At 58.0% G+C, this 57,671-nt stretch carries 51 protein-coding genes and 1 other annotated feature; of the genes, 26 read left to right on the forward strand and 25 right to left on the reverse strand.

All coding sequences use genetic code 11. From position 1 onward, the window contains the following. Positions 1-243: 243 nt before the first annotated feature. From IAE48_RS20205 to ybbA, 6 genes are all read right to left on the reverse strand, one after another. Positions 244-903, reverse strand: coding sequence for a methionine ABC transporter permease (locus IAE48_RS20205; protein ID WP_023479087.1), 660 nt, complete (start codon positions 901-903; stop codon positions 244-246). After that, entirely contained in the window at positions 896-1,915 is a 1,020-nt protein-coding gene (gene sfbB / locus IAE48_RS20210) for a virulence-associated ABC transporter ATP-binding protein SfbB (protein ID WP_200135395.1), read from the reverse strand. Before sfbB ends, IAE48_RS20205 begins: the two co-directional genes overlap by 8 nt. A gap of 62 nt (positions 1,916-1,977) precedes the next feature. Then, positions 1,978-2,814, reverse strand: coding sequence for a MetQ/NlpA family ABC transporter substrate-binding protein (locus IAE48_RS20215; protein ID WP_139569087.1), 837 nt, complete (start codon positions 2,812-2,814; stop codon positions 1,978-1,980). Between the two features lie 288 nt (positions 2,815-3,102). Continuing rightward, complete coding sequence (locus IAE48_RS20220) at positions 3,103-4,245, reverse strand: porin (protein ID WP_200135396.1); 1,143 nt, start codon at positions 4,243-4,245, stop codon at positions 3,103-3,105. Between the two features lie 183 nt (positions 4,246-4,428). Next, complete coding sequence (gene ybbP, locus IAE48_RS20225) at positions 4,429-6,843, reverse strand: putative ABC transporter permease subunit YbbP (protein ID WP_200135397.1); 2,415 nt, start codon at positions 6,841-6,843, stop codon at positions 4,429-4,431. Beyond that, complete coding sequence (ybbA, locus tag IAE48_RS20230) at positions 6,840-7,526, reverse strand: putative ABC transporter ATP-binding protein YbbA (RefSeq protein WP_054804540.1); 687 nt, start codon at positions 7,524-7,526, stop codon at positions 6,840-6,842. The genes ybbP and ybbA overlap by 4 nt, the downstream gene beginning before the upstream one ends. On the opposite strand from ybbA, the gene tesA reads away from it, so the two are divergent. The 7 genes from tesA to IAE48_RS20265 all read left to right on the forward strand — a co-directional run bounded on the left by tesA (position 7,497) and on the right by IAE48_RS20265 (position 14,214). Further along, positions 7,497-8,120: a multifunctional acyl-CoA thioesterase I/protease I/lysophospholipase L1 gene (gene tesA / locus IAE48_RS20235; protein WP_164483652.1), complete on the forward strand. Its 624-nt coding sequence runs from the start codon at positions 7,497-7,499 to the stop codon at positions 8,118-8,120. The two genes, ybbA and tesA, sit on opposite strands and share 30 nt — an antisense overlap. Before the next feature lie 28 nt (positions 8,121-8,148). Further along, positions 8,149-8,919 carry an SDR family oxidoreductase gene (locus IAE48_RS20240; RefSeq protein WP_200135398.1) on the forward strand — a complete coding sequence of 257 codons (771 nt, stop codon included), beginning with the start codon at positions 8,149-8,151 and terminating at the stop codon, positions 8,917-8,919. Positions 8,920-8,978: 59 nt separating this feature from the next. Then, on the forward strand, positions 8,979-9,833 hold the full coding sequence (locus IAE48_RS20245) for a co-chaperone YbbN (RefSeq protein WP_200135399.1): 855 nt from the start codon (positions 8,979-8,981) through the stop codon (positions 9,831-9,833). Between the two features lie 84 nt (positions 9,834-9,917). After that, on the forward strand, positions 9,918-10,832 hold the full coding sequence (locus IAE48_RS20250; RefSeq protein ID WP_023479088.1) for an SPFH domain-containing protein: 915 nt from the start codon (positions 9,918-9,920) through the stop codon (positions 10,830-10,832). Next, positions 10,829-11,290, forward strand: a complete 462-nt coding sequence (locus tag IAE48_RS20255; protein WP_094192980.1) for an NfeD family protein — start codon at positions 10,829-10,831, stop codon at positions 11,288-11,290. The genes IAE48_RS20250 and IAE48_RS20255 overlap by 4 nt, the downstream gene beginning before the upstream one ends. Positions 11,291-11,311: 21 nt before the next feature. Then, the gene (locus IAE48_RS20260) at positions 11,312-13,507 is read left to right on the forward strand and encodes a hypothetical protein (RefSeq protein ID WP_200135400.1); all 2,196 of its coding nucleotides are present in this window, start codon (positions 11,312-11,314) and stop codon (positions 13,505-13,507) included. Further along, positions 13,477-14,214, forward strand: coding sequence for a DUF3142 domain-containing protein (locus IAE48_RS20265; RefSeq protein ID WP_200135401.1), 738 nt, complete (start codon positions 13,477-13,479; stop codon positions 14,212-14,214). The genes IAE48_RS20260 and IAE48_RS20265 overlap by 31 nt, the downstream gene beginning before the upstream one ends. On the opposite strand, the gene cueR is transcribed toward IAE48_RS20265, so the two are convergent. Further along, positions 14,168-14,578 (reverse strand): Cu(I)-responsive transcriptional regulator, encoded by a 411-nt coding sequence (gene cueR, locus IAE48_RS20270; RefSeq protein ID WP_139568912.1) that lies wholly within the window; start codon positions 14,576-14,578, stop codon positions 14,168-14,170. The two genes, IAE48_RS20265 and cueR, sit on opposite strands and share 47 nt — an antisense overlap. Before the next feature lie 195 nt (positions 14,579-14,773). On the opposite strand from cueR, the gene IAE48_RS20275 reads away from it, so the two are divergent. The 4 genes from IAE48_RS20275 to ybaK all read left to right on the forward strand — a co-directional run bounded on the left by IAE48_RS20275 (position 14,774) and on the right by ybaK (position 19,193). Then, positions 14,774-15,070: a TM2 domain-containing protein gene (locus IAE48_RS20275; RefSeq protein WP_094419560.1), complete on the forward strand. Its 297-nt coding sequence runs from the start codon at positions 14,774-14,776 to the stop codon at positions 15,068-15,070. Between the two features lie 171 nt (positions 15,071-15,241). Beyond that, on the forward strand, positions 15,242-17,740 hold the full coding sequence (gene copA / locus IAE48_RS20280) for a copper-exporting P-type ATPase CopA (protein ID WP_200135402.1): 2,499 nt from the start codon (positions 15,242-15,244) through the stop codon (positions 17,738-17,740). An 86-nt stretch (positions 17,741-17,826) separates the two neighbouring features. Beyond that, on the forward strand, positions 17,827-18,636 hold the full coding sequence (locus tag IAE48_RS20285; protein ID WP_200135403.1) for a TraB/GumN family protein: 810 nt from the start codon (positions 17,827-17,829) through the stop codon (positions 18,634-18,636). Positions 18,637-18,713: 77 nt separating this feature from the next. Beyond that, positions 18,714-19,193, forward strand: a complete 480-nt coding sequence (gene ybaK / locus IAE48_RS20290) for a Cys-tRNA(Pro)/Cys-tRNA(Cys) deacylase YbaK (protein ID WP_200135404.1) — start codon at positions 18,714-18,716, stop codon at positions 19,191-19,193. Between the two features lie 4 nt (positions 19,194-19,197). On the opposite strand, the gene ushA is transcribed toward ybaK, so the two are convergent. Next, complete coding sequence (ushA, locus tag IAE48_RS20295; RefSeq protein ID WP_200135405.1) at positions 19,198-20,850, reverse strand: bifunctional UDP-sugar hydrolase/5'-nucleotidase UshA; 1,653 nt, start codon at positions 20,848-20,850, stop codon at positions 19,198-19,200. A gap of 518 nt (positions 20,851-21,368) precedes the next feature. Here ushA and ybaL point away from each other — a divergent pair. Next, a complete protein-coding gene (ybaL, locus tag IAE48_RS20300; protein WP_054804529.1) occupies positions 21,369-23,051 on the forward strand; it encodes a YbaL family putative K(+) efflux transporter in 1,683 nt (560 codons plus the stop codon). 541 nt (positions 23,052-23,592) lie between these two features. On the opposite strand, the gene IAE48_RS20305 is transcribed toward ybaL, so the two are convergent. The 9 genes from IAE48_RS20305 to IAE48_RS20345 all read right to left on the reverse strand — a co-directional run bounded on the left by IAE48_RS20305 (position 23,593) and on the right by IAE48_RS20345 (position 32,971). Beyond that, the gene (locus tag IAE48_RS20305) at positions 23,593-24,897 is read right to left on the reverse strand and encodes an inosine/guanosine kinase (RefSeq protein WP_200135406.1); all 1,305 of its coding nucleotides are present in this window, start codon (positions 24,895-24,897) and stop codon (positions 23,593-23,595) included. A gap of 61 nt (positions 24,898-24,958) precedes the next feature. After that, complete coding sequence (gene hemH / locus IAE48_RS20310; protein WP_200135407.1) at positions 24,959-25,921, reverse strand: ferrochelatase; 963 nt, start codon at positions 25,919-25,921, stop codon at positions 24,959-24,961. 112 nt (positions 25,922-26,033) lie between these two features. Further along, a complete protein-coding gene (adk, locus tag IAE48_RS20315; protein ID WP_200135408.1) occupies positions 26,034-26,678 on the reverse strand; it encodes an adenylate kinase in 645 nt (214 codons plus the stop codon). A gap of 170 nt (positions 26,679-26,848) precedes the next feature. After that, positions 26,849-28,723: a molecular chaperone HtpG gene (htpG, locus tag IAE48_RS20320; protein WP_094419554.1), complete on the reverse strand. Its 1,875-nt coding sequence runs from the start codon at positions 28,721-28,723 to the stop codon at positions 26,849-26,851. A 109-nt stretch (positions 28,724-28,832) separates the two neighbouring features. Continuing rightward, on the reverse strand, positions 28,833-29,438 hold the full coding sequence (gene recR, locus IAE48_RS20325) for a recombination mediator RecR (RefSeq protein ID WP_023478251.1): 606 nt from the start codon (positions 29,436-29,438) through the stop codon (positions 28,833-28,835). After that, positions 29,438-29,767: a YbaB/EbfC family nucleoid-associated protein gene (locus IAE48_RS20330; RefSeq protein WP_023478246.1), complete on the reverse strand. Its 330-nt coding sequence runs from the start codon at positions 29,765-29,767 to the stop codon at positions 29,438-29,440. Before IAE48_RS20330 ends, recR begins: the two co-directional genes overlap by 1 nt. A gap of 82 nt (positions 29,768-29,849) precedes the next feature. Further along, complete coding sequence (gene dnaX / locus IAE48_RS20335) at positions 29,850-31,781, reverse strand: DNA polymerase III subunit gamma/tau (RefSeq protein WP_200135409.1); 1,932 nt, start codon at positions 31,779-31,781, stop codon at positions 29,850-29,852. Next, positions 30,453-30,517: a sequence feature (DnaX frameshifting element), on the reverse strand. Its footprint overlaps the gene before it by 65 nt. Positions 31,782-31,890: 109 nt before the next feature. Then, positions 31,891-32,442, reverse strand: a complete 552-nt coding sequence (gene apt / locus IAE48_RS20340) for an adenine phosphoribosyltransferase (protein WP_023478292.1) — start codon at positions 32,440-32,442, stop codon at positions 31,891-31,893. A gap of 151 nt (positions 32,443-32,593) precedes the next feature. Then, entirely contained in the window at positions 32,594-32,971 is a 378-nt protein-coding gene (locus IAE48_RS20345) for a DUF454 family protein (RefSeq protein ID WP_200135410.1), read from the reverse strand. Positions 32,972-33,038: 67 nt separating this feature from the next. Between IAE48_RS20345 and priC the strand changes: the two genes are divergently transcribed. Further along, positions 33,039-33,566, forward strand: a complete 528-nt coding sequence (gene priC / locus IAE48_RS20350; RefSeq protein WP_200135411.1) for a primosomal replication protein N'' — start codon at positions 33,039-33,041, stop codon at positions 33,564-33,566. A 13-nt stretch (positions 33,567-33,579) separates the two neighbouring features. Beyond that, on the forward strand, positions 33,580-33,741 hold the full coding sequence (rsmS, locus tag IAE48_RS20355) for a pleiotropic regulatory protein RsmS (protein ID WP_023478300.1): 162 nt from the start codon (positions 33,580-33,582) through the stop codon (positions 33,739-33,741). Between the two features lie 17 nt (positions 33,742-33,758). Here rsmS and mscK read toward each other — a convergent pair whose 3' ends face one another. Both mscK and acrR read right to left on the reverse strand, forming a co-directional pair. Continuing rightward, positions 33,759-37,112 (reverse strand): mechanosensitive channel MscK, encoded by a 3,354-nt coding sequence (gene mscK, locus IAE48_RS20360; protein WP_200135412.1) that lies wholly within the window; start codon positions 37,110-37,112, stop codon positions 33,759-33,761. 122 nt (positions 37,113-37,234) lie between these two features. Further along, entirely contained in the window at positions 37,235-37,888 is a 654-nt protein-coding gene (acrR, locus tag IAE48_RS20365) for a multidrug efflux transporter transcriptional repressor AcrR (RefSeq protein ID WP_023478285.1), read from the reverse strand. A gap of 142 nt (positions 37,889-38,030) precedes the next feature. On the opposite strand from acrR, the gene acrA reads away from it, so the two are divergent. The 7 genes from acrA to IAE48_RS20400 all read left to right on the forward strand — a co-directional run bounded on the left by acrA (position 38,031) and on the right by IAE48_RS20400 (position 45,621). Further along, positions 38,031-39,230: a multidrug efflux RND transporter periplasmic adaptor subunit AcrA gene (gene acrA / locus IAE48_RS20370; RefSeq protein WP_042714476.1), complete on the forward strand. Its 1,200-nt coding sequence runs from the start codon at positions 38,031-38,033 to the stop codon at positions 39,228-39,230. A gap of 22 nt (positions 39,231-39,252) precedes the next feature. Continuing rightward, a complete protein-coding gene (gene acrB / locus IAE48_RS20375) occupies positions 39,253-42,402 on the forward strand; it encodes a multidrug efflux RND transporter permease subunit AcrB (protein ID WP_094419552.1) in 3,150 nt (1,049 codons plus the stop codon). A 531-nt stretch (positions 42,403-42,933) separates the two neighbouring features. Then, positions 42,934-43,308: an Hha toxicity modulator TomB gene (gene tomB, locus IAE48_RS20380; protein WP_200135413.1), complete on the forward strand. Its 375-nt coding sequence runs from the start codon at positions 42,934-42,936 to the stop codon at positions 43,306-43,308. 23 nt (positions 43,309-43,331) lie between these two features. Then, positions 43,332-43,550: an HHA domain-containing protein gene (locus IAE48_RS20385; protein ID WP_023478287.1), complete on the forward strand. Its 219-nt coding sequence runs from the start codon at positions 43,332-43,334 to the stop codon at positions 43,548-43,550. 75 nt (positions 43,551-43,625) lie between these two features. After that, a complete protein-coding gene (gene maa / locus IAE48_RS20390; RefSeq protein WP_200135414.1) occupies positions 43,626-44,192 on the forward strand; it encodes a maltose O-acetyltransferase in 567 nt (188 codons plus the stop codon). A 103-nt stretch (positions 44,193-44,295) separates the two neighbouring features. Then, on the forward strand, positions 44,296-44,799 hold the full coding sequence (locus tag IAE48_RS20395; RefSeq protein ID WP_200135415.1) for a YlaC family protein: 504 nt from the start codon (positions 44,296-44,298) through the stop codon (positions 44,797-44,799). Positions 44,800-44,919: 120 nt separating this feature from the next. Continuing rightward, a complete protein-coding gene (locus tag IAE48_RS20400; RefSeq protein ID WP_200135416.1) occupies positions 44,920-45,621 on the forward strand; it encodes a GNAT family N-acetyltransferase in 702 nt (233 codons plus the stop codon). On the opposite strand, the gene ykgO is transcribed toward IAE48_RS20400, so the two are convergent. After that, a complete protein-coding gene (ykgO, locus tag IAE48_RS20405; protein WP_200135417.1) occupies positions 45,618-45,758 on the reverse strand; it encodes a type B 50S ribosomal protein L36 in 141 nt (46 codons plus the stop codon). The genes IAE48_RS20400 and ykgO overlap by 4 nt on opposite strands. Positions 45,759-45,761: 3 nt before the next feature. Then, complete coding sequence (locus tag IAE48_RS20410; protein WP_124969359.1) at positions 45,762-46,022, reverse strand: type B 50S ribosomal protein L31; 261 nt, start codon at positions 46,020-46,022, stop codon at positions 45,762-45,764. Positions 46,023-46,283: 261 nt separating this feature from the next. On the opposite strand from IAE48_RS20410, the gene IAE48_RS20415 reads away from it, so the two are divergent. The 4 genes from IAE48_RS20415 to IAE48_RS20430 are packed head-to-tail and all read left to right on the forward strand — an operon-like array spanning position 46,284 to position 49,585. Continuing rightward, positions 46,284-47,312 carry an isopenicillin N synthase family oxygenase gene (locus IAE48_RS20415; RefSeq protein ID WP_200135418.1) on the forward strand — a complete coding sequence of 343 codons (1,029 nt, stop codon included), beginning with the start codon at positions 46,284-46,286 and terminating at the stop codon, positions 47,310-47,312. Positions 47,313-47,334: 22 nt separating this feature from the next. Further along, on the forward strand, positions 47,335-48,141 hold the full coding sequence (locus IAE48_RS20420; protein ID WP_042712879.1) for a MetQ/NlpA family ABC transporter substrate-binding protein: 807 nt from the start codon (positions 47,335-47,337) through the stop codon (positions 48,139-48,141). Further along, positions 48,138-48,929, forward strand: coding sequence for a methionine ABC transporter ATP-binding protein (locus tag IAE48_RS20425; protein WP_200135419.1), 792 nt, complete (start codon positions 48,138-48,140; stop codon positions 48,927-48,929). Before IAE48_RS20420 ends, IAE48_RS20425 begins: the two co-directional genes overlap by 4 nt. Beyond that, a complete protein-coding gene (locus IAE48_RS20430) occupies positions 48,926-49,585 on the forward strand; it encodes a methionine ABC transporter permease (protein ID WP_200135438.1) in 660 nt (219 codons plus the stop codon). The genes IAE48_RS20425 and IAE48_RS20430 overlap by 4 nt, the downstream gene beginning before the upstream one ends. Position 49,586: 1 nt before the next feature. On the opposite strand, the gene IAE48_RS20435 is transcribed toward IAE48_RS20430, so the two are convergent. Next, the gene (locus IAE48_RS20435; protein ID WP_094419543.1) at positions 49,587-50,957 is read right to left on the reverse strand and encodes a PTS transporter subunit EIIC; all 1,371 of its coding nucleotides are present in this window, start codon (positions 50,955-50,957) and stop codon (positions 49,587-49,589) included. Between the two features lie 277 nt (positions 50,958-51,234). Between IAE48_RS20435 and IAE48_RS20440 the strand changes: the two genes are divergently transcribed. Next, positions 51,235-52,434 carry an enolase C-terminal domain-like protein gene (locus IAE48_RS20440; protein ID WP_200135420.1) on the forward strand — a complete coding sequence of 400 codons (1,200 nt, stop codon included), beginning with the start codon at positions 51,235-51,237 and terminating at the stop codon, positions 52,432-52,434. 1 nt (position 52,435) lies between these two features. Here the strand turns inward: IAE48_RS20440 and IAE48_RS20445 are convergent, their stop codons facing one another. The 3 genes from IAE48_RS20445 to IAE48_RS20455 form a co-directional block, all read right to left on the reverse strand. Further along, the gene (locus IAE48_RS20445; RefSeq protein WP_042712883.1) at positions 52,436-53,152 is read right to left on the reverse strand and encodes a GntR family transcriptional regulator; all 717 of its coding nucleotides are present in this window, start codon (positions 53,150-53,152) and stop codon (positions 52,436-52,438) included. A 105-nt stretch (positions 53,153-53,257) separates the two neighbouring features. Continuing rightward, positions 53,258-56,329, reverse strand: a complete 3,072-nt coding sequence (locus IAE48_RS20450; protein WP_200135421.1) for a beta-galactosidase — start codon at positions 56,327-56,329, stop codon at positions 53,258-53,260. A 104-nt stretch (positions 56,330-56,433) separates the two neighbouring features. Beyond that, complete coding sequence (locus tag IAE48_RS20455; protein WP_200135422.1) at positions 56,434-57,513, reverse strand: LacI family DNA-binding transcriptional regulator; 1,080 nt, start codon at positions 57,511-57,513, stop codon at positions 56,434-56,436. Positions 57,514-57,671: the final 158 nt, after the last annotated feature.

Below are 57,671 nucleotides of genomic sequence, written 5' to 3' on the forward strand. Positions count from 1 at the left end.
CGAAGCGCCATCAGGCATGTGCCGCACCGAACTCAATTGCCGGATGGCGGCGATGCCTTATCCGGCCTACATATCGTGACGTCGATGGGTTTTGTAGGCCTGATAAGCGAAGCGCCATCAGGATGTACCGCACCGAACTCAATTGCCGGATGGCGGCGTTGCCTTATCCGGCCTACAGACCCTGATGCCAATGGGTTTGTAGGCCTGATAAGCGAAGCGCCATCAGGCACATTCCATTTGGGTCTAATGTCGGTCGCGTTTATCGGCCCGTTTTGCCAGCCAGTCACCGACGACCTGCACAATCTGCACCAGAATAATCAGCGCCACGACGGTGACGATCATCACCTGGGTTTCATACCGGTAATAGCCGAAACGGATCGCAAGATCGCCGACCCCGCCACCGCCGACTATCCCCGCCATTGCCGAATAGCCAATCAGGCTGACCAGCGTAATGGTTAAGCCGCGCAGCAGCCCGGCGCTCGCTTCTGGCAGCAGCACGGTGCAGATAATGCGTAGCGGGCTGGCACCAAAGGCTTCCGCCGCCTCAATAATCCCCTTGTCTACTTCGCGCAGCGCGCTGTCCACCAACCGCGCATAAAAGGCGATAGCCGCCACCGATAATGGCACCGACGCCGCGATAGGCCCAATCGTGTTGCCGAGCAGCCACTGCGTCAGCGGCAGGAGCAGCACCAGCAGGATGACAAACGGCACCGAGCGGATGATGTTCACCAGAATCGAGCTCAACAGGTAGACGGCGCGGTTTTGCCAGAACAGATGCCTGTCGGTGACGAAAATCAGGAAACCGAGCGGCAGGCCGCCGACAATCGCCAGCACCGTTGAGATGCTGAGCATCTGGAATGTTTCGCCAAAGGCGAGGCTCAAATCAGCCAGTAAATCATCCACGGATCACCTCCACCTGCGCCGTCCGGCTGTGAATGTACGCCACGGCATCGCTGACTGCCTGCGGGTTCTGCGCCGTCAGCTGCACCACTAAAATGCCCAACGCACGCTCGCCGATATACTCGATTTTGCCGTGCAGAATATTGACCGCCACGCCGAATTTTACCGCCGCGTCCGAAAGCACCGGCTGCTCGGCGGAGTCGCCGATAAACAGCACCTTCAGCAGCTGACCGGGAAGATGTTCATGCAGACGCGCGGGCAGCGTCAGGTTGAGAGTGTGCGACACCAGTTGCTGCGTAAACGGGTGCTGCGGATGGGCAAAAATATCGAACACCTCGCCCTCTTCCACCACTTTGCCCGCCGACATCACCGCCACGCGATCGCAGATGGTTTTGATGACATTCATCTCATGGGTGATCAGTACAATGGTGATCCCCATCTGCGCGTTAATCTCTTTAAGCAGCGCCAGAATGGTGGCAGAAGTTTCCAGATCCAGCGCGGAAGTCGGCTCATCGCAGAGCAGTACGTCCGGGTGGTTAGCGATAGCGCGCGCAATGCCGACACGCTGCTTCTGCCCGCCGCTAAGCTGCACCGGGTAGCGATTCGCTTTATCGCTTAAGCCTACCAGTGCGAGGATCTCCGCCACGCGTGGCGCAATTTTACTCCGCTCCCACCCCGCAGCCTTCAGGCTGAAGGCGACGTTTTGCGCCACCGTGCGGGTGTGCATCAGGTTGAAGTGCTGGAAAATCATGCCAATGCGCTGGCGCGCCTGGCGCAGCGTCACGCCCTCTAAATCAGAAATGGTGACGCCGTTAATATTGACTCGCCCTTCGCTTGGGCGTTGCAGAGCATTAAGCGTGCGCAGCAGGGTACTTTTGCCCGCGCCGCTGGTGCCAACAATGCCGAAAATCTCTCCGGCAGCAATGCGCAGCGAAACCGCCTCGACGGCACGCGTCGCGCTGCTGCTGCCGCGCCCGGCCGGAAAATCGACGCAAACGTTATCTAGTTCAATCATGCCAACCTCAAACGGCAAAAAACAAAAGGCAGGCCGCAGCCTGCCCGATCACGCATCCGCTGTTATTGTTTATCCGCGCTCTGCATCCAGTCGGGTTTCTGGAAAGCGGCAAAGATATTTTTCGGATCGTCGATCACCGCGCGGTAAGCCGGGGATTTCACCGCCGTCACGATATCTTTCGCGAAGGGCTTGTCGGCATCTTCACTGCGCACAGCAATGATGTTTTTCAGGTTCTCGTCGAGCTTCTCCTGCTTGATCGCCGAAGCGAGATCCATCCCGGCGGCGACCGCAAAGTTGCCGTTTACCAGCGAGGCGGTGACGCCATCAAGCGTACGCGGCAACTGCGCGGCTTCCAGCGGTTTAAACACCAGCCCTTTCGGGTTGCTGGCGATATCGCGCTCGGAGGCTTTGGTCGGATCGATAGCGTCTTTGATGGTAATCAGCCCCAGCGATTGCAGGAAGCGCAGCCCGCGCGCCAGGTTAGTGGGATCGTTTGAGAGGGTGATGATGTCGCCCTTCTTCAGCTCATCGAGGCTTTTGATTTTGTGAGAGTAAAAGCCCATCCCGGCGGTCGGCACGGCGATCAGCTTGCTGAGCTTGAGGCCTTTATCGGCGGTGAATTTGTCGAAATAGAGGCTGTGCTGGAAGAGGTTGGCGTCGATGCTGCCGTTAGCCAGCGCCATGTTTGGCTGCACGTAATCGCTGAATTCGCGCACCACAACTTTGTAGCCCTTCTCTTTCAGCGAAGGGGCAATCGCCTGTTTCACCATATCGCCATACGGACCCGGCGCGACGCCGAAAACGATGGTGTGTGGATCGCTGTTGGCCTGCGCGAAAGGCAGACCGCAAACCAGAAGTAGTGCGCCAAAAAGCGCGCGTAAACCGAGACGAGGTCCCATACATTCTCCCTGATGGTAATGATGTGCTGTGTGACGCGGCGTGCAGTGCGTCGCGTTCAGTGTGCGCCTTGTCGATAAGGCCGGGGAATAAGATGGCACAAAGCCAGCGCAGCGGTAATTGAAAAAAATTCAACTTGTCAGGGAGAGAGAGGAGAAATGCCGGATGGCGGCGATGCCTTATCCGGCCTACGTTGGTACATTTCCGTAGGCCTGATAAGCGAAGCGCCATCAGGCATTGGTAGCGTGCTGTGTGGCCTGCGTATCAGAGGCAGGCCGCACAGGTGTCGATTAGAAATCGTAACGCAGACGAACCAGGTTCATATCGCCCAGGTTGTCGGTGCTGGAGGTAAATACGTGTTCGTAATCAACACGGAAACCATAATCCAGCTGCACGGTTACACCCACGCCATTATCGATACGCTGATAATTACGGCCGTTGGCGAACTCCAGACGGTCACCCATCACGTACGGCTGAATGTATTTCACCGCGTACTGTGCGATCGGGAATTTATACCCGGCAAAGTACTCAACGCCCCACGCATCGCCCGCGAAGTAGTTATGCACATCCTTCTTCTTGGTCAGCATGAAGTTTTGATACCAGCCGCCGCCCAGGGAGAAGGTCCAGTTATCCGGGGTCCAGCTCAGCGCGGTGCCAAGGATGTTCTGATCGTAGTTTTTGCTGTCGCCGGTAGAAGGCTGACGCATATCCGCACGGGTGTAGTTCCACGCCGCGCCCCAGGTCAGATCGTCGGTCAGGTGATAATCGAGACCCAGTGAACCGCCGCTTTTACGTTTGTAACGGTTGCCGTCGGTCGCCAGGTAATCATCGCTGAACAGATAAGAAGCATAGATATCCGCGTCACCAACGGTTTTCTTATATTTCAGCATCTTGCGTGAACGATAAGAGCCGTCGTAATCGCCTTTGATGCCGTTACCCGGTGCCTGCGCCAGCATGTCGTAGTCCCAGATATCGGTTTTCGCGCCGACCACATCGTAATAAACGCTGTTCTGCTGACCGAAGGTTAACGTACCCCAGGTCTGGCTTTTCAGACCGGTGTAGAGCATACGGCGCGTGGTGTTGTGCGCGGTTTCCGCGTAGTGGTTATCCCAGTCAAACAGTTTCGGGATATCAACGCCCAGCTCGTAGTAGCTGACCCAGCTAATGTCATCGAACAGGTAGTAATCCGCTGCGAAACGGAAGCGGGAGCCGCCGTCAAAACCGTTACGTTTATAGGCGTTTTTGCCATCGTTACCGGTCATATTCTGGAACTGCGGACGAATCGAGCCGCCGACGGTGAAGTTCAGGCGGCTAAGGGGATCGCCGGCCTGCGGGTTTTGTTTCAGAACAGTAATTTCTGCTTGTGCTGTGAAAGACGCCAACGCCACTGCTGCGCCAATGGCTGTCGCCAGGGCGCTTGTTTTTATTTTCATGGTTTTTCCTTGGGGATAGATACAACTAACTGTTAATTAGCGCGCGCATCATAGCTTTTATAAGATTCTGGTGGGCGAAGTTTTTTTAATGTTTTGTGCTACTAAACAACTATCGCTTAATTGTTTACACGTTGAAATAGTGCGACACCAATTGAATTATCGGTGCCGCTTTTTCAGGCAGGATTAACCACTAAATTGACGGAACAGCGCCTTACCCTTTAACAAACGGCTACCTAACCACCCGCCGCACAGGGAGAGCAGCAGCGCCCCGCAGAGCGGCAGCGTGATCCACAGCCGCCAGTCGGGCTGCCACGGGAAATCAAACACGCGGGTTTGCAGCAGCGCCAGCGCCGTTTCCGCGCCGATGGCGGCGACCAGCCCGGAGACCAGCCCCAGCAGCGCAAACTCACACCACAAGGTGGTGCGCAGCAGCCGTTTGCCCGCTCCCAGCGTGCGGTAGACCACCAGCTCCTGGTGACGCTGACGCATACCAACCTGCACCTGCGCCAGCAGCAGTAACACGCCGCAGGCGGTAACCAGCACCACCATCACTTCCAGCGCCCGGCTCACCTGCTCCAGCACCTGGCCGACCTGTTTTAAAATCGCGCCAATATCGAGCAGGCTAATGGTCGGAAAGGCGCGGTTAAGCTGCGTTAACATGCCGTTGTTCCCCTCCAGCCGGAAGCTGGTGAGCCAGCTCTGCGGCTGCCCGTCGAGCGCACCCGGCGGGAAGATAAAAAAGAAGTTGGGCCGCAGGCTCTCCCAGTCCACCTTGCGCAGGCTGGAGATCTTTGCGCTGAACGCCTGCGTATCGCCGGTAAAAGTCACCGTGTCGCCCAGCTTCAGACCAAGCCGCTCGGCAAGCCCCTCCTCCACCGAGACTTCACCCGCTTTCGGCGGCCAGTTGCCTGCGGTCAGTGGGTTGTGATCGGGCCGCTGCTGCTGCCAGGTGAGGTTAAGTTCGCGGTTCAGCGCCTCGTCGGCGTTGCCCTCGGTAGACTGGCCGTTAATCTGCGTCATTCTCGCCCGCACAATCGGGTAGAACGCCGCCGGGATCACCTGATGCTCAGCAAGGAAGGTTTTCAGCGGCGCGATCTGCTCCGGGGCGATATTAATCAAAAAGTAGTTCGGGCTTTCGGCCGGTAACTGCTGCTGCCAGCGGTCAAGCAGGTCGCCGCGCAGCACCAGCAGCATCGCCAGCAACATAAACGAGAGGGAGAAGGCCGACAGCTGGCTCAGGGTCGACCACGGCTGGCGCAGCAGGCGATTCACCGCCAGACGCAGCGGCAGCGCTTTCAGGGTCAGGCGCTTCAGCACATTGAGCAGCAGCCAGCCGACCACGCCGCAGAGCAGTGCTAGCACTACCGCCCCCGCCAGCACTGCCCACAGCAACATGCTGCCACCCATCAGCCAGGCGAGCAGCAGCACGGTGATAATCGCTACCGCCGGAAGATAGATCTTAAGCGGCCAGACATTCGCCACCGCGTCGCGGCGCAGCACCCGCAGCGGCTGCGTCGCCAGCAGCAGACGATAGGGACGCAGCCCCACCAGCAGCGAGATCACCACGATTGCACCGATGGCCCATAGCCACGGCCAGTAGCTTGCGGGCGGCAGCGCGGCAGGCAACACCGGTTTGAGAAGGAGCATCAGCACCTTTTCAAACAGCAGCCCCAGCGCGCCGCCGGTGATCACCGCCAGCCCAAGCAGCAGCGCCCACTGGCCAACAATCAGCTTTTGCAGCTGCGCGCGACCGGCACCGAGGGTTTTCAGAATCGCCACCAGATCGTAGCGGCTGCGGCAGTAGTGGCTCATCGCCACCGCAACGGCGGCAACCGCCAGCAGCAGCGTCAGCAGCGCCGATAGCAGCAAGAACTGCTGCGAACGCTGTAAGGATTTACCCAGCGCGCCGTCATCCTGCTCCAGCCCGTACCAGCGCTGATCCGCGCCAAGCTGCGGCAGCAGCCACGTCTCATACTTCTCTAACTGCGCGGGCGTACCGGCAAACTTCACCCGCCAGCTGACGCGGCTGCCCGGCAAGACGGCGCCAGTTTTTGCCACATCAGCGCTGTTCATCAACAGGCGCGGTGCCATCTGGAAGGGGTTAAACCCAGAATCGGGCTCCTGCGTCACTTCGCCAGCGATGCGCAGCGTGGCATCGCCCACCTCAATCGTGTCGCCTGGTTTCACATTCAGCAGTGCCATCAGACGCGGAGCGAGCAGCGCCGTGCCCGGCTGCGGTTTCAGCCCGGCGGGCTGCGTTTCCAGCTCGCCATAGAGCGGATAGCGATTATCCACCGCTTTAACACTCGCCAGCTGCGGCGTGTCGCCAGCAAACGTCATGGTGCTGAAGCTCACCTGCTCACTCACTTGCAGGCCGCTTTTACGCGCCTCCTCCAGCCAGCCAGGCGGAATTTCACGCGAGCTGCGCAGGGCGCGGTCGCCGGCCATAAAATCCCGGCTCTGCTGGCTTAAGCCCTTCTCCATGCGATCGCCGATGGTGCCGAGCGCCAGCACGCAGGCCACCGCGAGGCTCAGCGCCATCCAGACAATCAGCAGCGATGGCGAGCGCCATTCGCGCCAGAACCAGCGGGCAATCATGCTTCCTCCCGCAGTTCGCCGTTGACCAGCCGCAGACGCCTGTCACAGCGCGCCGCCAGCTGCGCATCATGGGTCACCAGCAGCAGCGTGGTGCCGTAGTGTTGATTCATTGAGAAGAGCAGGTCAGCGATTTTGTCGCCCGTCTGTCGATCGAGATTGCCGGTCGGCTCATCGGCGAAGAGCACAGCCGGACGACCGTTAAAGGCGCGGGCCAGCGCCACGCGCTGTTGCTCGCCGCCCGAGAGCTGTGCCGGAAGGTGGTCGAGGCGTTTGCCCAGCCCCAACTCGTCGAGCAACGCTTTGGCGCTGCTGCGGCTTTCGCTACTCTTTTCACCGCGCAACAGCGCAGGCAGTTCCACGTTTTCCAGCGCGTTAAGGGTCGGGATCAGCATGAAGGATTGAAAAACAAACCCGACATTTTGCGCACGTAATTGCGCGCGCGCCTCTTCGTCCATCTTATGTAACGGCTTGCCGAGCAGATGCACTTCGCCGCTGCTGCCATCATCCAGCCCGGCGAGAATGGCGAGCAGCGTCGACTTCCCGGAACCGGACTCGCCAATCAGCGCGATGGTTTCAGCTGGTTTGACAACCAGCTCAACTCCGGTAAGGATTGAAAGCTCCTGCTCCCCCTGACCGACGGACTTCTTAAGATGATGAACTTCAACAATGTTTTCCGCTGGCATTTGCCCTTCCTGTTTTTGCTTTTGTTAACCTTTCGCGCCGCGGCGGCGGACACGCTATTGATTCTTGGCGACAGCCTGAGTGCGGGCTATCGGATGGCGGCAACGGCGGCCTGGCCTGCGCTGCTCAATAACAAGTGGCAGCAACAGCCTGTGGTGGTGAACGCCAGCATCAGCGGCGACACCTCGCAGCAGGGCCTGGCGCGCCTGCCCGCGCTGTTAAAAGAGCATAAACCACGCTGGGTGCTGGTCGAACTCGGCGGCAATGACGGCCTGCGCGGTTTTCCGCCGCAGCAAACGGAACAGACGCTGCGCCAGATTATCCAGACGGTAAAGAGCGCCGATGCGAAGCCGCTGCTGATGCAAATACGGCTGCCCGCCAACTACGGTCGTCGTTATACTGAGGCCTTTGGTGCCATTTACCCGAAGCTTTCCAGCGAGCTGGATGTTCCTCTGCTGCCCTTTTTTATGGAAGAAGTCTATCTGAAACCGCAGTGGATGCAGGATGATGGTATTCACCCCAATCGCGATGCCCAGCCGTTTATTGCCGACTGGATGGCCACGCGACTGGCTCCTTTAGTTAATCACGCCTCCTGAATATTCAGGCGCGTCCCCAGGTAAAGTTATGCAAAAAACGGTCTTAATAACAGGATGTTCCAGCGGTATTGGTCTGGAGAGCGCCCGCGAGCTAAAGCGTCAGGGGTTTCGCGTGCTGGCGGCCTGCCGTAAAACCGACGATGTGGCACGCATGGAGCAAGAGGGATTCACCGGCGTTTTGCTCGATCTTGATGACGCGGCGAGCGTGGATCGCGCAGCGGATGAAGTGATCGCCCTGACCGGTAACCGCCTCTATGGCCTCTTCAATAACGCCGGTTACGGCGTGTATGGCTCCCTTGACTCCATCAGCCGTGAACAGCTGGAGCAGCAGTTTTCCAGCAACTTTTTCGGCACTCATCAGCTCACGCTGCGTCTGCTTCCGGCCATGCTGCCGCACGGCGAAGGGCGCATTGTGATGACCTCATCGGTGATGGGCCTGATCTCCACGCCCGGTCGCGGTGCTTATGCCGCAAGTAAATATGCGCTGGAAGCCTGGTCCGATGCGCTGCGCATGGAGCTGCGCCACACCGGTATTAAAGTGAGCCTGATTGAGCCTGGCCCCATCCGCACGCGTTTTACCGATAACGTCAACCAGACGCAGCGCGATAAACCAGTAGAAAACCCCGGCATCGCCGCGCGCTTTACCCTCGGCCCGGAGGCGGTGGTCGCCAAAGTGCGCCATGCTTTTGAGAGTAAACATCCGAAATTGCGCTACCCCGTCACGCTGGTGACCTGGGCGGTTAGCCTGCTGAAACGTCTACTGCCAGCGAGCATGATGGATAAAATTTTGCACGGATGAGTTGAAGGCGCGTGTCGCGTCCCCATCTCATTCTTACTTGTTTAAACAGAGAAATTGCCATGTCCGTACAGAATATCGTCAATATTACCGAAGCGAACCTGCAACAGGTGCTGGAACAGTCCGTTGCGACCCCGGTGCTGTTCTATTTCTGGTCCGAGCGCAGCCAACACTGTCTGCAATTGACGCCGGTCCTGGAAACGCTGGCCGCGCAGTACAACGGGCAGTTTATTCTGGCGAAAGTGGATTGCGATGCCGAGCAGATGGTCGCTTCGCAGTTTGGCCTGCGCGCCATTCCAACGGTCTATCTCTTCCAGAACGGTCAGCCGGTCGATGGTTTCCAGGGCCCGCAGCCGGAAGAGGCGATCCGCGCCCTGCTCGACAAAGTGCTGCCGCGTGAAGAAGAACTAAAAGCGCAGCAGGCGATGGAGTTGATGCAGGCAGGCAACCACGCTGAGGCGCTGCCGCTGCTGAAAGAGGCATGGCAGCTCTCTAACCAGCAGAGCGAAATCGGCTTCCTGCTGGCGGAAACGCTGATTGTGTTAAACCGCGCCGACGAAGCGGAAGCGGTGCTGAAAGTGGTGCCGTTGCAGGATCAGGACACCCGTTACCAGGGGCTGATCGCGCAGATCGATCTGCTACGCAAAGCGGCCGACACGCCGGAAATCCAGCAGTTGCAACAGCAGGTTGCCGATAACCCGGAGGATGCGGCGCTGGCAACCCAACTGGCGTTGCAGCTGCATCAGGTCGGGCGTAACGAAGAGGCGCTGGATCTGCTGTTTAATCACCTGCGTAAAGATCTTGGCGCGGCGAACGGCGACGCGCGCAAAACGCTGCAAGAGATCCTCGCCGCGCTCGGCACCGGCGATGCGCTGGCGTCAAAATACCGCCGTCAGCTCTACTCGCTGCTTTACTGATCACCCTGCTAAATTTGGCGATCGGGCTGCTTTCGTCGCCAATTCGGGCTAAGATGGCATCAAATTAAACAGGAGGTTTTTTTGATGCCAATCGTCATTATCGTTCTTATCGTCGTCGCGCTGGTTATTGTCTTTTCCGGTGTAAAAATTGTCCCCCAGGGCTTCCAGTGGACCGTGGAACGCTTTGGCCGCTTTACCCGCACACTGCAACCGGGTCTAAGCCTTGTCGTGCCGTTTATGGATCGCATTGGTCGTAAGATCAATATGATGGAGCAGGTGCTCGACATCCCTTCCCAGGAGATCATCTCCAAAGATAACGCCAACGTCACCATTGACGCCGTCTGCTTTATTCAGGTTATCGACGCGCCGCGCGCCGCCTATGAGGTGAGCAATCTGGAGCTGGCGATCGTTAACCTGACCATGACCAACATCCGTACCGTGCTCGGCTCGATGGAGCTGGACGAGATGCTCTCCCAGCGTGACAGCATCAACACCCGCCTGCTGCACATTGTCGATGAAGCCACCAACCCGTGGGGCATCAAAGTAACGCGTATTGAGATCCGCGATGTGCGTCCGCCGGCGGAGCTGGTCTCCTCCATGAACGCGCAGATGAAAGCGGAGCGTACTAAACGTGCCTACATCCTTGAAGCCGAAGGGATCCGCCAGGCGGAGATCCTGAAAGCCGAAGGGGATAAACAGTCGCAGATCCTGAAAGCTGAAGGTGAACGTCAGTCTGCCTTCCTGCAGGCAGAAGCGCGTGAGCGTTCGGCGGAAGCGGAAGCCCGCGCCACGCAGATGGTTTCTGAGGCGATCGCCTCCGGCGATATCCAGGCGGTGAACTACTTTGTGGCGCAGAAATATACCGAAGCGCTGCAGCAGATTGGCTCAGCCAACAACAGCAAAGTGGTGATGATGCCGCTGGATGCCAGCAGCCTGCTGGGTGCCATTGGCGGTATTGCCGAGCTGGTGAAAGATAGCGCCAACGAGCGTAAAAAATGATCGCCGAACTGCTGCTTGAACATACCTACCTCGCCTGGCTGACGCTGGGTGGGCTGCTGCTCGCCGCCGAAATGCTCGGCGGCAACGGCTATCTGTTATGGAGCGGCATTGCGGCCGTCGCCACCGGTTTGCTGGCGTGGGTCATCCCGTTTAGCTGGGAGTGGCAGGGGGTGCTGTTTGCCCTGCTGACGCTGCTGGCCGCCTGGCTCTGGTGGCTGTGGTTGTCAAAACGCGTAAAACAGCAAAACCCCGCCGACGCCTCGCTCAACCTGCGCGGGCAACAGCTGCTCGGTCGCCGTTTCACGCTGGATAATGCGCTGGTCAACAGTCGCGGACATATGCGCGTGGGCGACAGCTCATGGCCGGTCTGCGCCGATACCGATCTCGCCGCCGGTACGCGCGTCGAGGTCATCGCCATTGAAGGTATTACGCTGCGTATCACTCCCGTAAGCGACTAACTTAACCCAAGGATCCCGGCTATGGGCCCGCAAAAACAGCTCGCGCTGGGCATCCTGCTCGCGCTTGGCGCCAGCGCATCCGCGCTGGCCTCTTCCGATATTGATGATTGCACATGGGGCAGCCCCGGCTGCTACCTCTCCACGCCGCCGGTTATCGCCATCCACACCGATACCCGCGACAACCTGCTGCGCCTGCTGGGCGACAGCAAAGGCCTCTATCCGCTGCGCCAGCCGATGCCAGCAGATGTTACCCGCAGCCGCAACGTCTACTTCGGTGTGCATCACGATGACGCGCCGCCTGCTGCCGCGACAGAAGCCTCAAGGCTTGCCGCCACGCTGCGCCAGCAGATGAATGCGCTGGGCGTCGCGAGCGACAACACGCTGCCGCCCGCCCTGCTGCGCCTGATTGCCGACGGCAATGACGCAGCGGTTGATGACGCGGGCAGCGACGGTGAAACCCGTTTTGTTTCACAAAATAACGAGACGCTTTCAGCCTTCTTCGCCGCCCTGCTTGAGGATAAATCCCTGACCGCGCCGCAGCGCCAGGCGCTGGCGACCGCGCGCATCGCGGCTAATGAATCTTCGCAGAGTATAGAGGCGATCAGCACCCTCTCCTTCCCGGAGAATTCAGCGGCGGCGGGTTTTCGCACCTATCTTCAGGCCGCTAACAGCTTCTATGCCGGTGATTATGCCGCCGCCGAACCGCTTTTCGCTTCGCTGACAAAGAGCACGCAGCCGTGGCTTGCCGAGACGGCAAGTTACATGCTGATGCGCAATGCGCTCAACGCCAGCAGCGAAAATGCCAACGGCGAATATGGCGATTTTGACGTTGCGAAAATTGATAAGCCCCACGCTGAGCAGGCGCGAAGCGCGGCGGAGAGTTACCTCAAGCAGTGGCCGCAAGGGCGCTATGCCGCTTCGACGCAGGGGATGCTGCGCCGCATCGACTGGTATCTTCAGCAGTGGGACAGCCTCGCGGTGCGCTATGAAAACGCGCTCTCTGCCGCCACCAGCGGCGATGCGCTGGTGACGCTGATCAATGAGAGCGACAACAAGCTGCTGAGTAAGGATGTTAGCTGGGGAGGCGATGCGTTTGTCAGCGCGCCAAACGCATCGCTGATGACCTTTATTGCCGCCCTGCGCTGGATGCGCGAATCGCCCTGCCGGGAAAATATGCCCTGTATCGATAAGGCCTGGCTTGAGAGCCATAAAGCAGAGTTCGACAACAACCAGCGTGGCGCGCTGTGGAACTACCTTCGTCTGCAACTGGCTTTCAGCTCGCAGGATTACGCCACAGTGGTCAGCGGTATCACCCCGGCAAAAGCGCTGGCGGAGCATGACGTACTCGCCTTTAGCGAACAGGTGCTGTATGGCGATGCGCTGATGGCGCAAAAAGCCTGGCCCGAGGCGCAAAGCCACTGGCTGCGCCTGCTCGATTTAAGCCGTGACGTCGAACAACAGCAGTTGTTACAGGCCAAACTGGCGGCCACGCTGGTGGCGAGTGAGAAGGTCGATGAGATCTTCGCAGCGAAGAGCCGGGTCACTAACCTGCGCTTTCGCTCGCTGGTGCTGAAAACCAAGGCCTCGCGCCCGCTGCTGCTTACGCAGGCACAAAACGGGCCGAACAGCGAAGAGCGCACGATCGCCCTGCACACCTTGCTGATGCGCGATTTGACCGCCGGAAACTACGCCGACTGGTTACAGGATAAAAAGCTGATTGCCGCCATTACGCCACCGGTAAAAGATGAGGCGTTCTCGGATGTCGATCTGAACGTCTTTAACTGGCAAGGCAGCGATGAGGCGAGCCGCTACACCTGTGCCGCGCTGGAGAAGACCGTCACTACGCTGAGCAAAACGCCAACGGATGGCCATGCGCTGAACTGCCTCGGCGAATTCTTCCGCACTACGCAGGCGAGCGTCTCGCTGGGAGCCGATCGCGGTGGCAATGATGCCCTTGACGATGCCACCTCCATGAAAGCATTGCCCGGCGTGCCGCAGCGGCTGGCCGCCTATCAGCAGGTGATCAACAACCCGAAAGCGGAGCCGGAAGATAAGAGCTATGCCCTCTACCGCGCGGTGATGTGTTATGCGCCGTCGGGCTATAACGATTGCGGCGGCGAGGACGTGGAGAAATCGGTGCGCAAAGCCTGGTTCCAGCAACTGAAGAGCCGTTACCCCGGAAGCGTATGGGCCAACGAACTCCGCTACTACTGGTAATCGCGCTTGCTGCACTGCTCGCTTCATTAAGCCCGGCGAAGGGGCAGGAGCAGGCGTTCTGGCTCTGGTCCGGCGTGCGCCCCGGCGGGGCGTTGCGCCAGGCCGATGTGGTCTATCTCCATCAGGGTGAAGTGGTGATCCACGGCGGCAAAACGGTGTTTGAGCGCAAAGGGCTGCCCGTTAACCGGCTGGTATTTCCGCGCATCTGGTTGACGGTGCGCTTTGCCACTCTCGACGTGCCGGATTCGCTGCTGCTGCGCCTCAACAGCCTGCTGGCGCGCTGGCAGGCTGCGGGAAACGAAGTCGTTGGCCTGCAGATCGATTTCGATGCCGCCACCTGGCGGCTTGATGAGTACGCCCGCTTTCTGCAACGGCTGCGGCATACGCTGCCCGCGCACTATGCGCTGGGGGTAACCGGGCTGCTGGACTGGGCGAAAACCGGCAGCGTGGCCACGCTGAATGCCCTGCCGGTGGATGAACTGGTAGTGCAGAGCTATCAGGGACGCCGTACGGTGGTGAACTTTACCGATTACCTGCCAGCGCTCGCCGGTCTGCGCATTCCGTTTAAACTGGGCGTCGTGGCGGGCGGGATGTGCGATGAGCGCGAGATAGCGAGGCTTGCCGCTTCACGCTGGTATCGCGGCACGGTGACCTTTCTGCTTAACCCTTTGCCTGGCGATGACAGCAGCCGGAAAGGTTGTCCATAATCGGGCAATCGGCCCCCTCGTCGCCGGGGCAGGCCTCCGCCAGCGTCAACAGTTGGGTGCGCATCGCCTGCAATTCGCTGATATGGCGCTCAATCTCAGCCACTTTCTGTAACGTACGGGCTTTCACATCGGCGCTGTGACGGGCGGGATCGTTAAACAGATTAACCAGTTCGCCGCACTCTTCGAGATTGAATCCCACCTGACGCGCCTGGCGCAGCAGCGTCAGCTCATTGAGATGCTGCTGGTTGTAGCTGCGATAGCCATTTTCCCCGCGCAAAGGCGGCGTCACCAGCCCCTTCTGCTCATAAAAACGGATCGCTTTACTGGTTAAACCGGTCTTTTTTGCCACATCGCTGATATTCATCATCTTCCCCATTATTTACACACGGCAAATAGTGCGTCGCCTGTTATGAGGCTGGAGAATGATATTAATCCTTGCGGTACTGCAAAACAAATATATGCATGTGGTAAATATTTTTATTTGCCGACCTGCCGCTTCGCTATACCATAGCGCGGGATTTTCAAATAATGATAAAAGTTCGACACACAGGAGTTGTTTATGAGTGATATGGCTTTTTGCCGCGGTTGCGGAAAGGAGATACATAAAGAAGCGGTTGCATGTCCGGGCTGCGGCGCGCCGCAGAGCACCGCTGGCAAGAAAAGCCGCATCTCCGCTGCGCTGTTCGCCTTCTTCCTTGGCGGCTTCGGCGCACACAAATTCTATTTAGGTAAACCGGGACAGGGCATTCTTTATCTGCTGTTCTTCTGGACCTGTATTCCGGCAATCATCTCCTTTATCGAATTTATTATTTACTTGTGTAATTCCGACGAAGAATTCGCGCGTAAATATGGCTGAGTATTAACCGCCAAATGATGCCAGACCCCGCTCAATGCGGGGTTTGTTATTTCTGGCGGCGGTTTTTGCCGTGTGAGCTATTTTGTGCCGACCTGAACTTGACCTTCCCCTCGCGGGAAGGTTTAAGCTTGTTACGTGTTATCAAAAGCCACATCCCTGAGGAGATTGCGTATGTCTCAAACCATAGAGCTAAACCTGGATGGCCTCTCCTGCGGCCATTGCGTTAAACGTGTAAAAGAGAGCCTGGAAAAACGCCCCGACGTTGAGGCGGCCGATGTCACCATCGAGCATGCCCAGGTGACCGGCAGCGCCAGCGCCGAAGCGCTTATCGCGACGATTGAAGAGGCCGGATACGGCGCGAGCGTCAGCCACCCAAAGGCTAAACCGCTGGCAGAGTCATCACTCCCGTCGGAAGCACTGACAGCGGCCACTCCAGAGCTTCCGGCAGCAGACCCGCTTGATGACAGCCAGCAGCTGTTGATCAACGGTATGAGCTGCGCCAGCTGTGTCTCCCGGGTACAAAAAGCCTTACAGGCAGTTCCGGGCGTCACGCAGGCACGGGTAAACCTGGCGGAGCGCACTGCGCTGGTGATGGGCAGCGCGCCCGCCGCAGAATTAGTCAGCGCCGTCGAGCAGGCAGGCTACGGCGCGGAAGCGATTGAAGATGATATTAAGCGGCGTGAGCGCCAGCAGGAGACGGCGCTCGCCACCCTGAAGCGCTTTCGCTGGCAGGCGATTGTCGCCCTGCTGGTCGGCGTGCCGATCATGCTGTGGGGGATGCTCGGCGACAATATGATGGTCACCGAGGCCAACCGCTCGCTGTGGCTCGGCATTGGCGTGCTCACGCTGGCAGTGATGGTGTTTGCCGGTGGGCACTTCTACAGCAGCGCATGGAAAAGCCTGCGTAACGGCACCGCGACGATGGACACGCTGGTTGCCCTTGGCACCGGCGCAGCCTGGCTCTACTCGATGAGCGTCAATATCTGGCCGCAGTGGTTTCCGATGGAAGCCCGCCACCTCTATTACGAAGCCAGCGCGATGATTATCGGTCTGATTAACCTCGGCCATATGCTGGAAGCGCGCGCCCGCCAGCGCTCGTCAAAAGCGCTGGAGCGCCTGCTCGATTTAACCCCGCCAACGGCGCGGGTGGTCACCCCTGAGGGAGAAAAAAACGTGCCGCTGGCCGAAGTGCAGCCGGGCATGACGCTGCGCCTGACTACCGGCGATCGCGTGCCGGTGGATGGCGAGATCCGCGACGGCGAGGGGTGGTTTGATGAAGCGATGCTGACCGGCGAGCCGGTGCCGCAGCAAAAAGGTGCGGGCGAGACGATTCACGCCGGCACCGTGGTGCAGGATGGCAGCGTCCTGTTTACCGCCAGCGCCGTGGGCAGCCACACCACGCTGTCGCGCATTATCCGCATGGTGCGCCAGGCACAGAGCAGTAAACCGGAGATCGGCCAGCTCGCTGACCGTATTTCAGCGGTGTTCGTGCCGGTGGTCGTCGCCATCGCCCTGCTGAGCGGCGCCATCTGGTACCTCTTCGGCCCGGCACCGCAGATTGTCTATACGCTGGTGATCGCCACCACGGTGCTGATTATCGCCTGCCCCTGCGCCCTCGGGCTGGCGACGCCGATGTCGATTATCTCCGGCGTCGGGCGTGCGGCAGAGTTTGGCGTGCTGGTACGCGATGCCGATGCGCTGCAACGCGCCAGCACACTCGATACGCTGGTGTTTGATAAAACCGGCACCCTGACGCGCGGCAAACCGGAAGTGGTGAGCATCACCGCGCTGGAGGGGGATGAAACGAGCGCCCTGCGCCTGGCGGCGGCGCTTGAGCAGGGTTCCAGCCACCCGCTGGCGCACGCAATTCTGGAAAAAGCCGCAACTGAGGCGCTGGCGGAAGTGAAGCAGTTCCGCACCCTTCGCGGGCTGGGGGTCAGCGGCGAGATTGACGGGCAGCGCGTGCTGCTTGGCAACCAGGCGCTGCTGGCGGAACAGCAGATCGATACGCGCGCGCTGGATGAAGAGATTGCCGCCCAGGCCAGCCGTGGCGCGACGCCAGTGCTGCTGGCAGTAGAGGGCAAAGCGCGGGCGCTGTTCGCCATTCGCGATCCGCTGCGTGACGACAGCGTGCAGGCACTGCAACGCCTGCACCGCGCCGGTTACCGGCTGGTGATGCTGACCGGCGATAACCCGACCACCGCAAACGCCATTGCCAAAGAGGCGGGCATCGATGAGGTGATTGCGGGCGTATTGCCGGATGGCAAAGCCGAGGCGATCAAACAGCTCCAGCAGCAGGGTCGCCAGGTGGCGATGATTGGTGATGGCATCAACGATGCTCCGGCGCTGGCGCAGGCTGACGTCGGCATTGCGATGGGCGGCGGCAGCGACGTGGCGATTGAAACGGCGGCCATTACGCTGATGCGCCATAGCCTGATGGGTGTGGCCGATGCGCTGGCGATTGCCAACGCCACGCTGCGCAATATGAAACAGAACCTGCTCGGGGCCTTTATCTATAACTCCCTTGGCATCCCGATTGCCGCCGGGATTCTCTGGCCGCTCACCGGCACACTGCTCAACCCGGTGGTAGCCGGAGCGGCGATGGCGCTCTCCTCGATTACGGTGGTGAGTAACGCCAACCGGCTGCTGCGCTTTACCCCGCGCGACTAAGCCCCCCGCCCCGCCGCCACCTGCGGCGGGGTTTACACCCTCCCGCTTCGCGCGTTAGCATGCCTTTTTACTCTCAGGAAGCGCGTATGAGCCTGTTTCAACGATTGAAAGCTTTTCTTCTCGCGCTTCGTCAGCGCCGCTACCCCTGGCCTGCATTAGACGTTGAGTTGCCCGGCGACCGGCACCTTCACCTGGTCGGCAGTATTCATATGGGCACCCACGGCATGGCGCCGCTGCCCGTCGCGTTGCTGCAAAAGGTGCGCGAGGCCGATGCGCTGATTGTCGAGGCGGATATCGCCGGTTCCGACTCGCCGTTTGCTAACCTTCCTGACGCCGACCCGCTCGACACCCGCCTCAGCCCGGCGCTGCTCGCTTCGTTAGAGAGCACGCTGGAGAGCCTGTCGTTAAGCCGTGCGGCATTTGAGACGCGCCCGGCCTGGCACATCGCGCTGGTGTTACAAGCAACGCAGGCGCAGCGGCTCGGGCTGCGGTCCGATTACGGCATCGACTACCAGCTTTTACAAGCAGCGCAGCGTTTTAATGTGGCGATCATGGAGCTGGAGGGCATCACCAGCCAGCTCGATATTTTGCGCCAGCTGCCGGACGAGGGTAGCGAACTGTTGCAGGACACCCTCACCCACTGGCATGAGAATGCGCGCCTGTTACAGGTAATGATGAGCTGGTGGCTGGAGAGCCCGCCGCACGACGAAAACCTGAGTCTCCCCTCAACCTTTAGCCAGCCGCTGCACGATGTGCTGATGCATCAGCGTAACCGCGCATGGTGCGACTATCTGTTCCGCCTGCCGCCGGGGCGCTATGTGGTGGCCGCAGGCGCGCTGCATCTCTATGGCGACGGCAATCTTCCCGCGCTGTTAGCGGAAAAAATGGCTCATTAGCGCAAGATGCTACTATTTTCCCGGGTGGGTGCAGGCGTATGCTTACGGCGTGAAAACGCTTGATAAGAAGGATTATTATGACGCCCGCCGTAAAGTTACTGGAAAAAAATGGCATCGCTTTTCAACTCCACAGCTACGATCACGACCCTAACGAGACCAACTTCGGCGATGAAGTGGTGCGCAAGCTGGGGCTGGATGCCGACAGGGTTTATAAAACGTTGCTGGTAGCGGTCAACGGCGATATGAAGCAGTTAGCCGTGGCGGTGACGCCGGTGGCCGGGATGCTCGATTTGAAGAAGGTTGCTAAAGCGCTGGGCGCGAAAAAAGTTGATATGGCAGATCCGCTGGTAGCGCAGCGCACCACCGGCTATCTGGTGGGCGGTATCAGCCCGCTGGGGCAGAAAAAACGCCTGCCGACGCTGATCGATGCGCCCGCACAAACCTTCGACACCATCTATATCTCCGGCGGTAAGCGCGGGCTGGATATTGAACTGGTGGCGAGCGATCTGGCGAAACTGCTGGGTGCGCAATTTGCCGATATCGCCCGCCGCGAGTGAGGCGCTACTGCCAGCTCACTTCGCCTTTCGGTTCGTAAGCATTCACATCCAGCGGTGAGTTGTTCTGGATGAACTCTTTCAGCACTTCAGCATCGATAAAGCCGGTGTTCACATATCCGGCTTTATCATCCAGCCGCGGATAACCATCACCGCCAGTGGCGTTGAAGCTCAGGGTCGCCAGACGGTAGCTTTTCGCCGCATCCAGCGGTTCACCTTTGATCTTCACGTCGCTCAGCTGGCCGCCTTTCGCTACAAAACTGACGTTGGCAAACTGCGGGTAGGCGCCGGAATCGGGCTTCATCTGCGCCACGGCTGTCAGGTAATCCAGCAGCTCTTTACCACTGAGATTAACGTAGGCGACGGTGTTGCCGAAGGGCTGCACTTTCAGCACATCTTTATAGGTGATATCGCCCGCTTCAATGCTGTCGCGAACGCCACCACCGCTCATCACCGCCAGATCCGCGCCGGTGCGCGCCATCTGTGCGGCGAGAAGGACCCGCGCCAGGTTGGTCTGCACAAAGCGCACTTTGCTGCGATCCCCTTCAAGACGGCCCGTCGTACTGCCAATCTTCACGCCCAGCTGCGCTTTGCCTTTGTTCTGGAACGGCGTCAGCAGCGAGAGCATCTGCCCGTTTTCAGCAATTTCCGGCGTATAGAGCACGCGTTCGCTCTTGCCGTTGTCATAGGTCACTTTCTTCTTCAGGTTGACCGGAATGAGCTGGTAGCGCACCAGTTTCATCTCGCCGTTACGGAACTGGAAATCCGCGCGACCAACGTATTTACCCCACTCATGGGCCTGCACAATCCAGGTACCGTTTTGCTGATCCGGTGCGCACGGTGTGCCGGGCACATAATCGGCCTGTTTTTTATTCTCCGAGGCCATGCAGACCGGATCCTGTGAGTGACCGCCCACAATCAGCGCCAGCGCCCCTTTCGGCAGGCTGCGCGCCATTTCGACGTCGCCCGGCGCGTTGGAACCATGCTCGCCGTTGTCGTAATGACCCATATGGGTGGTGGCGATAATCACATCCGGTTTTTCATTTTGATTCAGTTCATCAATGACCAGCTTCGCTTCGGCGGCCGGTTGGCGGAACTCGATATCAGTGAAGTACTCCGGGTTGCCGATTTTGGCCGTGTCGTCGGTGGTCAGGCCGATAACAGCAATTTTCAGCCCTTGACGGTTGAAGATCATCCACGGCTTAAAGAGGCGCTGATTGGTGCTCTTCTGGTAGATATTGGCGGAGAGGAAGGGGAACTTCGCCCACTTCTCCTGCTGGCGCAGGACGCTCATCGGGTTATCGAACTCGTGGTTGCCGACCGCCATTGCGTCATAACCGATAAGGTTCATGCCGCGGAAATCGGGCTCGGCATCCTGTAAATCAGACTCCGGTACGCCGGTATTGATGTCACCGCCTGAAAGCAGCAGCACGCTGCCGCCCTGCGCCGCCACCTCTTTGCGAATACCGTCCACCAGCGTCTTCTGCGCCGAGAGGCCATATTCGCCATACTCGCTGCGCCAGAAGTGGCCGTGGTGGTCGTTCGTGTGCAGGATGGTGATGTTATAGGTTTTATCCTGCTCGTAAGCCTGCGCCGACAGGCTTAATGCGCCCAGCGCCGCCAGCAGGCTCACCGTAATGCTCTTCTTTAACACGCTCATGCTTCTCTCCCTGACCCCATTGGTGAAAGGAGAAAATACAGCGCTCGTCAATAATAGACAAATAAGTTCTGGTGACTATGACGGGCAGCGTTTATTGCGCGTCACTTTTTATTTCCCGCCTGCCCCTTCATTGTTCATAAAAGAGACACAACCGCAATCTTGCAGGCGCGTGAATGCAACAAGCGTAACGATGCACGGTTGCATTGAATGAGCAGGCAGAAAGCGCATCTTCCCCTGTTTGCACAGGATGATCACCATATTCGCTCACCATCACGCTGACTTACCTGCCTTTCTGCCCGGGGAAAGCCCTGGTTTTCTCTGCCGCTTATCCTTTAAAACGGCGATAGCTCCCTTAGTTATGTTATGGCAGAGCCGGTTGGCGATTTTTTTCATCCAGATTGCTGTTTTCTTCATAATTCAACAATTATTAACAAACGCGGCCGGCAAAATTGTCATAAACTGTAACTCAGCTATCGGTCGACGACCGTGGGATCCACGCATCAACGAAAGGAGACGGAATGCATCACGCCACACCGCTTATTACCACCATTGTCGGCGGGCTTGTGCTCGCTTTTATCCTCGGCATGATTGCCAACAAACTGCGTATTTCCCCTCTGGTGGGTTACTTATTAGCGGGCGTGTTATCGGGGCCGTTTACGCCGGGTTTTGTGGCGGATACCAAACTGGCACCTGAACTCGCAGAGCTGGGCGTGATACTGCTGATGTTCGGCGTCGGCCTGCACTTCTCCCTGAAGGATTTGATGGCGGTAAAGGCCATCGCCATTCCCGGCGCGATCGCACAGATAGCCGTGGCGACGCTGCTGGGTATGGCGCTCTCTGCCGGGCTTGGCTGGTCGCTGATGACCGGCATCGTCTTTGGTCTCTGTCTCTCAACCGCCAGTACCGTGGTGCTGCTGCGCGCCCTTGAGGAGCGACAGCTGGTGGATAGCCAGCGCGGGCAGATTGCCATCGGCTGGCTGATCGTTGAAGACCTGGTGATGGTGTTAACGCTGGTGCTGTTGCCAGCGGTGGCGGGCATGATGGAGAAAGGCGATGTCGGCCTTGCCTCGCTGGCGGTGGATATGGGTATTACCATCGGTAAAGTGGTGGCCTTTATCGCTATTATGATGCTGGTTGGCCGCCGCCTGGTGCCGTGGATCATGGCGCGCAGCGCCGCGACCGGCTCCCGCGAGCTGTTTACCCTTTCGGTGCTGGCGCTGGCGCTCGGTATCGCTTTCGGCGCGGTTGAGCTGTTTGATGTCTCCTTCGCTCTCGGTGCCTTCTTCGCCGGGATGGTGCTTAATGAGTCCGAGCTGAGCCACCGTGCGGCCCACGACACGCTGCCGCTGCGCGACGCTTTTGCCGTGCTCTTCTTCGTCTCCGTCGGCATGCTCTTCGATCCGATGATCCTTGTCGATCAGCCACTGGCGGTGCTGGCAACGCTGGCAATTATTGTCTTTGGTAAATCGGCGGCGGCTTTTCTGCTGGTGCGCATGTTTGGCCACTCGCCGCGTACCGCATTAACCATCGCCGCCAGCCTCGCGCAGATTGGTGAGTTTGCCTTTATTCTTGCAGGGCTGGGGATGGCGCTGGATCTGCTGCCGCAGGAGGGGCAAAACCTGGTGCTGGCAGGGGCGATCCTGTCGATTATGCTCAACCCAATCCTCTTTACGATCCTCGAGAAGTATCTCGATAAGACCGAGACGCTGGAGGAGCAGACGCTGGAAGAGGCGACGGAAGATGAGAAGCAGATCCCGGTTGATATCTGCAACCATGCGCTGCTGGTCGGCTTTGGCCGCGTCGGCAGCCTGCTCGGCGAGAAGCTGATTGCCCAGGGCATTCCGCTGGTGGTGATTGAAACCTCCCGCACGCGGGTGGATGAGCTGCGCGAGCGCGGTGTCCGCGCGGTGCTGGGCAATGCGGCGAATGAAGAGATTATGAATCTGGCGCATCTGGATTGCGCCCGCTGGCTGCTGTTGACCATTCCGAACGGCTATGAAGCGGGTGAGATTGTCGCCACCGCGCGCGAGAAGTGCCCGAACATTGAGATTATCGCCCGCGCCCATTATGACGATGAGGTGGATTACATCAGCGAACGCGGTGCAAACCAGGTGGTGATGGGTGAGCGCGAGATCGCCAATACGATGTTGAATATTCTGGCGAATACGCCAGCAGGAAATGAAGCCGCGGAAACCGCGTAGGCCGGATAAGCGGTATGCGCCATCCGGCAATTGGCCTGGCATGTTGCATTGGTGGGATCGTTCCGTTCACCAGGTGTTCGGGAGTTTCATTAACCTCTTATGCGGTGAACGGGATAAGGGAAGCGGCCGCGCTCCCCTTATCAATCCCCGCGGCCCCGCAAGGAAATCGGTGCTGCGCACTGCGCTCACCTCCCGCGTGCCTGACTGCGGCCGGCTCGACTCGACATCCTGTCTCGGTTCGCCTCTGTCCGCCATCCCTGGCGTCCAGACCTTGTCATTCCCGCTTCGGTTCGCCGATTTCAGCGGGGACACAACACCCTCGCTGTCATATTAGAGATAAAAGCAAAGTCGGTATCGCTGATAGATTGCCGGATGGCGCTGGCGCTTATCCGGCCTACGCCGTTTCAGCGGGCTACGCTTTTGTAGGCCGGATAAGGCGGAGCCGCCATCCGGCAATCGGTGCCGCGGTGAGAATGCCGGATGGCGCGTAACCGCTTATCCGGCCTGGGCCGTTTCAGCGGCTTCGTTACTGGCCTTTTCCTTAACGCTCCCAGTACGCCTCTTCGAGGCTATCTTCCCGCTCCGGCAGGCCGCGGGTTAAGCGCGGGGAGTGCTGGTTCAGCACCTGGTAACTGACGCGGTTCGCGTATTTGCACACCTGCGCCAGCGACGAGTAGGTCAGCCAGCTGAAGTTATGCTTACTGGAGTTTGGCACGTTGTTACGGTGATAGTTATTAGCGGTAATATCATGCAGCAGCGCCGCCAGCGCGCCATCGCCTGCGCCGTTGGTGTTCATGATCTTCTCCGGCCCGCCCATATAAGGGGCGATATGGGAGTAGATGCGCAGCGGATGCTCGCAATCCTTATGGCGGATCGCACGGCTAAACTCATGCTGGTTAAATTCGGCAATCGCGCCTGGCAGCAGCGGGTGCTGGGTTTTGCGCTTCGCCTCATCTTCGGTAAAGCCCGCCATATATAAGCCAACAGGCCCGGCGGTGCAGAGCACCAGATCGACCCAGTCCAGCGCTTTATCCGCCGCCATCAGCGGATCGCTCTCACCGGTCAGAGCGTGCCCCTCCTCTTCATTCATCGCCAGAATCGAGACGTTCTCTTTGAGGAAGTCGCGCCACCACGGCACGTTGTCAGCGATAACGTATTTGGTACCCAGCGTCAGCACCACCGGCACATTGTGCTTTTTGGCATAGGCCACCGCCTGCATGGTCGCCTCCGGCATCGGTTCACCGGGCTTACAGCGCACTAAATAGGAGGAGAGCACCAGCGCGGAGGCACCAGCAATCACCTCTTCGGGAATACTTTCCGGGCGCAGCTGGTTCATATGACCGGGGCTGATGGCGAAGGTGCGCTCACCGCTGTCGCTGACCAGCGTAAAGCAGCGGCCAATCGCCCCCTCAACGCCCTGCAGGTAGTTAAGATCGGTACGGCTGGAGGTGTTGCAGAGGTAACGGTAAGCGTAACCGCCGATTTGCACGTTATCGCACATCACGCCCAGTAAAACCGAGCGGTCATCGGCCAGCACCGAGTAGTTGTGCAGGGTGTTGCCAATGGTGCCGCCCGCAAACTGGTGGGTAATCAGGTTATTGCTTACCAGTTCCTGATAGAGCGCTTCGGCGACATCATCGGCGATCACCAGCGAATGGCCAGCACTGAGGCCGAAACGTGCGATAAACGCATCATCCACTTTCGCTTCGATATCCACCAGCGTCTGGTCGATACCGACCACCCAGCTGGTGCCGGTTTCGCTCTCAGGCTGGATTTGCTGCAATAAGGGGTCGCGGGCGTTGACGGGGAAATAGTGTTTGGACTTACGTTTACCGGGAAATTTCATCTTTGTGCTACGTGCAATACATTCGGGCCGTGCATGGTATCACACTCGGCCCGCGCAGCGATCAGCGATATTTGGCCGTTAAGTTGACCATCATCTCAATATGCTCCGGTGAATCATTCAGCGCAGGAATGTATTCATACTTTTCGCCCCCGGCTTCGAGGAAGAACTCGCGGTTCTGCACGGCGATCTCCTCCAGCGTCTCCAGGCAGTCGGCGGCAAAGCCCGGTGACATCACCTGAATATGCTTCACGCCCTTCTCACCGAGCATTTTCAGCGTCTCATCGGTGTAAGGCGTCAGCCACGGTTCGCGGCCGAATCGCGACTGGAAGGTCATCATCACCTTCTCCGGCGGCAGGTCGAGAGCGGAAACCAGCTCACGGGTGGTATCGCGGCAGCGCTGCGGGTAATCATCCCCCTGCGCGGCGTAACGCTGCGGAATACCGTGGTAAGAGAGCAGAAGCAGATCCGGTTCGCCATGCTGCGCAAACGAGGCGCGCACGCTGTTCGCTAACGCCGCGATGTAGTCTGCATTATCGGCGTAGTCGCGAATAAAGGAGATGCCGGGGATAAAGCGTTTTTTGCCGAGAATACGCGCCAGCTCATCCCAGACGGCGGCAACCGTCGAGCAGGAGTACTGCGGATAGAGCGTAAGCACAACGATATGTTCGACGCCCTGCGCCATCAGCGCCTCGACCGCGCTCTCCAGCAACGGTGAACCGTAGCTCATGCCGAGCGCGACGGGAACATCCGGCAAACGCGCCGCCAGGGCTTTTTCCTGCCTGCGGCTGTAGACCATCAAGGGTGAGCCCTCTTCCATCCAGACGGATTTGTAGAGTTTCGCCACGCGGGGAGAACGAATAGGCAGGATCACGCCGCGTAACAGCGGCCACCACAGCAAGCGGGGCGCATCGACCACGCGTCTGTCGCTTAAGAACTGCCGCAGATACCGTTTAACGGCCTGGGGGGTGGGTGCATCGGGGGTGCCGAGATTGGCCAACAAAATGCCCGTTTTTGCCTGACTCATTCGCGCCTCTTAACCATTTAACTGGTTGATTATTGTAGCCGAAAAGCGGGTAAACGGAACCAATTGCTGTGATTGATAGTTTCCCCCGACACATAGCCGGGGGAAATGGAAATTACCCGAGGATTTTTTCCAGTTCAGCGCGCACGTCGCTAACCGCTTTGGTGCCGTCAACTTTAACGTACCGGGTGTTACCCGCTTGCGCTTCTTTCTGATAGTAACCGATCAGCGGAGCCGTCAGCTGATGGTATTCGACCAGGCGCTTACGCACGGTCTCTTCCTGGTCGTCTTTACGGGTGGTCAGCTCTTCGCCGGTCACATCATCCTTCCCTTCCTCTTTCGGCGGGTTGTATTTGATGTGGTAAACGCGGCCAGAGGCAGCGTGAACGCGACGACCGACGATACGATCGACAATCAGCTCGTCCGGCACGGCGAATTCCAGCACGAAATCGACGTTGATACCGGCTTCTTTCATCGCATCCGCCTGCGGAATGGTGCGCGGGAAACCGTCCAGCAGGAAGCCATTGCGGCAATCTTCCTGGGCGATACGCTCTTTCACCAGCGCAATAACCAGCTCGTCGGTGACCAGCTTGCCAGCGTCCATGATATCTTTCGCCTGTTTACCCAGCTCGCTGCCAGATTTTACTGCGGCACGCAGCATGTCACCCGTAGAGATTTGCGGAATACCGTATTTCTCCATGATGAACTGCGCCTGAGTTCCTTTACCTGCGCCCGGGGCGCCCAGCAGAATAATACGCATTGCGAAAATCCCCTCAAATGTTGGTTCAATTTTTCAAAAGCGCTAAAAGATACCATCAAGAGGAGGCAGGCTCAAGAAAGGCGCGGACGCTGAAACGGTAATGCTACCTTTTTCTTAAACGGCAAAAGCGGGAATAAAAAAGGGAGGCGCGGTGGCCTCCCTGGTGCTGCTTACGAAACCAGCAGCTGGTTCATGCGGCGAATAAACTGGTTTGGATCTTCCAGCGTACCGCGTTCGGCGAACAGCGCCTGGTCGAGCAGCAGTTCAACCCACTGGTTAAACTGCCCTTCGTCCTGGGTATCCGCCGCGCGTTTCACCAGCGCGTGATCCGGGTTCAGTTCGAAGATGTATTTCACTTCCGGCGCGCTCTGGCCAGCCGCGGCAAACAGCTTCGCCATCTGCGTGCTCATCTCATCAGCGTCGGTCACCACAACGGCTGGCGTATCGGTCAGACGGTGAGTCAGACGCACCTCTTTCACGCGCTCGCCGAGCAGGGTTTTCACACGCTCAACAAACGGCTCCAGCGCTTTTTCCGCTTCTTTGGTGGACTCATCCACTTCGTCAGCCAGTTTGTCCAGCGAAGCATCGGCTTTCGCTACAGACTGGAATGGCTTACCGTCGAATTCGGTCAGGTAGCTCATCATCCACTCATCAATGCGGTCGGAAAGCAGCAGTACTTCGATGCCTTTCTTACGCAGCAGCTCGAGGTGCGGGCTGCTCTTCGCCGCGGCGTAGCTGTCGGCGGTGATGAAGTAGATCTTCTCCTGGCCCTCTTTCATGCGCGAGACGTACTCTTCCAGCGACACGGTCTGTGCGGAGGAGTCGTTGTGCGTGGAGGCAAAACGCAGCAGTTTGGCGATGGTTTCCAGGTTGCCGCTGTCTTCGCCGGTCCCCTCTTTCAGCACCAGGCCGAACTGCTGCCAGAAGGTCTGGTATTTTTCCGCGTCATCTTTCGCCAGTTTTTCCAGCATTTGCAGTACGCGTTTGGTCAGCGCAGTGCGCAGGCTGCGGGTAACGCTGCTGTCCTGCAGAATTTCACGGGAGACGTTAAGCGGCAGATCGTTGGAGTCGACCAGCCCGCGTACGAAACGCAGATAGTTCGGCATAAACTGCTCGGCTTCGTCCATGATAAAGACGCGCTGCACGTAGAGTTTCAGGCCGTGCTTGTGATCGCGGTTCCACATATCCCACGGCGCCTGCGACGGGATATAGAGCAGGCTGGTGTACTCCTGCTTCCCTTCAACGCGGTTATGGCTCCAGATCAGCGGATCGCTGTAATCATGGGAGATATGTTTGTAGAACTCGTTGTACTCGTCATCTTTGATTTCAGACTTGTTACGCGTCCACAGCGCCTGCGCTTTGTTGATCTTCTCCCAGGTGACAACGGTTTCGCCGTCTTTCTCTTCCTGTTTTTCGATCTCAACCGGCAGCGCGATATGGTCGGAGTATTTGCTGATGATGGAGCGCACGCGCCAGTCGTTGAGGAAATCATCTTCCCCTTCGCGCAGATGCAGGGTGATCTCGGTACCGCGATCGGCTTTGGTGATATCGGCAACGGTGTATTCGCCCGCGCCTTCCGATTCCCAGAAGACGCCGTTTTCGGCGCTTTCGCCCGCCGCGCGGGTGCGCACGGTCACTTTGTCAGCAACGATAAATGCCGAGTAGAAACCCACGCCGAACTGACCGATCAGCTGGCTATCTTTCGCCTGATCGGAACCCATTGATTCGAGGAAGGCTTTGGTGCCGGATTTAGCAATTGTCCCCAGATGGTCAATCACTTCATCGCGGTTCATGCCGATACCGTTATCGGCGATGGTCAGGGTACGTTTCTCTTTGTCGAAGGAGACGCGCACGCGCAGGTCGCCGTCGCCTTCATAAAGATCGGGTTTGGAGAGCGCGCGGAAACGCAGTTTATCCGCCGCATCCGAGGCGTTGGAGATAAGCTCACGCAGGAAGATTTCTTTGTTGGAATAAAGAGAGTGGATCATCAAATGCAGAAGCTGTTTTACTTCTGACTGGAAGCCACGTGTTTCTTGTCCTTTCATTGGGAAAACCTCAACAATGCCATTTACAAGGTGGAAAAAGCGTTGAGGGAGAAGTGGGGATAACGACGGGGAATTTCAAGCGGAGGCAAAAATTTCTGCCCCCGTCTGGTTAAAAACGAATCTTGTGACGCCCGGCGAGAGAGTGGGAAAGCGTGGTGCCATCCACCATCTCCAGCTCGCCGCCCACCGGCACGCCGTGGGCGATACGGCTGGCTTCCACGCCATATTGCCCGCACAGCTCGGCAATATAGTTGGCGGTCGCCTCCCCTTCCACCGTCGGGTTGGTGGCGAGGATCACCTCCTGAATCTTTTCAGATTCGAGGCGCTGCTCGAGCCGGTCGAGACCGATATCATCCGGCCCGATACCGTCCAGCGGCGACAGGTGGCCCATCAGCACAAAGTAGCGACCGGAAAACTGACCGGTTTGCTCAATGGCGTAGATGTCCGCCGGGCTTTCCACCACGCAGATTTGACCGTTTTCCTGACGTCGCGGGTTGGTGCAGATGTTACACACCTCCTGCTCGGTAAAGGTGCGGCAATCCGCGCAGTGACCAATCTCCGACATCGCCCGGGTGAGCGCCTGCGCGAGGCGCATGCCGCCGCTGCGATCCCGCTGCAGCAGCGTAAATGCCATGCGCTGCGCCGACTTCGGGCCAACGCCCGGCAGACAGCGCAACGCTTCCATAAGCTGCGTTAACAGCGGACTGGTTTGCATCAGAACGGCATCTTAAAGCCTGGCGGCAGGGACATACCGGAAGAGACAGAGGCCATCTTCTCTTTCTGCGTCTCTTCAATGCGGCGTGCAGCATCGTTGAATGCAGCGGCGACCAGATCTTCCAGCATCTCTTTGTCGTCTTCGAGCAGGCTCGGATCGATCTCCACGCGACGGCAGTTATGCGCGCCGTTGATGGTCACTTTCACCAGACCCGCGCCTGATTCGCCGGTCACTTCCAGCTGCGCGATCTCTTCCTGCACTTTCTGCATCTTTTCTTGCATCTGCTGGGCCTGTTTCATCAGGTTACCCAGACCGCCTTTTCCAAACATAGGCTTCTCTCTTTAGCTGTGGTGACTGACCAGGGTGATAAGTCACATTCAGGGTTGAAAACGGGAAGTATCGCTCTTCCTGTCAAAGGGGGCGGATACTCTCTTCATCCAGATCCGCATCGAAAAAGCGCTGCAGGGTCTGGATATTGTTATCCGCAATAATCGACTCGCGCGCCTGCGCGAGCTTCTCTTCATAGATGGCCTGACGCCACTCCAGCGGCGTACGCACCGCCGGATTATCATCTTCAATAATAGTCAGTTCAACCGTCGAACCGTGCAATTCGCCGAGCGCCTCGCCAAGTGTCTTCACCGCGCCGGGCGAATGGAGATGGCGCTGGGCGCTGCGAAGGTGCAGAGTGATGCGCGCGCCATCCTGCTCTTTCCAGGCATTTAGCGCCACCTGCTCGACCAGTTTAGGCAATTTCAGCAGACTCACCTCTTTTGCCCACGCGTCGCGCTCGATCGCCTCTTCTGCCAACTTCTTCGCCAGCTCCGGCGTTTTCTCGTGCTCAAGCGCCTTTTTCAGCGCTTTTGGCGTGGCGATGACCTCTTTTACCGTCTCAACGACGGTGGTCGCTTTCCAGCGATAGGCCTCTTTTTTCACCGGCTTGTTGTCGGCCGTTGCCGCCGCCGGGCGGGACTGTACGCGCTCGGTGACAGAGGCGAGCCTCTCCAGCGCGGCGTTACTCACCGGCCGCGCGCGGGTTGCGGCTGCCGGTTCACTCTTTTTTGCTTTGTCTGCTCCCTGCGCCTGCTGCAGCTGTCTGCGCGCCGCCAGCACCTGGCTGGTAGAGGGCGGCAGCGGAACATCTTGCTGGGGGGCGGGCTGCGCCTGCGGTGCAGGGGCGACCTGCTGCGGCGACATCACCGCCGTCGGCGCGACCGGCGCAAACGAGGCTTGCTGCCCCTCTGGCGCAGGCAGCGGCGCGCGCGGGTGGAACGCCAGCGCGCGCAGTAAGGTCATCTCAACGCCCATCCGTCTGTCGGGCGCGAAGGGTAACTCTTTGCGGCCAATCAACAGCGTCTGGTAGTAGAGCTGAATATCGGCAGGCGGCACGGTGCGCGCGAGCTCGCGCAGACGGTGCTCCACCGATGCCATATCGCTGCCGAGTGCCGCCGGGGTGAGCTGAACCATGGCGATGCGGTGCAGCAGGCTCTGCATCTCCAGCAGCAGCGCGTCCCATTCGACGCCACGCGAGGCGGCATCATGGACCAGCGCCATTGCCCGCTCGCCGTTGGCAGCGATGACCGCTTCCACCAGGGAGAGCGCCTGATCGTCATTCAGCGTGCCGAGCATAGCGCTGACTACCGCAGCGGAAAGCTGGCCGTTGCCGCTGGCAATAGCCTGATCGGTCAGGCTCAGGGCATCACGCAGGCTGCCGTCGGCGGCGCGCGCCAGCAGTTGCAGCGCACGCGGCTCGGATTCGATCTTCTCATCAGCGAGAATATGTTCAAGCTGGGTGCGGATCTGATCGACATCCAGCGCTTTAAGATGGAACTGCAGGCAGCGGGAAAGGATCGTCACCGGCAGTTTTTGCGGATCGGTGGTCGCCAGCAGGAATTTAACGTGCGCGGGCGGCTCTTCAAGGGTTTTCAACAACGCGTTGAAGCTGTGACGCGAGAGCATGTGCACTTCGTCAATCAGATAGACTTTGAAGCGGCCACGCGCCGGCGCGTACTGGACGTTGTCCAGCAGATCGCGGGTATCTTCCACTTTGGTGCGCGACGCGGCGTCGATCTCAATCAGATCGACAAAACGGCCCTGCTCGATTTCACGGCAGTTATCGCAGACACCGCACGGTGTCGCCGTAATACCGGTTTCGCAGTTAAGCCCCTTCGCCAGCAAACGGGCAATAGAGGTTTTTCCGACGCCGCGGGTGCCGGAGAACAGATACGCATGATGAATGCGTCCTGATGTTAAGCCGTTCGCCAGTGCGGTCAGCACATGCTCCTGGCCGACGACGTCAGCAAAAGTTTGCGGTCGCCATTTTCGGGCTAAGACCTGATAACTCATTGGCAGGCTCTGAAACGCTGGAAGGTGGATTCACGAGGGGTAATGCTAACACAGCATCGGCTGAGAATGCACTTCATCCCTCAGGCGTGAGGGATGAAGGTACGCGGGATCAATGCCCCGGGAACGAGACCAGGCTGTAGCTAGTAACACCCTGTTTTTTCAGGCGCTCTTCGCCGCCCAGGTCGAACAGATTGATAATGAACGCCGCGTCGGTAACCTCGCCACCCAGACGGCGGATCAGTTTCACCGTCGCTTCGATGGTACCGCCGGTTGCCAGCAGATCGTCGACCACCAGCACGGTGTCGCCAGCCTGGATCGCATCAACATGGATCTCTAACTGATCGGTGCCATACTCCAGCTCATAACTCTCGCTGATAGTTTCACGCGGCAATTTACGCGGCTTACGTACCGGCACAAAGCCAACGCCGAGGCCTAACGCCACCGGCGCGCCGAACAGGAAGCCACGCGCTTCGGTACCAACAACTTTAGTGATCCCGGCGTTTTTGTAACGCTCAACCAGCAGTTCAATGCTGAGGGCGTACGCCTTCGGGTCTTCCAGCAAACTGGTGACATCACGGAACAGGATGCCCGGCTTCGGGTAATCCTGAATGCTTTTGATGCTGTTTTTGAGAAATTCAAGCTGCTGCGCAGTCGCTGTCATGGATATTTGCCTGATAGAAACGGTATTACTCACGGGACGTATGATAAAGGCTCAATTGGCCTCTGGTTAAGCTTTAACCAGTCGACCCCGTGCTCGAAAACGCTCGAATTTACTGGCAGTGAGCGAGAATTGCAACTGCCATCGCAGCGCATTAGGTTTTTTGTTGCTTTGCATCAACCACCGGTATCCGCCAGAGAAAAATCAGCAGACACGCGAGGATGATCAGCAGCAAAACGCGCACCCACATCATCTTCACAAAATAGAGCGAGACCGCGAAGGTCAGAAGCGTAATAACAATCGCGCGCGGCTTTGCGCCGGGCGGCATGGCGTGATACTGCTGCCAGTGCCGCAGATAGCCGCCAAACCAGGAGCGGTAGAGCAGCCAGTGATGAAAACGCGGCGACGAGCGGGCAAAACACCAGGCGGCCAGCAGGATAAAAGGTGTGGTCGGTAAAACGGGCAGAACGACACCCAGGGTGCCGAGCACTACCGCCAGCCAGCCAATGATGATTAAAATAGTGCGTTGCATAGTGCTAATCGTTGCCGGAATAAGCGGCTAATGTACCATAATCGCCGTGAAAAAGAGGGAATGAGAGATGAAAAGCGACGCGCTTTTAGAGAGGCTGGAGCAGCAACTTGCCCGGTTACGCCAGCAGGCCGCGCCGCTGGCGGATCACTTCACCGTCAGCGCCCGTTTTGATCGCCATCTTTTTCAGACAAAAGATACACGCATGCGTGCTTATCTTAATGAGACCGATAAAAACCTGGCGGCGCTGCGCGAGACTGTGGCGCGCAACCATTTGCCGCAGGCGCTCTGGCTGGCGGAGCATTTAACTGCACAAATCGCCGCGCTGACGCGGGAGAGCGCCGTCTGGCCACTACGCCAATGGGATCACGCCTCGCCCGGCATTACGCGCTGGCAGCGGCGGCGCTTGCAGCATCAGGAGTATGAGCGCCGCCTGCAGGCGATGAAAAATGAGCGTAACGTGCGTTTAGTGTCGGTTACTACACTTGCCGAACAGCAGAAGCTGCATAAAGAAGTGGAAGCATTAGATGTCCGGCTCGGCCGCTGTCGCAAAGCGCTGGAAAATATTGAGCGCGTGCTGGCGCGTTTAACCCGTTAACCAAGGAGAGAAGATGTCGCTGGAAAATGCCCCGGATGAGGTCAAGCTGGCGGTCGATCTGATTATGCTGCTTGAACAGCATGAGATCGCCCCCGATCTGGTGTTAAAAGCGCTGGAGATCGTCAAACGGGATTTTGAACAGAAGCAGTTACAGCCGGCAGCCCCCCTTCCCTGAGGAAGAGGGGCTAACCATTACGGCGCTTCAGGGGTCGGATCGTCGCCCTTTATCTCGCGCTTCACTTCCGTTAACTCGTCACCCTTCTCATTGCGCAGGTGCACTTCGAGCTGGTTGAAGGCGATATTGATGTCGTTTTCCCGGCACATGCGATCGATGGTGCGGTTAAGCTCATCCACCGTATAGCTGCGATCGCGAAGTTCACGCACATAGAGACGCAGCTCGTGATCCAGCGTGCTCGGCCCGAAGGTGGTAAAGAAGACCGCCGGTTCCGGGTCGTGCATCACTTTCGGGTGATCCATCGCCGCCTTCAGCAGCACCTTCTTCACTTTCTCCAGATCGGAGCCATAGGCCACACCGATACGGATCACCACGCGGGTGATGGTATCGGAGAGCGACCAGTTGATCAGCCGCTCGGTCACAAAGGCCTTGTTCGGGATAATCACCTCTTTGCGATCGAAGTCGGTGATGGTTGTCGCACGAATACGGATCTTGCTGACCGTGCCAGAGAAGGTGCCGATGGTGACGGTATCGCCGATACGGACCGGGCGCTCAAACAGGATAATCAGGCCGGAGACAAAGTTACCGAAGATCTCCTGCAACCCGAAGCCGAGACCGACCGACAACGCCGCCGCCAGCCACTGCAACTTATCCCACGAGACACCGAGCGATCCGAAGACTGTTAACGCCCCGACCGCAATAATGACGTAGTTCAGAATAGTGGTGACGGCGTAGGAGGAGCCCTGGCGCATATTGAGACGCGACAGGACTAACACTTCAAGCAGACCCGGCAAGTTGCGGATCAGTGCCCAGGCCACCACAAAGGCGATAATCGCAAACAGCAGGCTGCCGAGAGTAACGCTCTTGGTCACCGCCGCCCCCGCTTCGGTGCCGTTGTAGTGCCACAGCGTAATGCTGTCGAGGTAGGCAAACACGGTGATCAAGTCTGACCAAATCGCCCAGAAGACCACGCCAAACAGCGCCACCATCACCAGCATGGTGATGCGCAGTGTCTGCTGGTTAACCTGCTCCAGCGCAATAGTTGGCTCTTCCGGCGGCTCGGCGCCTTCCGCGCCCTCTTTCACCATATTCTGGCGACGCGCCAGCGCACGGCGATAGGCAATACGCCGCGCCGCTACGCTCAAACCGCGCAGCACCGTCTGGTAGAGCAAGTTCCAGATAATCACCAGGTAGACGGTTTCAATCCAGCGCCCGGCAAGGCGCAGCGTGGTGTAGAAGTAACCGGTCGCGGTCAGCACCATTAAGGCAATCGGCACAATCGCCAGCACCGTAACGGTGACCAGGCGCAGCGCATGGGACTCTTTATCGTGCCAGCTTTCGCGGAACATCGGCCACACCAGCGCGGTGATCACCAACAGGTTCAGCAGAATGACAAACTGCCCGAGCACATCATCCATCAGATGCAGCGGCGACAGCTCAGAGACCACCGACCAGAAGTGGAGCGGCAGCAGCGCGAGGCTGATGCGCACAATCTGCCGCCGCCAGTGGCTGGTCAGCTGCGCTGGCATGCCAAAGTGGTTAACGGCAACGCCCTCTTTCTCCAGCACTTTCCAGCACAGGCCAAAGACCAGCCAGAAGAGCGCCAGCTTCTTACTGAATGCCCACAGCAGTTCGCTGATATTGAGCTGCATGGTAAGCAGAATCAGCCCCGCCGCCAGAATCAGCAGGCAGACCGGCAAGGCGCGGATCAGATCGATGAGGATCGCTTTTGGCGTATGCAGCTGGCTGTCGCTGCGAAGCTGCCCAACCTGCTCCGCCAGCTTTGCCTGATACTTTTTCAGCCAGCGCAAACGCCAGCGGATAAGCCCGGCAATCAGCAGCAGCGGCAGCCCGGCGAGAAACGCGATCGCCACCGCCGGCAGCGCTTTTTCCCAGTTGACGGTAATGTGGGTGCCTTTGATCTCATCGCGCAGGGTCTGCGGGAAGGCTTTGATCCACTCCCAGTCCATCGGCTTGTTGCTGTTTACCCAGAAGATTTGCTGGGTCAGGATCTCCTGCAGGCTTTTTGACACGCTCATCAACTGCTGCTGATTGACCTGCAGGTTAATGGCCATCATCAGCTGGTTGCCGAGCTGCTTGTTCAGTTGATCGAGCAACTCACGGCGCATATCGACCACCTGCAACAGCGCGTCGTGTACTTCGTCGTTGACTTCGCTCTGGTGGCCCTCTTCCAGTTTGGCGACGAAGTTCTCGTTCTGGAACAGCGCGTCACGCTTCTGGTTGATGTCGAACTGCTCCAGACGCAGATCCGCAATGCGGTTGGTCATATCCTCAAGCTCATCGGCTGAGGGCAGCGTCTGCTGTTGCTGATAGAGGATGCGCGACAGTAGCAGGCTCCCCTTCAGCACCGAAATTTGTTCTTTAATATTGCGCTCGGATTGCAGGGCGCGGTCGAGCCAGTTCTTCACTTTGATATTCTGCTGCACCAGCGCGTTGCCGCTTTCGGTGGCTTCAATCAGCTTCTGGCTCAGCTGGTGGTTAATCTCCAGCTCCTGGCTCACCAGCGGGTTCGCCTGAATGCGCGCGGTATCATCCGGCGTCACCGCCTCCTGCGCCGTCTTCTCCGTCAACGTCAGACGTTTGCTGTTGACTGCTTCCTGCAATAACTGAAGCTGGTGTTCGAGGCGGTTACTGTTTGCGGTGACATAATCCCGCTGCTTCTGCAGCGTATCCTGCAAAGTGGTATTGCCTTCGAGGCTTTTGCGCAGCTGTTCAATTTGCGCATTAAGCAGGGTTTGCTGAGCCTGTAACAGCGTTTGCTGCGTCGGGCGCAGGGCGCCTTCGCCGGCAACCGTGCCGTTCAGACGGTTGCGGATCTCCTGCAACTGCTGCGAAGCGCTGTACATCGCATTCTGTACGCGCTCCGGCTGCGTCTGCAGCGACACCAGCTGGCTGTTGTAATTGGAGAGATCGTTCTGCGCGGTTTGCAGATCTTCAAGCAGCTGCGAAACGCGCGACTCCAGTTGACGAAGCGAGAGCGTGGCAAGGGTTTTGCGCGTCTCCTCATCGCTGTCTTTATCATTCAGCGCGTTGAGAGCATCGGTAGCCTGACGCAGCTGTTCCGGCGCCTGCGCCACTTTCTGCTTCAGCAGCGCGGTCTCCTGCTTGACGCGGTCGATTTTATCCAGCGTATCAAGAGTCTCATTGAGATCCTGAATAACCAGCTTCTCCTGCGCGGAGTGATCTTTTTGTTTATTGAGTGCGTCGAGCTGATTCTGCACTTCGCTGCGCGAAGGCAAATCACTTCCGCTCTGTGCGGACGCCGCCAGGCTTGAGAAGCTGATAAAAATAAGAAACAGTGCGGCGGCAAATGCTGCGAACGGGTTAGGTGTGCGATTGGTGTGCAACATAATTTGAGCGATCGTTGTCTGTTCGGGAAAGCGGCCGGAGTGGCCACGCGCGAAGAATATCACGCGTGCAGACAACTACCTAGAAGAGTGAGCGGCCTCCAGGAGAAATCCTGGCGGCCTGCTTATGCCTTGAGAGCCGGCGTGTCGTCGCGCAGCGTCGGGCAGAACTGGCACATCTCCAGCAGGATGGCGACGTAGGCGCGCGCCTCTTTTTTCAGATCGAAAGATTGCGGCGCAAAGAGCCAGTTTTCCATAATTCCGGAGACATAGGCGCGCATCAGCACCGCGACACGGCGGGTTAAAAGATTAGCGGGCAATAATTTCGCCTGAATACATTCAGTGAGTGTATTTTCAATGCGATCGTAACTTTCCAGACATAAATCGCGCTGCGCCTCCTGCACCACCGCCATTTCGCCGACAAACTCGCATTTATGGAAGATAATTTCCATCATCAGCCGACGCCGCTCTTCGACAACGGTGGCTTCGAGAATATAAACCAATATTTCTCTTAATACTGAGAGTGGATCGCCAGGGAATTTTGCCCGATACTCAGTTTCAAGATCTCCAATACTGGACTCCGACAGTTCCCAAATTTCACTAAACAAATCTGACTTGTTTTTGAAATGCCAGTAAATCGCGCCGCGAGTTACTCCTGCCGCCTGCGCAATTTCAGCCAGCGAAGTTGATGAAACGCCCTGCCGGGAAAACAGCCGCATGGCAACATCAAGAATGTGTTGTCGCGTCTCAAGCGCCTGTTGTTTGGTTTTTCGTGCCATATGTCGGTGAATTTACAGGAGTCAGATTTACATACATTTGTGAATGTTTGTACCATAGCACGACCATAATATAAACGCAGCAATGGGTTTTTGGGCCTTTGATCCATTGATCAATTTGAAATCGGACACTCGAGGTTTACTTATGAACATAAACAGAGGGCTAACGCCTCTGGCGGTCGTTCTGATGCTTTCGGGCAGCTTAGCGCTTACAGGATGTGACGATAAACCTGCGCAGCAGCAGCAGGGAGCCGGCCAGGCGCCGGAAGTCGGCGTGGTAACGGTGAAAGCGGCACCTCTGCAGATCACCACCGAGCTGCCGGGTCGCACCACTGCATATCGCATTGCTGAAGTCCGTCCGCAGGTTAGCGGCATTATTTTGAAGCGCAACTTTACCGAAGGCAGTGACGTCGAAGCGGGTGTCTCGCTCTATCAGATTGATCCAGCGACCTATCAGGCCGCCTACGACAGTGCGAAAGGCGATTTAGCCAAAGCGCAGGCAGCGGCGAATATCGCGCAGATGACCCTGAACCGTTATAAGAAACTGTTGGGCACCAAATACATCAGCCAACAGGATTATGATACGGCGCAGGCAGACGCGCAGCAGGCAAACGCCACGGTTATCGCCGCAAAAGCTGCGGTCGAGAACGCGCGCATCAACCTGGCTTACACCAAAGTCACCTCCCCAATTAGCGGCCGCACCGGTACCTCTACCGTTACCGAAGGTGCGCTGGTGCAGAGCGGGCAGACCACTGCGCTGACCACCGTGCAGCAGCTTGATCCGATCTACGTCGATGTCACCCAGTCCAGCAACGATTTCCTGCGCCTCAAGCAGGAGATGGCTAACGGTTCGCTGAAGCAGGATAACGGCAAAGCGAAAGTGGAGCTGGTGACCAACGACGGCATGAAATATGACCAGTCCGGTACCCTTGAGTTCTCTGGCGTAACCGTCGATCAGACCACCGGTTCAATCACCCTGCGCGCCGTGTTCCCTAACCCGGACCACACGCTGCTGCCGGGTATGTTCGTGCGCGCCAAGCTGGAAGAAGGGGTTAACCCGAACGCCCTGCTGGTTCCGCAACAGGGTGTGACCCGTACGCCGCGCGGTGACGCAACGGCGATGGTGGTAGGTGAAGGCGACAAAGTTGAAATCCGCAATATCACCGCGACCCAGGCCATTGGCGACAAGTGGCTGGTTACCGATGGCCTGAAAAGCGGCGATCGCGTGATCATCGAAGGGTTACAAAAAGTCAAACCTGGCGTGCAGGTCAAGGCCCAGGAAGTGACATCTGACAAGAAAGAGCAAGCCCAGGCCAACGGCCAGTCAGAGCAACCGAAGTCTTAACTTAAACAGGAGCCGTTAAGACATGGCTAAGTTTTTTATCGATCGCCCCATATTTGCGTGGGTTATCGCGATTATCATCATGCTGGCGGGGGCGCTATCGATCCTCAAATTGCCGGTGGCGCAGTATCCAACGATTGCGCCACCTGCGGTTCAGATCACCGCTTCTTACCCGGGTGCTGATGCGAAAACGGTGCAAGACACCGTAACGCAGGTTATCGAACAGAACATGAACGGTATCGATAACCTCCTTTATATGTCCTCCACCAGTGACTCCTCTGGTACGGTCCAGATCACCATCACCTTTGATTCCGGTACTGATGCGGATATCGCGCAGGTTCAGGTGCAGAACAAACTGCAGCTGGCGATGCCGCTTCTGCCGCAGGAAGTGCAGCAACAGGGCGTGAGCGTTGAGAAATCGTCCAGTAGCTTCCTGATGGTGCTCGGTATGATCAGTACCGACGGCTCAATGAAGCAGGAAGATATTGCCGACTATGTGGGCGCGACCATTAAAGATCCGGTCAGCCGTACCAAAGGCGTGGGTGACGTTCAGCTGTTCGGCGCGCAGTATGCGATGCGTATCTGGATGGACCCGAACAAGCTCAATAACTTCCAGCTGACCCCAGTTGACGTGATCACGGCTATTAAAGCGCAGAACGCCCAGGTCGCGGCCGGGCAGTTGGGCGGTACGCCGCCGGTGAAAGGGCAGCAGCTGAACGCCTCGATCATCGCGCAGACCCGTCTCACCTCGACCGACGAGTTTGGCAAAATTCTGCTGAAAGTGAACAGCGATGGTTCGCAGGTTCGCCTGCGCGACGTGGCGAAGATTGAGCTGGGCGGCGAAAGCTACGACGTTGTCGCACGCTACAACGGTCAACCGGCAGCGGGTCTGGGTATCAAACTGGCGACGGGTGCTAACGCACTGGATACCGCAGAAGCGGTACGCGCCACCATTGCCGGTCTCGAACCTTTCTTCCCGCACGGTCTGAAAGTGGTTTACCCGTACGACACCACCCCGTTCGTTAAGATCTCCATTAACGAAGTGGTTAAAACGCTGGTTGAAGCGATCGTGCTGGTCTTCCTGGTCATGTATCTGTTCCTGCAGAACTTTCGCGCGACGCTGATCCCGACCATTGCAGTGCCGGTGGTGCTGCTGGGTACCTTCGCCATTCTTAACGCCTTCGGCTACTCGATAAACACCCTCACCATGTTCGGTATGGTGCTGGCGATAGGCCTGTTGGTGGATGATGCCATCGTGGTGGTGGAGAACGTCGAACGTGTGATGATGGAAGAGGGTCTGCCGCCAAAAGAGGCAACCCGGCGTTCGATGGATCAGATTCAGGGCGCGCTGGTCGGTATTGCGCTGGTGCTGTCGGCGGTATTTATTCCGATGGCCTTCTTCGGCGGCTCTACCGGCGCAATCTATCGTCAGTTCTCCATTACCATTGTTTCCGCGATGGTGCTGTCGGTGATTGTAGCGCTGATCCTGACGCCGGCACTCTGTGCCACCATGCTGAAACCGGTCGCCAAAGGCGATCACGGCGAGCATAAAAAAGGCTTCTTCGGCTGGTTTAACCGCATGTTCGATAAGAGCACGCACCACTACACCGACAGCGTGGGCAATATCCTGCGCAGCACCGGTCGTTATCTGCTGCTCTATATTGTTATCGTTGCGGGTATGGCGGTGCTGTTTGTCCGTCTGCCGAGTTCGTTCCTGCCTGATGAAGACCAGGGCGTGTTTCTGACCATGGCCCAGCTGCCTGCCGGCGCGACGCAAGAGCGTACGCAGAAGGTGCTGGACGAAGTGACGAAATACTACCTGGAGAATGAGAAAGCCAACGTTAACTCGGTCTTTACCGTTAACGGCTTCGGCTTCTCGGGCCGCGGGCAGAACACCGGTCTGGCGTTCGTTTCGCTGAAAAACTGGGATGAGCGTGCGGGTGAGGAGAACAAAGTTCCGGCAATTGCAGGTCGTGCCAGCGCGCACTTCTCGCAGATTAAAGATGCGATGGTCTTCGCCTTTAACCTGCCGGCAATTGTTGAACTGGGTACCGCAACCGGCTTCGACTTCCAGCTGATTGACCAGGCTAACCTCGGTCACGATAAGTTAACGCAGGCGCGTAACCAGCTGTTTGGCGAGATTGCGCAGCATCCGGATCTGCTGGTGGGCGTGCGTCCCAACGGTCTGGAAGATACGCCGCAGTTCAAGATCGATATCGATCAGGAGAAAGCGCAGGCGCTGGGCGTGTCGATTAGCGACATCAACACCACACTGGGCGCAGCCTGGGGCGGCAGCTACGTGAACGACTTTATCGACCGCGGTCGCGTGAAGAAGGTTTACGTTATGTCGCAGGCGAAATACCGCATGCTGCCAAACGATATTGGCAACTGGTATGTGCGCGCGACGGACGGTCAGATGGTGCCTTTCTCCGCGTTCTCTACTACCCACTGGGAGTATGGTTCACCGCGTCTGGAGCGTTACAACGGTCTGCCGTCAATGGAACTGCTGGGCCAGGCTGCACCGGGCCGCAGTACCGGTGAAGCGATGGATCTGATGGAGCAGCTGGCAAGTAAATTGCCAACCGGCATCGGTTTCGACTGGACCGGCATGTCCTATCAGGAACGCCTCTCCGGCAACCAGGCACCGGCGCTGTACGCCATTTCGCTTATCGTCGTCTTCCTCTGTCTGGCGGCGCTCTATGAGAGCTGGTCGATTCCGTTCTCGGTGATGCTGGTGGTTCCGCTTGGCGTTATCGGTGCCCTGCTCGCGGCGACGTTCCGCGGTCTTGGCAACGACGTTTACTTCCAGGTGGGCCTGCTGACAACCATTGGCTTGTCGGCGAAGAACGCGATACTTATCGTCGAATTCGCCAAAGATCTGATGGATAAAGAGGGCAAAGGGCTGATTGAAGCGACGCTTGAGGCAGTCCGTATGCGCCTGCGTCCGATTCTGATGACCTCGCTGGCGTTTATCCTTGGGGTACTGCCGCTGGTTATCAGTTCTGGTGCGGGCTCCGGCGCGCAGAACGCCGTAGGTACTGGCGTAATGGGCGGGATGATCACCGCGACCGTGCTGGCCATCTTCTTTGTTCCGGTATTCTTTGTGGTGGTTCGCCGCCGCTTCAGCCGCCGCAGTGAAGATGTTGAACACAGCCACAAGGTTGAACAGCACTGATCCTCTTTGCTGATATAAGAAAAGGCCGCGCATAGCGGCCTTTTTCTTTTTTACACTGTTGTGCTTTCCAACTCATCGGATCATTAAATACGTTATTGTTTAACTGATTAATTTATGCGTTGGCATTAAGGCATATAATCACTGTGTATTTGCGAATGTGCTATATTTTCCAGTAATAATCTTAAATTCTCTTAATATTACTTTAAGTCAGAAAAATCCTGGCAGAAAAATATTCTTATAAGCGGAATAATCGTACTCATGCTAACTTAATGAAATGTAAGGCAGTCCGCTGACTTACTTAGCGTTATGAGACGATTCGCATCGCTACTTTTCGCTGTGCCGCACCGCTTTTCCCGCAGGAAGAGATATTATTTGTAATTTTTCGTGATAGCTCAATGAAATCCTATTCATAGTGGCTTATAGTTATATCAACGAACATAAATCAGCATATGTCTCTGGTCAGAGCAGAAGTTCCCATCCTGAATCAGCCTTTGGTTAGTAAAAAAATTACCACTCAGAAGGGGATGCGTTATGGACGAATACTCGCCGAAAAGGCATGATATTGCGCAGCTTAAATTTCTCTGCGAATCGTTGCACCAGGAGTGCCTCGCCAATCTGGAAGAGAGCCATCATGGATGGGTTAACGATCCCACATCAGCCATCAACCTGCAGTTAAATGAGCTGATTGAGCATATCGCAACGTTCGCGTTGAATTATAAAATTAAGCACGATGAAGATAATAAGCTGATTGAATTGATCGACGAATACCTTGATGACACGTTTATGTTGTTTAGCAGTTACGGTATTAATACACACGACTTACAGAAATGGCGTAAAACAGGCAGCAAGCTGTTTCGCAGTTTCGTCAATGTAAGCAAGGCTAATCCAGTAAGTCACTCTTGTTAATTTTTCAACACTAAGGTAAAGATATGTCCGAAAAACCATTAACAAAAATTGATTATTTGATGCGTTTAAGGCGCTGCCAATCAATTGATACGCTTGAACGCGTTATTGAAAAAAATAAATACGAACTGACCGATGATGAGCTTACGGTGTTTTATTCAGCGGCCGATCATCGTCTGGCTGAACTGACCATGAATAAGCTTTATGACAAAATCCCCTCGTCGGTGTGGAAATTTGTTCGCTAATTCTTCTCAATGTTAAGAGATGTTATTTCTGCCACAGTCAATCGTTCAACCTCCGTACCAGGTACACTCTAAAAAATGAATGACGAAAAACAGAAAATGATCGCCGGTCTTCCCTACCGGGCGGGCGACGACACTCTGCGCGCCGATCGGCTGCGCGCACGCCAACTGCTGCACCGTTACAACCACTCCAGCCCGGATGAAAAAGCAGAACGTAAAGCGATTCTTGCCGACCTACTCGGGCAGAGCGAAGGGGCGTATATCGAGCCCACTTTCCGCTGCGACTACGGTTACAATATTTTCCTTGGCGAAAGCTTTTACGCTAATTTCGATTGCGTAATGCTCGATGTCTGCCCGATTCATATTGGCGATAACTGTATGCTGGCTCCGGGCGTTCATATCTATACGGCGACGCACCCGCTTGATGCTGTCGAGCGAAACAGCGGCGTGGAATATGGTAAGCCGGTCACGATTGGTCACAATGTGTGGATTGGCGGACGCGCGGTAATTAATCCGGGCGTTACCATCGGCGATAATGCAGTGATTGCCTCCGGCGCGGTGGTGGTGAAAGATGTACCTGCCAATGTGGTCGTCGGCGGCAACCCGGCTCGTATTATCAAACATCTGGCTGAAGCAACCGTTTAGTAACTGTTATCTTTTTTTGTGGCAAAACTGTTACTTTTTTCACACTGGACGGCAACTTAAAATAGCGTGTCCACCTGCAAATCAGTATCAATAAAGGCCCAAGATGACAGAAATACAGCGGCTGCTCACCGAAACGATTGAAGAGATCAACCAGCGCGAGAAACGGGACAACCGACCGCGCTTCAGCATCAGTTTTATTCGCAACCATCCGGGTCTGTTTATCGGCATGTATCTGGCATTCTTTGCGACCCTGGCGGTGATGCTGCTGTCCGACACCCTTATCGGCTCCGTCTGGCTGCTGGTGGTACTTTTCATCGTCCTGAACGGTTTCTTCTTCTTTGATGTTTACCCGCGTTATCGCTTTGAGGATATCGACGTGCTCGACTTCCGCGTCTGCTACAACGGCGAGTGGTATAACACCCGCTTTGTGCCGCAAAGCCTGATCGACGCGATTATGCAGTCGCCGAAAGTCAGCGCTGAAGAGAAAGCACAGCTGGAAAAGATGATTACGCGTAAGGGCGATCTGTCGTTTTACGACGTTTATACCCTCACCCGCCCGGCCTCTGCGCAACCCACCGCGCCTGTGGCTCAGCACTCTGCCGGTTAAGCCGGCATGCTGCCGCGCGTAACAGCGCGGCACGCTCCTCCCTCTTTTCAGGAATATCTCTCCTTTGCGATTTGTGGTCTGATAAAAACCGACCGCCACCCGCCTTCTCAAGGAGAAACGATGACTCAGCTGAATCAATATCAACAACCTGTCGGCGAGGCCCTGCCCGACTGGCGGCCCCGCCCTTTTCCGCAACGTCTCACTTTTGAAGGCCATTTCTGCCGCCTCGAACCGCTCAGCGTCGATCATGCTGCGGCACTGTTTCAGGCGCACCAGCAGGCGCCGGATAACCGAAGCTGGACCTGGCTCACCCGCGAGCCGGAACAAAACGAAGCGGAGTATCGTCAATGGGTTGAGAGCAACTGTGCGCTGCGCGATCCCATCCATTTTGCGGTGATCGATCTGCGCACCGGTAAACCGGTCGGCAGCCTGGCGCTGATGCGTATTGATAGCGAGAATGGGGTGATGGAGGTAGGGCACGTGCATTTTTCGCCGCTGCTCAGCCGCACGCCTGCGTCGACGGAAGCGCACTGGCTGTTGATGCGTTATGCCTTTAGCACGCTTGGCTATCGCCGCTATGAGTGGAAGTGCCACAGCCTGAATGAACCGTCGCGCCGGGCGGCACTGCGGTTAGGTTTTCAGTTTGAGGGGCGCTTTCGCCAGGCGATGGTGCGTAAAGGGCATAACCGCGACACGGACTGGTTTTCGATTATTGATGGCGAGTGGCCCGCCGTTGACCAGGCGCTGCAACGCTGGCTTGCCGCCGATAACTTTACCCCCGACGGCAAGCAGCGCGCTGCGCTGGCATCGCTTCGCGCTTAGCGTTTCTTCCTCTTACCCTGCACCGCTTTAAAGCGCGGGTTCGATTTGCAAATCACATAGATACGCCCCTTGCGGCGGACAATCTGGCAGTCAGGGTGGCGTTGCTTTGCGCTGCGCAATGAATTGAGTACCTGCATGGTTTACGCCTTCTTATCGTTAAAGAACCGGCCATAGCGCTGCTGAAACCGCGCCGCGCTGCCTTCACTGGAGATCACTTTCTGCTTACCGGTGTAGTAAGGGTGCGACGCAGACGAAACCTCAATGGTGATATAGGGATATTTCACCCCATCCAGTTCAATTTCCCGATCCGTTCGGATGGTCGAACCCACTTTGAAGTATTCGTTAGCGCTAGTGTCGTGAAACACCACGGTGCGGTAATGGGGATGGATATCAGGTCGCATAATTCACTCATCTGTTTTGTTATAACATAACAAAAGTCTATCGGAGATGTGTCGCCATTTCAAGCAGCGCGCGTTATGCGTTTTTCGCAAAAGCACATGATCCTGCGCGGTCATAAATTAGAAAAGAAGGTTATTGGTTCAATTTTCTCGCCTGAGGCAAGCTGAGTTAAACCCGCTAACAGGAGAAGATCATGCGTTGTTGTTGCCGCCCAACCCCGAACCTGACACATCCCCCTTTATCGACTATTTGCGGAGAAAACAGTGAACGCAGCCACCTTACCGGTTCTCGATCTCGCCCGTTACACCAGTAGCGCTGAACGCGATGCCTTCCTCGCCGACCTGCGCCACGCCGCGCGCGACATCGGCTTTTTCTACCTGATTAACCACGGCGTCGACGACGCTTTACAGAATGCCGTGCAGCGGGAAGCGCGCCGCTTTTTCGCCCTCACCGAGGTGCAAAAAGAGCAGGTAGCGATGATCCACTCTCCCCACTTTCGCGGCTACAACCGCGCCGCATCGGAGATCACCCGCGGCCAGCCGGACTGGCGTGAACAGTTCGATATCGGCGCCGAGCGCCCGGCGCTGTTACTGAGCGACAGCGATCCGCGCTGGCGACGGCTACAGGGGCCAAATTTATGGCCAGAGGCCTTACCGACGCTGAAGCCCGCCCTGCTTGAGTGGCAGCGCGCCATGACATCGATGGCGCTGCGCCTGCTGCGCGCCTTTGCCGAAGCGCTGCAACTTCCCGCCGATGCGTTTGACGCGCTGTATGGCAGCAAGCCCAACGAGCACATCAAACTGATCCGCTATCCCGGCCAGCACGCCACGCAGAGCGCGCAGGGCGTCGGGGCGCATAAAGATTCCGGTTTCCTCAGCTTCCTGTTGCAGGATGAGCAAAAAGGGTTACAGGTCGAGGTGGCGCCCGATCGCTGGATCGACGCCGCGCCGCGGGCTGGCAGCTTCGTGGTCAATATCGGCGAACTGCTGGAGCTGGCGACCAACGGCTATCTGCGCGCCACGGTGCACCGGGTGGTTTCCCCGCAAGCGGATCGCGAGCGGCTCTCCATCGCCTTTTTCCTCGGCGCACAGCTGGAAGCCAATGTGCCGCTCTACACCCTTCCCCCTCATCTGGCAGAGGAGGCGCGCGGGCCGGAGAGCGATCCGCTCAACCCGCTGCTGCGCGATGTGGGCTGGAACTACCTGAAAGGCCGCCTGCGATCCCACCCGGACGTGGCGGAACGTTACTACCGCGATGTGCTGCGCAGCCGCACAGAACAGCTGATCGCCTGACGCTAACTACAAGGAATACACCATGAAATATGTCGCATTGACGCTGGCAGGTGCCGCGCTGTCTCTCTCGCTGGCGGGCTTCGCCGCCCAGGCCGCTCCCTTACGTGTCGCCGCCGATCCTGTGCCGCACGCCGAGATCCTTAACTACATCAAAACCCTCGATCCGAAACTCGATCTGCAAGTGGTGGAGCTGAGCAACGGCGCCAATGCCAACGAACTGCTGGCAAATGGCGACGTCGACGCCAACTACTTCCAGCACCTGCCCTACCTGAAAGATCAGGAAAAGGTGCTGGGTAAGCCGTTTGCCGTGGCGGCAACGGTGCATATCGAGCCGCTGGGCATCTACTCGCGCAAATATAAAAACTTTACCTCGCTGCCGGATAACGCCACCGTTGCCGTGCCCAATAACCCCACCAACCTGAGTCGCGCGCTGTTTCTGCTGCAAAGCCAGGGGTTGATAAAACTCGACGCTAAATTTACCGATCCGGCCACCACCCAGGCGACGCCGAAAAACATCGCTGAAAACCCGAAACACCTGAAGATCCTTGAGATCGAATCCCCGCAGATCCCGCGCTCGCTGGATGATGTCGATTTGGCAGTGATCAACGGCAACTATGCGCTGGAAGCGGGGCTGACGCCGGCAAAAGATGCGCTGGGGCTGGAGAGCGCGGAGCATAACCCCTACGCCAATATTCTGGTCACCACGCCACAGCTTGCCAACGATCCGCGCATCAAAGCGCTGGCTAAAGATCTCACCTCACCGCAGGTGGCCGAGTTTATTCGCAAGCGTTATCACGGTTCGGTGATCCCGGTCGCGCCGCAGTCATGATTGCCATCGAAGGGCTGAGTAAAATCTATGCCGGAACAGGCCGACCGGCATTAAAGGATCTCTCGCTGCACGTATCGAAGGGGGCGATCTACGGCATCCTTGGGCGCAGCGGTGCGGGAAAAAGCACGCTGATCCGCTGCCTTAATCTGCTGGAGCGGCCCACGGCGGGCCGCATTATCGTCGACGGCTGCGACATCACCCGGCTTGATAACGCCGGGCTGCGCGCGCACCGCCTGCGTACCGGCATGATTTTCCAGCACTTCAACCTTCTTCATGCCCGCACGGTGGCGCAAAACATCGCCGTGCCGCTGGAGATTGCCGGCGTGCCGAAAGCGCAGCGCCAGTCACGCATTGAGGAACTGCTATGGCTGGTGGGGTTGAGCGACAAAGCCCACGCTTTCCCCTCGCAGCTTTCCGGCGGGCAGAAGCAGCGCGTCGGCATTGCCCGCGCGCTGGCTACCCGGCCGCAGGTGCTATTGTGTGATGAAGCGACCAGCGCCCTCGATCCGCAAACCACCGCCTCGGTGCTGTCGCTGCTGGCGGATATCAACCAGAAGCTGAATCTGACGATTGTGCTGATCACCCATGAGCTGGAGGTGGTGAAAACCCTCTGCGATCACGCGGCGCTGCTGGAGGATGGCGAGCTGATTGAGCATGGGAAAATCGCCGAGCTGCTGATGACACCGCGCTCGAAACTGCGCCAGTCGCTGTTACACGATCCGCAAAGCGAGCAGGCGTTTCTCGCCCGCCACGGTTTTAACGGGAGGCCATTATGCGTGGTGGCATGAGCTGGGGCGAACTCTGGCCGCTGCTGGTGAACGGCACGCTGGAGACGCTCTATATGGTCGGGCTGGCGGCGCTCTTTACGGTGCTGATTGGCCTGCCGCTTGGCGTGCTGTTATTTATCTCGCGCCGCAATGGCCTGGCACCGATGCCGACGCTGAATGCCGTACTCGGTAGCATCGTCAATGTCGGCCGCTCGCTGCCCTTTATTGTGCTGCTGATTGCGCTGATCCCCTTCACCCGCCTGTTGATCGGCACCACGCTGGGCAGCACGGCGGCGATTGTGCCGATCACCATCGGTGCCTTTCCCTTCTTTGCGCGCTTAACGGAAAACGCCCTTGATGAGGTGGAGTATGGCCGTATCGAAGCGATCCTCTCGATGGGTGGCAACCTGTGGCATGTGATTGGCAAAGCGCTGCTGCCCGAAGCGCTCCCCTCGCTGCTGGCGAGCATTACGCTGACGGTGGTGATGCTGATTGGTTTCTCATCGATGGCGGGAGTCATTGGCGGCGGCGGGCTGGGCGATCTTGCCATCCGCTATGGTTATCAACGCTTTAACGATCAGGTGATGGTCGGAACGGTGGTGATCCTGGTGGTGCTGGTACAGGGCGTACAGATGGCAGGAGAGAGGCTGGTGCGCCGCCTGGCGCACCGACGTTAAGCTACTGTTTCGCCTCTTTCGCCAGCAGCAGCGTGGTGAGTGCAAAGGAGAGCACCAGCGCAATCGCCACACCGGAGAGCGCAAAGATAAAGTAGGGGCCAATGTAGGCTGGCAGGCTGAAGATGCTCGACAAAATATAGCCGTAGAGCCGCACGCCGAAGAAGGCGATAAAGGCCGAGGCCAGCGAGCTGGCAACGGTGGCGGCAATAAAGGCTTTTTTGTAGCGTGTTAAGACACCAAACAGCGCCGGTTCGGTAATGCCGAGCAGCGCCGAAATGGCCGCCGACAAGCTGACGCTCTTCTCCTGGCGATCTTTACTCAAGCGCCAGATGGCAAAGGTGGAACCAGCAATCGCCATATTGGCCATAAACATCATCGGCATCAGCATGTCATACCCGCGATCGCTGAAGTTTTGCAGCGCAATCGGCGTCATGGCGTGGTGCATGCCGGTGAGGATCGCCACCGGGCGAATCGCCCCCACCACCAGCCCGGCGAAGCTTGCCGAAATACTGAACAGCCCTTCAATAAACAGCGCCAGCCCTTTGCCGAGCCAGATGCCGATGGGGCCAATCACTACCAACGCCGCCAGCGCACCGAGGAACAGCGTCAATGTTGGCGTAAAGACGGTCTTCAGCACCTCCGGCATAATGCTGTCCACCCAGCGATGGATATAGCTAAGCGCCAGCACCGAGAAGATCACCGGGATCACGCTTGCCGAGTAGTTAAAGACGGAAACGGGGATGGCGTTAAGCAGCCAGAAGGCGCTGACTGCCCCCTCCTGATGCGCCGCCAGCGCTTTCGCCGCCTCGATAAGTGAGGGGTACATCAGGCAGGCCGCGACCGCTGCCGCCAGATATTCATTGGTCTTGAATATTTTTGCCGCCGAGACCGCAAGGAAAAAGGGCAGGAAGTAGAAGACGCCGCTGGCAATCAGATCGATGACGATCACCGTATCGCTTTTCGCCGAGATGACGTTGAGGGCAATCAGCCCGGCCAGCAGCCCTTTGATCATCCCCGCCCCGGCAATGGCAGGCACAATCGGCCCAAAGACGCCGGAGACCGTATCCATAAACAGCGACACCAGGCTTTTGCGCCCCTTCTCTTTCGCGGCCGGAGCTGTCGGCGCGTTGCCGAGGGCGGCGAGAAGCTGTTCGTACCAGCTGTTAACCTGCGGGCCAATCACAATCTGGAACTGATCGCTTTGCAGCTGCGCGCCCAGCACGCCGGGCACTTTTTTAATCTCCGCCTGCTCCACTTTATTGTCATCCACCAGCGAGAAGCGCAGGCGCGTCATACAGTGCCAGACGTTATGAATATTATCCCGCCCGCCCACCAGGCGAATAATATTGGTGATGGCTTCTTGCGTGCCCATAAAAACTCCTGCCGGATGCGTTGTTGTTTTAGTCGTTGCTACCAAGGGTAGAGAAATGCCGGAAGTAAAACAAACCAATAAAATATGAAATCCGTCACACTTTGCTGCTATCAAGCATTTATTAACGCAATAAAGCGCAAATTGGTCTGGTTTTTAATTACATTAACAGGTGAAAGCTGACCAAAATATTTATTCGAAAAAAGCGTTTACCTCGCGGCGAAATTAGGGTGAAGATAGTGGCCATTCCCCGCTTATATTTCGCTGTAAAGGAGTTCCCGTGACGCCAACGCTTATCCAGAATATCGACTGTTTTATTACCCGCCCCGACAGGCATAACCTGGTCGTCGTGCGGGTAACAACCGATAAAGGTGTCATCGGCCACGGCTGTGCGACCTTTCAGCAGCGCCCGCTGGCGGTCAAAACGGTGGTGGATGAGTACCTGAAGCCGCTGCTGATTGGTCGCGATGCCAATAATATTGAAGATCTGTGGCAGATGATGAGCGTCAACGCCTACTGGCGTAACGGCCCGATCCTTAATAACGCCATCTCCGGTGTTGATATGGCACTGTGGGATATCAAAGGCCAGCTCGCCGGAATGCCGCTCTATCAGCTGTTGGGCGGGAAGTCCCGCGATGCCATCGCCGCCTACAGCCACGCCAGCGGTGAAACCCTCGACGAACTCTTTACCTCGGTTGATAAGCTTGTTGCGCAGGGGTATCGCCATGTGCGCTGCCAGCTCGGTTTTTATGGCGGTACGCCTTCGCAGCTGCAAACGCCGGACAACCCGACGCCGGGCGCCTATTTCGACCAGCAGGAGTATATGCGCAACACCGTCGCCATGTTTAAAGCGCTGCGCGAGAAGTATGGCGACAGCCTGCATATTCTGCATGACGTGCATGAGCGCCTCTTCCCGCAGCAGGCGGTGCAACTGGCGAAGCAGCTGGAACCCTGGCAGCCCTACTTTATTGAAGATATTCTGCCGCCCGCGCAGAGCGGCTGGCTCGATCAGGTGCGCCAGCACAGCAGCGCGCCGCTGGCGATGGGCGAGCTGTTTAACAACCCGGCGGAGTGGCACGATCTGATTGTGAACCGCCGTATCGACTTTATCCGCTGCCATATTTCGCAGCTTGGCGGCATCACCCCGGCGCTGAAGCTGGCGGTGCTCTGTCAGGCCTTCGGCGTACGCCTGGCCTGGCACGGCCCGGGCGATATGACGCCCATCGCCGTGGCGGTCAATACCCATCTCAACATCCATCTGCATAACGCCGCGATTCAGGAGTATATCCCGCGCTCCGCCACCACGGATGCGGTCTTCCCCGGCGCGCCGCAGGTGAAAGCAGGCTTTGTCTATGCGCCGGAGAAAGCGGGCATCGGCGTTGGGTTTAATGAAGAGGAGGCGCGCGCCTGGCCCGTCACCTACCGCCCCCATGAGTGGACGCAGAGCCGCCTCACCGACGGCACCATGCACACGCCGTAATTCAGCCGCCGCCCTGGCGGAAGGTCAGGTTTTCGCGGTTATGGGGGATGACATAGGTACAGCTGTAGTTGATATCGATAATGTCGCTGATCTCGTAGACCTGGCCGCCCTCAAGAATGCCGCGGTTGCTGATATGCATCGCCGGACTGCCCTTTTTACAGCCGAGCAGCGCGGCCTGTTCGCGGCTGACGTTCACCGCCCGGTAGGTGGTGAGCAGGTGGGAAATTTGATACCCCTTGCTTAATACATACTGCTGAAGTGAGCGCTCAATCACCTGCTGATTGAGATCGGCAAAACCCTCCACCGGCATACGTGAAATCTCAATCTGCACCGCCTGCTCATCAACAAAGCGCAGGCGGCAAAACTGCCAGATAAAGCTCTCATCGCTCAGGCCAAAGATCTGCTGCTCATCGCGGTTCGGCCGCTTCTTATGCAGGCTTACCATGCGAAAGCGGATCTGATCGAAGCGCTTCTCGGTGATTGAGTTGTAGACCAGCGGGTTGTTGCGCGCCTGTTCATTAATCCAGATGCCGGAGCCCTGCACAATGCGCACCACGCCAATGCTGGCAAGCTTCTCCAGCGCCTGGCGGATGGTGAAGCGCGACACGCCATACTCCTGCGCCAGCTGCCGCTCCGGGGGGAGTTTGCGCGGGCCTGGCGCACTGTTCTGGTAAATTTTGCTGAGCAGATCCTGCGTGACGAACTCTTTTTTCTTCATCCACCCCTTCTCAACGCGAACCGCCACCGGCGCATGTTATAGCCACAGACCGGTAAAGATACCCGATGTCGTGCGGGAACAACATGCCCGGTGCGGAACCGGCGTCTACGCCTGCTGCCAGCGCAAGCGGTAACGCACCCGCTCCTGCTGCAAAATAAACTCCGGCGAGACGCTCGGGCTCCAGGAGTCATCCCCGCCGACGCCCATATGGAAGGCGTCGAGATGCAGCCAGCAGCCCGCCTCTTCGCGCAGCAGATGGTGGTGCGTCGTCTCCCGCAGTTGAGTGTCGCTGTAGCAGCCAAGGGAGAAGTGGAACTGCCCCTCCAGCTGATGCCCGCCACACTGCAACAGCCGGGTATCGCAGCGCAGGCCATTCTCGCCGGGGAAGATATAGGGCGTATGCAGCGCCGCCAGCGGCTGCGTCCAGCGCCCCTGGCAGGCCGCGAGTTTACGGTCCGGGTAGTTTTCATGAGGGCCAAGACCGAGCCAGCTCACCTCTGCCGGGCGCTCAGCCAACTGACACACCAGCCCGATGCGCGCCGGTGGCGGAATATCATTTGCCACCATCACCTCAATATCGGCCTGTAACCCGCCAGTTCTATCAATCCGCCACGTTTTCTCGCTGATAAAGGCGCTTTTCCCGGCACCGATCCAGCGGTGAATCGTGCGCAGCGTTACCTCTTGTGCGCTCTCCTGCACCTCAAAGCTCAACAGCTCGGCGTGCAGATCGTACATCCCCGCCGCTTTCCAGCGCTCCACCCAGGCATTGGGATCGATGCGCGTCACTTCACTGACGCCGATATCGTTATCAAGCGGTGCGCGGGTAAAACAATCGGTTACTGGTGTCAGCAGCGTCTCCTGCCCGTCGCGCCACCACTGCACCAGATTGCCGCTTTGACGGCAGAAGACCCAGCGCTGATTGCCCTGGGTAACGGTATAGATTTCATCACTGACCTCAAGCGTCGGTCGCTCGCCCTGTTCATCAGGCGCCGCAAAATAGAGCGGTGCAGGCAAGCGCCACTGATCCCAGGCGCAACGATGCCAGGCCGCAGACCACGCCGTCGCCTCGCGCTGGTAAACCTCAACGTTAAGCCACACTTCGCCCGGCGCAGCGGTCAGCTCCGGCAGATCCAGCGCGATCTGCACCTTGCCCTGCGGCGCAATCACCAGCGCGGTTTCGCCCTGCGCCAGCACCTCGCCGTCGCGCTCGACGCGCCAGCGCAGCACTTCGTTATCGCTGGTGCGGAACAGGTATTCGCTGGTCACTTCCATGGTCAGCGGTGAAGCGCTGAGCAGAGAAAACTGGAAAAACTGCTGCGCGCGCTGTGCTTCGAACAGCGCCGGGTGCGGGGTGCGATCCGGGAAAACCAACCCGTTCATACAGAACTGCCGGTCATTCGGCGTATCGCCAAAATCCCCGCCGTAGGCCCAGAAGGGCTGCCCGTCTTCGCCAATTTTTGTCAGTGCCTGGTCAACCCAGTCCCAGACAAAACCGCCCTGCAAACGCGGCGCGGCGCGAAACGCCTGCCAGTATTTGGCGAAACCGCCAAAGCTGTTGCCCATCGCATGGGCATATTCACAGAGGATCAGCGGCCGGGTCTCCTCCGGCAGGCCGATCCACTTTTTGATCGACCACTTCGGCACTTCAGGAAAAGGTTGATCCTGGTCGACGCGGGCATACATCGGGCAGATGATATCCGTTGCCGCGCTGTTCGCCCCGCCCCCTTCGTACTGTACCGGGCGCGTTGGATCGGTGCTCTTCAGCCAGCGGTAAAGCGCATCGTGATTCGCGCCATGCCCGGACTCATTACCCAAAGACCAGATGATGATCGACGGATGGTTGCGGTCGCGCTGCACCATGCGCGTCACGCGCTCGCTCATCGCGGGCAGCCAGCGCGGGTCATCCGCCAGGCGGCTCATCGGCACCATGCCGTGGGTTTCAATGTTGGCCTCATCCACCACATAGAGACCGTAGCGATCGCAAAGGCGATACCAGAGCGGGTGGTTAGGATAGTGGGAGCAGCGCACGGTGTTGAAGTTGTGCTGCTTCATCAGCTCAATATCGCGCCACATGGTCGCTTCATCGACCGCCTGGCCGTGCTCCGGGTGGTGCTCGTGGCGGTTAACGCCGCGGATCAGCAGCGGCTGGCCGTTCAGTTTCAATAAGCCCTGATGGATCTCAACGTGGCGGAAGCCGACATCGCAGGCTTCAACTTCCACGCAGTTACCCTCTTCATCGCAAAGCGTCAGCGTCAGGCGATAGAGGTTCGGCGTCTCCGCGCTCCACAGCAGCGGCGACTCGACCGGCAGCGTCAGGCTCAGGCGCTCCGCCCAGTTGCCGCGCTCATCGACCACCGCGCTGCCAGGTGTCTGTTCGCCAGAGGCGATCTTTTCGCCATTGCGCCACAGCACCGCCTTCACGCGCGCTCCGGCAAACTCGCCTGCCAGCTCCACCGCCACCTGCACGCTTGCGCGGGTAAACTCCGCGTTGAGCACGGTGGTGTAGTGGTAGTCAGCAATGTGCAGCGCCGGTTTATGTTGCAGCGAGACGTCGCGAAAGATGCCGCTCATGCGCCACATATCCTGATCTTCGAGATAGCTGCCGTCGCACCAGCGCAGCACCATTACCGCCAGGCGGTTTTCGCCTGCGCGCAGCACCGCGCTGAGATCGAACTCCGCTGGCAGGCGGCTATCCTGCGAATAACCGACCCACTGCCCGTTGCACCAGAGATGGAAAGCAGAGTTCACGCCGTCAAACACAATCCGCGTCTGCCCCCCGGCGATTGCCTCAGCGCCCACCTCAAATGTGAGCGAGTAACAACCGGTTGGGTTCTGCTGGGGAACGAACGGCGGGTTAACGGGGATCGGATAGGTCACATTGGTATAGATGGGCGTATCGAAGCACTGCATCTGCCAGTTGGAGGGCACCGGCATTGCCACAGCGTCGGCGCAATCCTGCTCCAGCCACTGCTCAGGCACCGCTTCCGGTGAGTCAAAAAAACTAAATTGCCACAGGCCGTTCAACGAGCGATGCGAGGGTGACTCCGCTTCATCGCGCGCGGCGGTTTCATCGCGCCAGCTGCGCATTGGAGCATGCGCCGCCAGGCGATGCCACTGGGTGACAACCGGGTTTTCCCAGTCGCGACGGGAGAGTAATGAAGCAAGGGTAGATGACATAACAACCTCTTTTGCGAAGCGCTCACAATTTTTTAGCACAATGGCGCAAACCGGGCCGCAGGTAAAGGCGCAGAGCGGCTGAAAGCGAAGAGGATCACAAAAGCTTAGCGGCGATTGAGTAAAGCCACCTGCTCTGCCAGCTGTTGCAGACGCCGGGCCAGCGCTTCACCGCTCTCTTTTTGCTGCGACAGCGGCGCGCTGGAGTAGCGCCCGACCAGAGTGACCGGCAGGCGTATCTGGCAAAAGCCGTCGCCCTGCGCCTGGTTATCCAGCAGCCAGTCAACGCTACGCGCGCCCGCCTCTTTGAACGCCTGGCGCACGGTGGTGAGCGGTGGCGAAAACCAGGCGCTGTCGTCGGTATCGTCATAACCGACCACCGAGATCTGCTCCGGGACGGCAATACCTTTTGCCGCGCAGGCGCGCAGTACGCCAAGCGCCATCTGATCGTTTGCCACCAGCACCGCCTGCGGCAGATGCGGCCCGGCAAGTAAGCGCTGCGCTTTTTCAAACCCGGAGGCCGCGCTCCAGTCACCGTGCGCACAGGCGAAGGGAGACAGCTTTGCTTCCTCCAGCGCCGCCAGCCAGCCGCTAAAGCGGGCGCGTGCCGAAACCGAGCTCTCCGGCCCGCCGAGCAGCGCAATGCGCTGGTGCCCCAATGCCCGCAAGTGCTCAACCCCGAGGCGCGCGCCCTGAGCGGCATCAAACACCAGGCTGTTGACCGACGCCGTGTCGCTGACATCGAGAAACAGCACCGGCACCGGTGCGGCCTGCGCCGCCAGCTGTTGTGCCAGCGCATCGTCGAGCGGGACGTTAATCAGCACGCCCTCCACCCTCTGCGCCAGCAGCTCCTGCAGCGCCGCCGCGCAGCTCTGCTCATCGTGCTGTTCAACCATCGAAATCATCACGCTGGCTCCCGCCTGCCCGGCGCGGCTCTTTACCGCCGAGGCAATTTGCGACGGTGCATGCAGCGCCAGATCGGTGGTCACTAAGCCAAGGGTTTTGCTGCGTTTGCCCGCCAGCTGCTGCGCGCCGCGGTTGGGCACATAGTGCAGCGCCGCCATCGCCGCCTGCACCTTTTCACGGGTGCGCGCAGAGACATGGGCCGCATCGTTGATCACGCGGGAGACGGTCTGGTAAGAGACGCCGGCATGGCGGGCGACATCATAGAGAGTGATGGTTTTCATAAGCTTCCGGGCGACTGCAAATTTTATGCAGTATACCCGCTTCATCGCCCGTTGCCTGCGCGCGGTTACGGCAAGCCAAAAGAAATAACGACGAGCCACAAACGGCTCGCCGTAAACATCATCCTTAATGCTTTATTGAGATGGTTGCTGTTATTATT

It is taken from the genome of Kosakonia sp. S57, assembly GCF_016516575.1.
GTDB lineage: Bacteria > Pseudomonadota > Gammaproteobacteria > Enterobacterales > Enterobacteriaceae > Kosakonia > Kosakonia cowanii.

Excerpts from the sequence above, each read along its gene's own strand:
- sfbB (WP_200135395.1), bottom strand. The coding sequence starts at position 1,915 with ATGATTGAACTAGATAACGTTTGCGTCGATTTTCCGGCCGGGCGCGGC.
- IAE48_RS20215 (WP_139569087.1), bottom strand. The coding sequence starts at position 2,814 with ATGGGACCTCGTCTCGGTTTACGCGCGCTTTTTGGCGCACTACTTCTG.
- IAE48_RS20220 (WP_200135396.1), bottom strand. The coding sequence starts at position 4,245 with ATGAAAATAAAAACAAGCGCCCTGGCGACAGCCATTGGCGCAGCAGTG.
- ybbP (WP_200135397.1), bottom strand. The coding sequence starts at position 6,843 with ATGATTGCCCGCTGGTTCTGGCGCGAATGGCGCTCGCCATCGCTGCTG.
- tesA (WP_164483652.1), top strand. The coding sequence starts at position 7,497 with ATGAACTTCAACAATGTTTTCCGCTGGCATTTGCCCTTCCTGTTTTTG.
- ybbA (WP_054804540.1), bottom strand. The coding sequence starts at position 7,526 with ATGCCAGCGGAAAACATTGTTGAAGTTCATCATCTTAAGAAGTCCGTC.
- IAE48_RS20240 (WP_200135398.1), top strand. The coding sequence starts at position 8,149 with ATGCAAAAAACGGTCTTAATAACAGGATGTTCCAGCGGTATTGGTCTG.
- IAE48_RS20245 (WP_200135399.1), top strand. The coding sequence starts at position 8,979 with ATGTCCGTACAGAATATCGTCAATATTACCGAAGCGAACCTGCAACAG.
- IAE48_RS20250 (WP_023479088.1), top strand. The coding sequence starts at position 9,918 with ATGCCAATCGTCATTATCGTTCTTATCGTCGTCGCGCTGGTTATTGTC.
- IAE48_RS20255 (WP_094192980.1), top strand. The coding sequence starts at position 10,829 with ATGATCGCCGAACTGCTGCTTGAACATACCTACCTCGCCTGGCTGACG.
- IAE48_RS20260 (WP_200135400.1), top strand. The coding sequence starts at position 11,312 with ATGGGCCCGCAAAAACAGCTCGCGCTGGGCATCCTGCTCGCGCTTGGC.
- IAE48_RS20265 (WP_200135401.1), top strand. The coding sequence starts at position 13,477 with ATGGGCCAACGAACTCCGCTACTACTGGTAATCGCGCTTGCTGCACTG.
- cueR (WP_139568912.1), bottom strand. The coding sequence starts at position 14,578 with ATGAATATCAGCGATGTGGCAAAAAAGACCGGTTTAACCAGTAAAGCG.
- IAE48_RS20275 (WP_094419560.1), top strand. The coding sequence starts at position 14,774 with ATGAGTGATATGGCTTTTTGCCGCGGTTGCGGAAAGGAGATACATAAA.
- copA (WP_200135402.1), top strand. The coding sequence starts at position 15,242 with ATGTCTCAAACCATAGAGCTAAACCTGGATGGCCTCTCCTGCGGCCAT.
- IAE48_RS20285 (WP_200135403.1), top strand. The coding sequence starts at position 17,827 with ATGAGCCTGTTTCAACGATTGAAAGCTTTTCTTCTCGCGCTTCGTCAG.
- ybaK (WP_200135404.1), top strand. The coding sequence starts at position 18,714 with ATGACGCCCGCCGTAAAGTTACTGGAAAAAAATGGCATCGCTTTTCAA.
- ushA (WP_200135405.1), bottom strand. The coding sequence starts at position 20,850 with ATGAGCGTGTTAAAGAAGAGCATTACGGTGAGCCTGCTGGCGGCGCTG.
- ybaL (WP_054804529.1), top strand. The coding sequence starts at position 21,369 with ATGCATCACGCCACACCGCTTATTACCACCATTGTCGGCGGGCTTGTG.
- IAE48_RS20305 (WP_200135406.1), bottom strand. The coding sequence starts at position 24,897 with ATGAAATTTCCCGGTAAACGTAAGTCCAAACACTATTTCCCCGTCAAC.
- hemH (WP_200135407.1), bottom strand. The coding sequence starts at position 25,921 with ATGAGTCAGGCAAAAACGGGCATTTTGTTGGCCAATCTCGGCACCCCC.
- adk (WP_200135408.1), bottom strand. The coding sequence starts at position 26,678 with ATGCGTATTATTCTGCTGGGCGCCCCGGGCGCAGGTAAAGGAACTCAG.
- htpG (WP_094419554.1), bottom strand. The coding sequence starts at position 28,723 with ATGAAAGGACAAGAAACACGTGGCTTCCAGTCAGAAGTAAAACAGCTT.
- recR (WP_023478251.1), bottom strand. The coding sequence starts at position 29,438 with ATGCAAACCAGTCCGCTGTTAACGCAGCTTATGGAAGCGTTGCGCTGT.
- IAE48_RS20330 (WP_023478246.1), bottom strand. The coding sequence starts at position 29,767 with ATGTTTGGAAAAGGCGGTCTGGGTAACCTGATGAAACAGGCCCAGCAG.
- dnaX (WP_200135409.1), bottom strand. The coding sequence starts at position 31,781 with ATGAGTTATCAGGTCTTAGCCCGAAAATGGCGACCGCAAACTTTTGCT.
- apt (WP_023478292.1), bottom strand. The coding sequence starts at position 32,442 with ATGACAGCGACTGCGCAGCAGCTTGAATTTCTCAAAAACAGCATCAAA.
- IAE48_RS20345 (WP_200135410.1), bottom strand. The coding sequence starts at position 32,971 with ATGCAACGCACTATTTTAATCATCATTGGCTGGCTGGCGGTAGTGCTC.
- priC (WP_200135411.1), top strand. The coding sequence starts at position 33,039 with ATGAAAAGCGACGCGCTTTTAGAGAGGCTGGAGCAGCAACTTGCCCGG.
- rsmS (WP_023478300.1), top strand. The coding sequence starts at position 33,580 with ATGTCGCTGGAAAATGCCCCGGATGAGGTCAAGCTGGCGGTCGATCTG.
- mscK (WP_200135412.1), bottom strand. The coding sequence starts at position 37,112 with ATGTTGCACACCAATCGCACACCTAACCCGTTCGCAGCATTTGCCGCC.
- acrR (WP_023478285.1), bottom strand. The coding sequence starts at position 37,888 with ATGGCACGAAAAACCAAACAACAGGCGCTTGAGACGCGACAACACATT.
- acrA (WP_042714476.1), top strand. The coding sequence starts at position 38,031 with ATGAACATAAACAGAGGGCTAACGCCTCTGGCGGTCGTTCTGATGCTT.
- acrB (WP_094419552.1), top strand. The coding sequence starts at position 39,253 with ATGGCTAAGTTTTTTATCGATCGCCCCATATTTGCGTGGGTTATCGCG.
- tomB (WP_200135413.1), top strand. The coding sequence starts at position 42,934 with ATGGACGAATACTCGCCGAAAAGGCATGATATTGCGCAGCTTAAATTT.
- IAE48_RS20385 (WP_023478287.1), top strand. The coding sequence starts at position 43,332 with ATGTCCGAAAAACCATTAACAAAAATTGATTATTTGATGCGTTTAAGG.
- maa (WP_200135414.1), top strand. The coding sequence starts at position 43,626 with ATGAATGACGAAAAACAGAAAATGATCGCCGGTCTTCCCTACCGGGCG.
- IAE48_RS20395 (WP_200135415.1), top strand. The coding sequence starts at position 44,296 with ATGACAGAAATACAGCGGCTGCTCACCGAAACGATTGAAGAGATCAAC.
- IAE48_RS20400 (WP_200135416.1), top strand. The coding sequence starts at position 44,920 with ATGACTCAGCTGAATCAATATCAACAACCTGTCGGCGAGGCCCTGCCC.
- ykgO (WP_200135417.1), bottom strand. The coding sequence starts at position 45,758 with ATGCAGGTACTCAATTCATTGCGCAGCGCAAAGCAACGCCACCCTGAC.
- IAE48_RS20410 (WP_124969359.1), bottom strand. The coding sequence starts at position 46,022 with ATGCGACCTGATATCCATCCCCATTACCGCACCGTGGTGTTTCACGAC.
- IAE48_RS20420 (WP_042712879.1), top strand. The coding sequence starts at position 47,335 with ATGAAATATGTCGCATTGACGCTGGCAGGTGCCGCGCTGTCTCTCTCG.
- IAE48_RS20425 (WP_200135419.1), top strand. The coding sequence starts at position 48,138 with ATGATTGCCATCGAAGGGCTGAGTAAAATCTATGCCGGAACAGGCCGA.
- IAE48_RS20430 (WP_200135438.1), top strand. The coding sequence starts at position 48,926 with ATGAGCTGGGGCGAACTCTGGCCGCTGCTGGTGAACGGCACGCTGGAG.
- IAE48_RS20435 (WP_094419543.1), bottom strand. The coding sequence starts at position 50,957 with ATGGGCACGCAAGAAGCCATCACCAATATTATTCGCCTGGTGGGCGGG.
- IAE48_RS20445 (WP_042712883.1), bottom strand. The coding sequence starts at position 53,152 with ATGAAGAAAAAAGAGTTCGTCACGCAGGATCTGCTCAGCAAAATTTAC.
- IAE48_RS20450 (WP_200135421.1), bottom strand. The coding sequence starts at position 56,329 with ATGTCATCTACCCTTGCTTCATTACTCTCCCGTCGCGACTGGGAAAAC.
- IAE48_RS20455 (WP_200135422.1), bottom strand. The coding sequence starts at position 57,513 with ATGAAAACCATCACTCTCTATGATGTCGCCCGCCATGCCGGCGTCTCT.